The 57,671-nt window shown below is 44.0% G+C and carries 53 protein-coding genes; 26 read left to right on the forward strand and 27 right to left on the reverse strand.

The genetic code is table 11. The features are described 5' to 3' along the window. Window positions 1-237 precede the first annotated feature (237 nt). From ABL924_RS04810 to gcvH, 6 genes are all read right to left on the reverse strand, one after another. Window positions 238-894: a hypothetical protein gene (locus tag ABL924_RS04810; RefSeq protein WP_349025933.1), complete on the reverse strand. Its 657-nt coding sequence runs from the start codon at window positions 892-894 to the stop codon at window positions 238-240. Window positions 895-1,166: 272 nt separating this feature from the next. Next, window positions 1,167-2,024: a neutral zinc metallopeptidase gene (locus ABL924_RS04815; protein ID WP_349025934.1), complete on the reverse strand. Its 858-nt coding sequence runs from the start codon at window positions 2,022-2,024 to the stop codon at window positions 1,167-1,169. A 177-nt stretch (window positions 2,025-2,201) separates the two neighbouring features. Continuing rightward, window positions 2,202-2,999 (reverse strand): nucleoside triphosphate pyrophosphohydrolase, encoded by a 798-nt coding sequence (gene mazG / locus ABL924_RS04820; RefSeq protein WP_349025935.1) that lies wholly within the window; start codon window positions 2,997-2,999, stop codon window positions 2,202-2,204. Between the two features lie 12 nt (window positions 3,000-3,011). Then, window positions 3,012-3,944 (reverse strand): carbohydrate kinase family protein, encoded by a 933-nt coding sequence (locus ABL924_RS04825; protein ID WP_349025936.1) that lies wholly within the window; start codon window positions 3,942-3,944, stop codon window positions 3,012-3,014. Continuing rightward, on the reverse strand, window positions 3,941-4,315 hold the full coding sequence (locus ABL924_RS04830; protein WP_349025937.1) for a diacylglycerol kinase: 375 nt from the start codon (window positions 4,313-4,315) through the stop codon (window positions 3,941-3,943). The genes ABL924_RS04825 and ABL924_RS04830 overlap by 4 nt, the downstream gene beginning before the upstream one ends. A 47-nt stretch (window positions 4,316-4,362) precedes the next feature. Continuing rightward, window positions 4,363-4,746: a glycine cleavage system protein GcvH gene (gene gcvH / locus ABL924_RS04835; protein WP_349025938.1), complete on the reverse strand. Its 384-nt coding sequence runs from the start codon at window positions 4,744-4,746 to the stop codon at window positions 4,363-4,365. A gap of 226 nt (window positions 4,747-4,972) precedes the next feature. Here gcvH and ABL924_RS04840 point away from each other — a divergent pair, with 226 nt between their 5' ends. From ABL924_RS04840 to ABL924_RS04850, 3 genes are read left to right on the forward strand one after another with little or no spacing between them, the layout of a single operon-like run. Next, complete coding sequence (locus ABL924_RS04840; RefSeq protein ID WP_349025939.1) at window positions 4,973-5,893, forward strand: hypothetical protein; 921 nt, start codon at window positions 4,973-4,975, stop codon at window positions 5,891-5,893. Window positions 5,894-5,925: 32 nt separating this feature from the next. After that, window positions 5,926-6,330, forward strand: coding sequence for a 6-carboxytetrahydropterin synthase (locus ABL924_RS04845; RefSeq protein ID WP_349025940.1), 405 nt, complete (start codon window positions 5,926-5,928; stop codon window positions 6,328-6,330). 11 nt (window positions 6,331-6,341) lie between these two features. After that, window positions 6,342-6,785, forward strand: a complete 444-nt coding sequence (locus ABL924_RS04850; RefSeq protein ID WP_349025941.1) for a DUF1249 domain-containing protein — start codon at window positions 6,342-6,344, stop codon at window positions 6,783-6,785. 269 nt (window positions 6,786-7,054) lie between these two features. On the opposite strand, the gene ABL924_RS04855 is transcribed toward ABL924_RS04850, so the two are convergent. Next, the gene (locus ABL924_RS04855; RefSeq protein WP_349025942.1) at window positions 7,055-7,666 is read right to left on the reverse strand and encodes a hypothetical protein; all 612 of its coding nucleotides are present in this window, start codon (window positions 7,664-7,666) and stop codon (window positions 7,055-7,057) included. Between the two features lie 610 nt (window positions 7,667-8,276). Between ABL924_RS04855 and ABL924_RS04860 the strand changes: the two genes are divergently transcribed. Together ABL924_RS04860 and ABL924_RS04865 are read left to right on the forward strand one after the other, a co-directional pair. Then, window positions 8,277-8,834, forward strand: coding sequence for a hypothetical protein (locus ABL924_RS04860; protein ID WP_349025943.1), 558 nt, complete (start codon window positions 8,277-8,279; stop codon window positions 8,832-8,834). Window positions 8,835-9,208: 374 nt separating this feature from the next. Further along, window positions 9,209-9,439 (forward strand): hypothetical protein, encoded by a 231-nt coding sequence (locus ABL924_RS04865; protein ID WP_349025944.1) that lies wholly within the window; start codon window positions 9,209-9,211, stop codon window positions 9,437-9,439. A gap of 344 nt (window positions 9,440-9,783) precedes the next feature. Here ABL924_RS04865 and rimK read toward each other — a convergent pair whose 3' ends face one another. Then, entirely contained in the window at window positions 9,784-10,716 is a 933-nt protein-coding gene (gene rimK / locus ABL924_RS04870) for a 30S ribosomal protein S6--L-glutamate ligase (protein WP_349025945.1), read from the reverse strand. A gap of 649 nt (window positions 10,717-11,365) precedes the next feature. Between rimK and ABL924_RS04875 the strand changes: the two genes are divergently transcribed. Continuing rightward, window positions 11,366-11,725 carry a DNA polymerase III subunit chi gene (locus ABL924_RS04875; RefSeq protein WP_349025984.1) on the forward strand — a complete coding sequence of 120 codons (360 nt, stop codon included), beginning with the start codon at window positions 11,366-11,368 and terminating at the stop codon, window positions 11,723-11,725. Between the two features lie 30 nt (window positions 11,726-11,755). Here the strand turns inward: ABL924_RS04875 and ABL924_RS04880 are convergent, their stop codons facing one another. Then, on the reverse strand, window positions 11,756-13,084 hold the full coding sequence (locus ABL924_RS04880) for a cytochrome P450 (protein WP_349025946.1): 1,329 nt from the start codon (window positions 13,082-13,084) through the stop codon (window positions 11,756-11,758). An 85-nt stretch (window positions 13,085-13,169) separates the two neighbouring features. Next, window positions 13,170-14,501, reverse strand: coding sequence for a hypothetical protein (locus tag ABL924_RS04885; RefSeq protein ID WP_349025947.1), 1,332 nt, complete (start codon window positions 14,499-14,501; stop codon window positions 13,170-13,172). 231 nt (window positions 14,502-14,732) lie between these two features. Here ABL924_RS04885 and ABL924_RS04890 point away from each other — a divergent pair, with 231 nt between their 5' ends. Continuing rightward, the gene (locus tag ABL924_RS04890) at window positions 14,733-17,567 is read left to right on the forward strand and encodes a valine--tRNA ligase (protein WP_349025948.1); all 2,835 of its coding nucleotides are present in this window, start codon (window positions 14,733-14,735) and stop codon (window positions 17,565-17,567) included. Between the two features lie 385 nt (window positions 17,568-17,952). On the opposite strand, the gene ABL924_RS04895 is transcribed toward ABL924_RS04890, so the two are convergent. Next, the gene (locus ABL924_RS04895; RefSeq protein WP_349025949.1) at window positions 17,953-18,879 is read right to left on the reverse strand and encodes an AAA family ATPase; all 927 of its coding nucleotides are present in this window, start codon (window positions 18,877-18,879) and stop codon (window positions 17,953-17,955) included. Window positions 18,880-19,479: 600 nt separating this feature from the next. After that, complete coding sequence (locus ABL924_RS04900) at window positions 19,480-22,311, reverse strand: Hsp70 family protein (RefSeq protein WP_349025985.1); 2,832 nt, start codon at window positions 22,309-22,311, stop codon at window positions 19,480-19,482. 230 nt (window positions 22,312-22,541) lie between these two features. On the opposite strand from ABL924_RS04900, the gene ABL924_RS04905 reads away from it, so the two are divergent. After that, window positions 22,542-22,706, forward strand: a complete 165-nt coding sequence (locus tag ABL924_RS04905) for a hypothetical protein (RefSeq protein WP_349025950.1) — start codon at window positions 22,542-22,544, stop codon at window positions 22,704-22,706. Window positions 22,707-22,762: 56 nt separating this feature from the next. After that, complete coding sequence (locus ABL924_RS04910; protein WP_349025951.1) at window positions 22,763-23,401, forward strand: uracil-DNA glycosylase; 639 nt, start codon at window positions 22,763-22,765, stop codon at window positions 23,399-23,401. A 67-nt stretch (window positions 23,402-23,468) separates the two neighbouring features. On the opposite strand, the gene ABL924_RS04915 is transcribed toward ABL924_RS04910, so the two are convergent. After that, on the reverse strand, window positions 23,469-24,044 hold the full coding sequence (locus ABL924_RS04915) for a hypothetical protein (protein ID WP_349025952.1): 576 nt from the start codon (window positions 24,042-24,044) through the stop codon (window positions 23,469-23,471). 232 nt (window positions 24,045-24,276) lie between these two features. After that, window positions 24,277-25,785, reverse strand: a complete 1,509-nt coding sequence (locus tag ABL924_RS04920; protein WP_349025953.1) for a porin — start codon at window positions 25,783-25,785, stop codon at window positions 24,277-24,279. 387 nt (window positions 25,786-26,172) lie between these two features. Here ABL924_RS04920 and ABL924_RS04925 point away from each other — a divergent pair, with 387 nt between their 5' ends. The 3 genes from ABL924_RS04925 to ABL924_RS04935 all read left to right on the forward strand — a co-directional run bounded on the left by ABL924_RS04925 (window position 26,173) and on the right by ABL924_RS04935 (window position 29,529). Next, window positions 26,173-26,403 carry a hypothetical protein gene (locus ABL924_RS04925; RefSeq protein WP_349025954.1) on the forward strand — a complete coding sequence of 77 codons (231 nt, stop codon included), beginning with the start codon at window positions 26,173-26,175 and terminating at the stop codon, window positions 26,401-26,403. A 138-nt stretch (window positions 26,404-26,541) separates the two neighbouring features. Then, window positions 26,542-27,957, forward strand: a complete 1,416-nt coding sequence (locus ABL924_RS04930; RefSeq protein WP_349025955.1) for a PepSY-associated TM helix domain-containing protein — start codon at window positions 26,542-26,544, stop codon at window positions 27,955-27,957. A gap of 159 nt (window positions 27,958-28,116) precedes the next feature. After that, entirely contained in the window at window positions 28,117-29,529 is a 1,413-nt protein-coding gene (locus ABL924_RS04935; RefSeq protein WP_349025956.1) for an amino acid permease, read from the forward strand. A 50-nt stretch (window positions 29,530-29,579) separates the two neighbouring features. Here ABL924_RS04935 and ABL924_RS04940 read toward each other — a convergent pair whose 3' ends face one another. Then, entirely contained in the window at window positions 29,580-30,941 is a 1,362-nt protein-coding gene (locus ABL924_RS04940; protein ID WP_349025957.1) for a sigma 54-interacting transcriptional regulator, read from the reverse strand. 211 nt (window positions 30,942-31,152) lie between these two features. Between ABL924_RS04940 and ABL924_RS04945 the strand changes: the two genes are divergently transcribed. From ABL924_RS04945 to ABL924_RS04955, 3 genes are all read left to right on the forward strand, one after another. After that, entirely contained in the window at window positions 31,153-31,761 is a 609-nt protein-coding gene (locus ABL924_RS04945; RefSeq protein WP_349025958.1) for a DUF1264 domain-containing protein, read from the forward strand. A gap of 177 nt (window positions 31,762-31,938) precedes the next feature. Next, window positions 31,939-33,000, forward strand: coding sequence for a cytochrome c peroxidase (locus ABL924_RS04950; protein WP_349025959.1), 1,062 nt, complete (start codon window positions 31,939-31,941; stop codon window positions 32,998-33,000). 732 nt (window positions 33,001-33,732) lie between these two features. Next, window positions 33,733-34,245 carry a hypothetical protein gene (locus ABL924_RS04955; protein ID WP_349025960.1) on the forward strand — a complete coding sequence of 171 codons (513 nt, stop codon included), beginning with the start codon at window positions 33,733-33,735 and terminating at the stop codon, window positions 34,243-34,245. A gap of 347 nt (window positions 34,246-34,592) precedes the next feature. Here the strand turns inward: ABL924_RS04955 and ABL924_RS04960 are convergent, their stop codons facing one another. The 8 genes from ABL924_RS04960 to ABL924_RS04995 all read right to left on the reverse strand — a co-directional run bounded on the left by ABL924_RS04960 (window position 34,593) and on the right by ABL924_RS04995 (window position 43,516). Next, complete coding sequence (locus tag ABL924_RS04960) at window positions 34,593-35,201, reverse strand: retropepsin-like aspartic protease (protein ID WP_349025961.1); 609 nt, start codon at window positions 35,199-35,201, stop codon at window positions 34,593-34,595. Window positions 35,202-35,590: 389 nt separating this feature from the next. Next, window positions 35,591-36,862, reverse strand: a complete 1,272-nt coding sequence (locus ABL924_RS04965; RefSeq protein WP_349025962.1) for an MFS transporter — start codon at window positions 36,860-36,862, stop codon at window positions 35,591-35,593. Window positions 36,863-36,931: 69 nt separating this feature from the next. Continuing rightward, window positions 36,932-37,783 (reverse strand): TraB/GumN family protein, encoded by an 852-nt coding sequence (locus ABL924_RS04970; protein WP_349025963.1) that lies wholly within the window; start codon window positions 37,781-37,783, stop codon window positions 36,932-36,934. A gap of 169 nt (window positions 37,784-37,952) precedes the next feature. Beyond that, entirely contained in the window at window positions 37,953-38,912 is a 960-nt protein-coding gene (locus tag ABL924_RS04975; protein WP_349025964.1) for a DUF3616 domain-containing protein, read from the reverse strand. Continuing rightward, entirely contained in the window at window positions 38,913-40,502 is a 1,590-nt protein-coding gene (gene lnt, locus ABL924_RS04980) for an apolipoprotein N-acyltransferase (protein WP_349025965.1), read from the reverse strand. A gap of 417 nt (window positions 40,503-40,919) precedes the next feature. Next, a complete protein-coding gene (locus tag ABL924_RS04985) occupies window positions 40,920-41,420 on the reverse strand; it encodes a hypothetical protein (protein WP_349025966.1) in 501 nt (166 codons plus the stop codon). Window positions 41,421-41,519: 99 nt separating this feature from the next. Further along, window positions 41,520-41,687, reverse strand: coding sequence for a hypothetical protein (locus ABL924_RS04990; RefSeq protein ID WP_349025967.1), 168 nt, complete (start codon window positions 41,685-41,687; stop codon window positions 41,520-41,522). 257 nt (window positions 41,688-41,944) lie between these two features. After that, window positions 41,945-43,516: a glycerol-3-phosphate dehydrogenase/oxidase gene (locus ABL924_RS04995; protein ID WP_349025968.1), complete on the reverse strand. Its 1,572-nt coding sequence runs from the start codon at window positions 43,514-43,516 to the stop codon at window positions 41,945-41,947. 254 nt (window positions 43,517-43,770) lie between these two features. On the opposite strand from ABL924_RS04995, the gene adk reads away from it, so the two are divergent. The 3 genes from adk to ABL924_RS05010 all read left to right on the forward strand — a co-directional run bounded on the left by adk (window position 43,771) and on the right by ABL924_RS05010 (window position 48,311). Next, complete coding sequence (adk, locus tag ABL924_RS05000) at window positions 43,771-44,409, forward strand: adenylate kinase (RefSeq protein ID WP_349025969.1); 639 nt, start codon at window positions 43,771-43,773, stop codon at window positions 44,407-44,409. Window positions 44,410-44,473: 64 nt separating this feature from the next. Continuing rightward, window positions 44,474-45,496 (forward strand): aspartate-semialdehyde dehydrogenase, encoded by a 1,023-nt coding sequence (locus ABL924_RS05005; RefSeq protein WP_349025970.1) that lies wholly within the window; start codon window positions 44,474-44,476, stop codon window positions 45,494-45,496. A gap of 70 nt (window positions 45,497-45,566) precedes the next feature. Next, on the forward strand, window positions 45,567-48,311 hold the full coding sequence (locus tag ABL924_RS05010; RefSeq protein ID WP_349025971.1) for a FimV/HubP family polar landmark protein: 2,745 nt from the start codon (window positions 45,567-45,569) through the stop codon (window positions 48,309-48,311). A 47-nt stretch (window positions 48,312-48,358) separates the two neighbouring features. On the opposite strand, the gene ABL924_RS05015 is transcribed toward ABL924_RS05010, so the two are convergent. After that, entirely contained in the window at window positions 48,359-48,652 is a 294-nt protein-coding gene (locus tag ABL924_RS05015) for an Hpt domain-containing protein (protein ID WP_349025972.1), read from the reverse strand. A gap of 288 nt (window positions 48,653-48,940) precedes the next feature. Here ABL924_RS05015 and ABL924_RS05020 point away from each other — a divergent pair, with 288 nt between their 5' ends. Then, entirely contained in the window at window positions 48,941-49,408 is a 468-nt protein-coding gene (locus ABL924_RS05020) for an MEKHLA domain-containing protein (RefSeq protein ID WP_349025973.1), read from the forward strand. A 20-nt stretch (window positions 49,409-49,428) separates the two neighbouring features. Here ABL924_RS05020 and ABL924_RS05025 read toward each other — a convergent pair whose 3' ends face one another. Together ABL924_RS05025 and ABL924_RS05030 are read right to left on the reverse strand one after the other, a co-directional pair. Further along, complete coding sequence (locus tag ABL924_RS05025) at window positions 49,429-50,013, reverse strand: hypothetical protein (RefSeq protein WP_349025974.1); 585 nt, start codon at window positions 50,011-50,013, stop codon at window positions 49,429-49,431. A gap of 7 nt (window positions 50,014-50,020) precedes the next feature. Beyond that, complete coding sequence (locus ABL924_RS05030) at window positions 50,021-50,689, reverse strand: Bax inhibitor-1/YccA family protein (protein WP_349025975.1); 669 nt, start codon at window positions 50,687-50,689, stop codon at window positions 50,021-50,023. Between the two features lie 192 nt (window positions 50,690-50,881). Here ABL924_RS05030 and ABL924_RS05035 point away from each other — a divergent pair, with 192 nt between their 5' ends. The 7 genes from ABL924_RS05035 to ABL924_RS05065 all read left to right on the forward strand — a co-directional run bounded on the left by ABL924_RS05035 (window position 50,882) and on the right by ABL924_RS05065 (window position 56,254). Continuing rightward, window positions 50,882-51,619 (forward strand): SprT family zinc-dependent metalloprotease, encoded by a 738-nt coding sequence (locus ABL924_RS05035; protein ID WP_349025976.1) that lies wholly within the window; start codon window positions 50,882-50,884, stop codon window positions 51,617-51,619. A gap of 3 nt (window positions 51,620-51,622) precedes the next feature. Beyond that, window positions 51,623-52,999: a DNA repair protein RadA gene (gene radA / locus ABL924_RS05040; RefSeq protein WP_349025977.1), complete on the forward strand. Its 1,377-nt coding sequence runs from the start codon at window positions 51,623-51,625 to the stop codon at window positions 52,997-52,999. Between the two features lie 195 nt (window positions 53,000-53,194). Then, window positions 53,195-53,656 (forward strand): hypothetical protein, encoded by a 462-nt coding sequence (locus ABL924_RS05045; RefSeq protein ID WP_349025978.1) that lies wholly within the window; start codon window positions 53,195-53,197, stop codon window positions 53,654-53,656. Further along, on the forward strand, window positions 53,634-54,470 hold the full coding sequence (locus ABL924_RS05050; protein ID WP_349025979.1) for a NucA/NucB deoxyribonuclease domain-containing protein: 837 nt from the start codon (window positions 53,634-53,636) through the stop codon (window positions 54,468-54,470). Before ABL924_RS05045 ends, ABL924_RS05050 begins: the two co-directional genes overlap by 23 nt. Continuing rightward, window positions 54,470-54,991 carry a hypothetical protein gene (locus ABL924_RS05055; protein WP_349025980.1) on the forward strand — a complete coding sequence of 174 codons (522 nt, stop codon included), beginning with the start codon at window positions 54,470-54,472 and terminating at the stop codon, window positions 54,989-54,991. Before ABL924_RS05050 ends, ABL924_RS05055 begins: the two co-directional genes overlap by 1 nt. A 644-nt stretch (window positions 54,992-55,635) precedes the next feature. Continuing rightward, a complete protein-coding gene (locus ABL924_RS05060; RefSeq protein WP_349025981.1) occupies window positions 55,636-55,845 on the forward strand; it encodes a hypothetical protein in 210 nt (69 codons plus the stop codon). 262 nt (window positions 55,846-56,107) lie between these two features. Beyond that, a complete protein-coding gene (locus tag ABL924_RS05065; protein WP_349025982.1) occupies window positions 56,108-56,254 on the forward strand; it encodes a hypothetical protein in 147 nt (48 codons plus the stop codon). A gap of 9 nt (window positions 56,255-56,263) precedes the next feature. On the opposite strand, the gene ppnN is transcribed toward ABL924_RS05065, so the two are convergent. After that, on the reverse strand, window positions 56,264-57,634 hold the full coding sequence (gene ppnN / locus ABL924_RS05070) for a nucleotide 5'-monophosphate nucleosidase PpnN (protein WP_349025983.1): 1,371 nt from the start codon (window positions 57,632-57,634) through the stop codon (window positions 56,264-56,266). Between the last annotated feature and the right edge of the window lie 37 nt (window positions 57,635-57,671).

The following is a 57,671-nucleotide window of genomic DNA, read 5'->3' on the forward strand; positions in this document are numbered from 1 at the left end:
GCAGTTGCTCCAATGTTTGATACCTCGCGTCTTCTTTTTCCATACGGATAAGACACAAAATAACGCTATAAGTTCAAACTTTATAAGGCCGTATCTATAGAATAAACAAAGTACTTAATGTAAGACTTGTCAGAAATATTTTTTTAAGGATCATCGGAATCTATTATTTCGTTGAGACAAACCGCAACCAAGTTTATGTTGATTAAAGATAATCTTGGTTGCGTCGATTTACATTTGTTAAGGGCATACACTAAGACAACTTGAGTCTAAGCCTCGCCGCCCATAATTACCAAATAGAAGCTTTGTTATAGATCCGCCACGTACAATTGAATTCACCGTTGGACCAGCTAAAATAGGCCTGCCCAGTATATTCTTTTTACTAACTCTCAACATGTGATTAGATTCTTGATGGCACGCTCCGTTACGATAAAGTGAGAAGAAAAAAGCCGTGTCATTATTAACATGGCATTTTCTCAATTTTACGCTATTAGCGTATACACAAGTATCATGCCCATTGGCCTTTTGAACAGTAGCAGCTAATGCTAAGCCACCGGAATTGCCGCCTGTGCGTGACATACAAATCGTTTTTTGTAAGGGATAATAATGGCAGACATAAGTGTGATCACCAACACCTAAGGCCGAACTATCGTCACTTCCAATTCTTGCTAGTCTTTTTGCGGAGTATACGGTATCTGCTTGTACCGATGTGATTGATACACACAGTAAGAAAAAGACCGAAACATAAGTTTTTAATATTGTTTTCATAAAACACCCTAATATTTTAGCTTCGGCATTGATTGCCGAATTAAACCAAAGACGTCCCCATTGTGAAGACCCGCTACCCTTGACTATCTCGTCTTTGCCGTAGTATTGCGTCATATCCCAATCCGGCATAAAGCCCCCACGCGGGACGGGGTTTGAAACCCCGTTCCTAACGTTTTCACAAAACTTAAATGACGTGGCTGCGCTTAATCAACGTGAAGCCTATGGGCGGGGCAACATGCCTCGCCCGGCTGAAGTATGCCAGTACAACGCACGAGTACGGTTAAAGGTTGATCATGATTGCACAGCGGCGTTACTCCGCGTTGCAACCCCGTCGCGCATACGATTTGTTTGTGTTGTGCTTCCTGAACCCGCGGAAACGCTACGGACCGGGTGGGTAACGCTTATAAGTTAGTTGCTTTAAAAGTATCACATTGTGTGAGGTCGCCGTTTTTTGCGCCAATCGTAAACCAGCGCATCCGTTGTTCTGATGAGCCGTGGGTGAAAGATTCCGGTACCACATAACCTTGTGACTGTTTTTGCAAGCGGTCATCACCGACACCACTGGCGGCTGCCAAGGCTTCTTCGAGGTCACCGGGTTCAAGGATCTTGCGGAATTGATTGGCACGATTAGCCCACACTCCAGCAAAACAGTCGGCTTGCAGCTCCATACGCATTTGTAATTGGTTGTTCTGAGCCTCACCACCACGTTGCCGAGCGGCATTAACCTGATCGGCAATGCCTAAGAGATTTTGGACGTGATGTCCGACTTCGTGGGCGAGAACATAAGCCTGGGCAAAATCGCCCGGCGCATTATGGCGAGTGGCAAGATCATTAAAGAAGCTCATATCGAGATAGAGCTTATGGTCGCCAGGACAGTAGAATGGCCCCATAGCAGCTTGTGCGAAACCACAAGCGGATTGCACTTGGCCGCTGAAAAGTACCAGTTTAGGTTGTTCGTAGTGGCTACCGGATTGCTGGAATATTTGCCCCCATGTATCTTCCGTATCTGCTAATACCACGGACATGAATTTTTTCATCCTCTCATCCTGTGGGCTGGATGCCACAGGCGTAGATTGCTGAGAACCACTGGTTAGTTGTCCTACCGTATTCAGGACTATTCTGGGGTCGACACCTAAAAGCAAGGCGACGACAGCCATAGCGGCAACTCCCAAGCCACCGCCCACAAATCCCCTGCGCCCCATGCCTGTACTGCGGCGGTCTTCTATGTTTTCACTTTCCCGTTCATTATCCTGGCGCATGCTGTGTTACCTCAATGTTAAAAGATGAAATTTGTGGTGAGTTACATGATAAAAGTATTTTCTGGGATAAGAAAACAAAACTTACAATTTGGGCAAATGAGGGGATGAAAAGAAGCTCGGTAGGAGATAACAGTATCTCTGTTTTGGTCGCCGTAATCTATTGTGAGGTGTTTGTGGCTATTTTTTTTGCGCTAACTTTGCTTCATCCCAATACGCATCGAGTTCAGCGAGTTGGCAATCTATCAAGTCACGACCTGTTGCTGCCACTTTTTGTTCTATATACTGAAAACGTCTGGAGAATTTTTTGGTGCTGTGTTTAAGAGCCAGTTCAGGATTAATCTTTAAGTGACGTGCTAAATTAACCGTTACCAAGAGTAGATCTCCAATTTCTTCTTCTATGTGTGCTTGATCGCCCGACAACCAAGCTTCCTTAACCTCATCGAGTTCTTCTTGCACTTTATCGAAAACAGGTTCTACTGTTGTCCAGTCGAAACCAAAATTAGCGGCGCGATCCTGAATTTTCTCGCATTCGAGCAGGGCAGGTAGGCTGGCAGCCACACCATCTAGAACGCTAATTTGCTGTGGGTTTTTGTTTTTTTCTTGGCGTTCGTCGGCCTTGGCTTGTTCCCAGGCTTGATGACGTTCAGCATCGCTGCTGTAGACAGCATCAGCAAACACATGCGGATGCCGTCGTACCAGCTTGTCACAAATCGCGTCTGACACTTGTTCAAAGGTGAAGTGTCCGCGTTCAGCCGCAATTTGGGCATGGAAGACGACTTGCAATAACAAATCGCCTAGCTCAGAACATAAGTCATCCATATCATTGCGCTCAATGGCATCAACGACTTCATAAGCTTCTTCGATGACGTATGGAATAAGACTATTGAAATCCTGCTTGATATCCCAAGCGCAACCATCTTCCGGTTGACGCAATCGCGCCATGATATCTAACAGTTGCTGGGTATTTTTAAGCATTTATTGCTATGCTCAGAAAGAAGCCCCGAAGCTGTCGAGATACCGTTGCTGAAAGCTTTCCATATCAAAAGAATGATTTTGGGTGCCATTATGTTCGATTTTTATCGCCCCCATTAACGAAGCAATCCGCCCGGTGGTAGCCCAATCTAAGTCATTCAACAGGCCGTATAAAAGCCCTGCACGATACGCATCGCCACAGCCAGTGGGATCCAGTATGGCTTTAGGTTTAGCGGCAGGAATGTTAATACACTGTCCCTTGCTATAGATTTTGGAGCCTTGACCACCCAAGGTGATAATTAATGCTTCTACTTTTTTGGCGATGTCTTCAAGCGATAAACCCGTGCGTTCTTGCATAAGCTCTGATTCGTAATCGTTTAAGGTTAGCCAAGTGGCTTGTTCGATGAATTGCAGTAATTCTTCGCCATTAAACATCGGCATACCTTGGCCGGGATCGAAAATAAAAGGGATGTCTGATTCTTTAAATTGCGCGGCATGTAATTGCATCCCTTCTTTGCCGTCGGGTGAAACGATGCCTATCCTGATGTCTCCATTACTAGGGACGGAGTTCAAATGCGATGAACTCATCGCGCCCGGATGGAAGGCGGTAATCTGGTTGCCGGCTTCGTCGGTCGTGATATAGGCTTGTCCGGTATAGCTATTGTCCAGCACTTTGATAAATTCGCTGGACAGGCTGTTTTGCCCCAGCCACTGTGCGTAAGGCTCAAAATCGTGACCTACGGTTGCCATAATCAGCGGATTTTCACCCAGCAACTTGAGGTTATAAGCGATATTGCCCGCACACCCGCCGTATTCACGGCGCATGACTGGCACCAGAAACGAGACATTCAGGATGTGGACTTTTTCAGGCAGGATGTGGTTTTCGAATTTATCATGGAACACCATAATGGTGTCGTATGCCATAGAACCACAGATTAATGCACTCATTGTATTCCCCGTAAAAGTAAAATAGATGTCCAGGTTATTCCCGCCCAAACCAACGATAACATAACTGCGGCAGAACCGATGTCTTTGGCGCGACCCGACAATTCATGATGTTCAAGACCAACGCGATCAACCACAGCTTCAACTGCTGAGTTAAGCAATTCGACTACCAGTACCAAAATCATAGTACCAACCAGTAGTAGCTTTTCAATGATGGTTTCGCCCAGCCATAAACCTATTGGGGTAGTCACTACAAACAGCATGACTTCCTGGCGGAAAGCCGCCTCATGTTGCCAGGTTGCTTTGAAACCGTAATAAGAGAAAACGCAGGCGTTAAGTATGCGCTTGATGCCTGTTACATTTTGGTTGGCCATGGTTGATTACACGCTTTAAGATGGTTTTAGAGGGATAGTTTGACGGCTTATTCGTCAATCAGGTGCTGATATTCTTCGGCATTCATTAATTCATCCAAGCCCGATAAATCGTCAGGCTTGATGCAAAAAAGCCAAGTGCCAAAGGCATCGGTATTGACCAGTTCAGGTTCATCAGCGACGGATTCATTGATTGCTATGACCTCTCCTGAGACTGGGCTGAATAAATCCGATGCAGTTTTAACGGATTCAACGACTGCACATTGTTCTTGTGCTGCCAACTTTCGTCCGACTTCGGGCAGTTCAATAAACACCAGGTCACCCAATTCTTGCTGGGCAAAGTCCGTGATACCCACGCGGACAATATTGTCTCTTTCCAAGCGTACCCACTCATGGGATGGCGCGTATTTTAAATCAGTTGGCAAATTCGTCATTTACGTTCTCAACAGTTTAAGTGTCACTATTTTTGATTATTTCTGGGAACTGCTATTTTTATTCATCGACATTGTTGCTAAGCATTATACTTTAAGCATCTCTTATTAACGACCCATCTGTGACATGGTTTTTTCCTGCAATACTAAAATACCGCTAATAGCCGTTTTGATTTTGCTGGCTATTAGTTCCGTCACAATAGCAATTGCAGATGACGATACTGTGAAAATGCCGAAACCACAGCGGATAGAAGGTCAATCTTCTGTTGCTATAGATAGTCATATCCAAGCCATATCAGGACTAAAGACGATGGTAGTTGCAGCCATCCAGCATCAGGCGGAATTTGAGGCAATCGGTAAAGTCATCAGCATCCAGCCTTTGCTGGTGCTAAGAGAACGCTATCTGGTCGCTCAAGCTGAACTCAACGGCGCTAAGGCACGGTTCAAACAGACTGGGCAAAGCCTTAAGCGGCAGCAGGAATTATTTCGCAATGGCATAACAGCCAAGCGTTCTTTGCAAGAGCAAGAAGCGCAGGGTTCTGGGGATCAGGCATTAGTTGACGCGGCTCAGATAAGGCTTATGGCTATCGCCAGTAAAACCAGACTGATGTGGGGAAAGGAGCTTGCCGACTGGGCGTTATCTGATAAAACAGGTAAGTTGAAAGCATTTTTATCAGGCCAGCAGCAGCTATTGCAAATTACTTTGCCAGCCAATAAGCAGTTAACAAGCAAAGTTGATACGCTATTCGTAGAGCCTTCTGGGCAGCGTAATAAGGCGCATTTGGCCAGTTTAATTTCGCGCTCTACCCACGCTGATAGCAGCTTACAAGGTGAAAGTTATTTTTTTCAGACCAATGCTGGTGGACTTAACATTGGCATGAAAGTAACAGCTTGGATACCCGAACCAACGCTTGGGCAGTATGGGGTTGTTATCCCTGAGGCAGCAGTAATCTGGTATATGGATCAGGTTTATGTTTACATTAAAGCCGCTAAAGACACTTACACTCGACGGCTAATCAAAGCATTTTTGCTTACTCCCGATGGCTATTTTGTAAAAGATGATATAAATGCAGGTGAGGAAGTCGTAATAACAGGTGGGCAAATGTTGCTATCTGAGGAGTTACGAGGGCAAATACCGGATGAGAATTGAAATGTTGAAGTTTAATTATTGTTAGCAAGGCTATGTTTACCATCACCAAAGAAGTCTATTTTTGTTACGGTCATCGCCTGATGAATCATCCAGGCAAGTGCCGACACTTGCACGGACATAGTGTCAAAGCGGCTATTTCGATAACACAGGAAACCCTGAATGAGCAAGGCATGGTGTGCGATTTTGCCGACATTAGGGAGTGTGTTGAAGCGTATATTGACCAGCATCTGGACCACAATTTCCTGCTGCATAAGGATGACCCGATTATCCCTGCGCTAACCGCAAACAACGAACGCTTTTGGGCGTTGGATGAGCATCCTACGGCGGAAGTCTTAAGCAAGATGATCTATCAGCACTTAAAAGCAACTGGCTTTAATGTATCCCAAGTCGTGCTGTGGGAAACTGCCAGTGCTTACGCGTGTTATCAGGAAGGCTAAGCCGAATTGCCATGAGTTTTTTAAACCCGATCAATAAGTCCGAGTGTCTGGAGCAAGTCTGTGCGTCCAACTACGAGAAGATTTTTCGGCTAATTCCTGAGCTGTGTGCAGTCGAGGGTAATGCCATCGGATTGGCGGCGAATAACACGACCCTGCATCTGCAAATTATCGAGCAGACGGCTTATACATTGACTATAGAATTAAGCCATTGCTTTAGCTTTAAACCGGATGAGCTTTTGGAGCCTGCGGTACGGATTCGAATTTATCTGGATGCCCAATTGGCGGAAGTATTAAGTGACCATGCCAGGCCTAGTGTAACGCATGTGTATAAAGATTTTGGCTTGTGCCGTGAAATTATGAACTACAAATGGCGGCTCAATTTTTTTCTGCAAAAGTGGTTAGATCATTGTTTAACGAAAGGCTATCAATTTACAAAACAGTCGATCTTGACTTAAAGGGAATCTTTAATAATTTAAAGAACCCCTTCTCCCTCTGGGAGAAGGTTGGGATGAGGGATTTAACATCATGCAGTTATATCCTGTAGAGGTTTCCTTAAGGGAATCTCAAAAAATTCGAAAAATTCTTTCTTCCTTTGGGATGCCTACATGGACGTAGATAGCAGGATAACACAGGGCGGTTGTCTAGAAATCTGGGGTGAAGGTATTTTTAATCAATCAGTTACCTGTCTCAATCTAGCTTCTCCCAGAGGACGAGGGGGATTCACTTAAGTTTTAAGCTTTTTAGTTATTTCAATAATATCCTTGGCTATCATTCGGTTATTCATAATGAAGGTGTGCAACGATGGAACTACTTGAAATGGGATGTCAGGCAAAAACGTTTCTTTAACCATCAACACGCCATCATTGGGCTCTTCTTTAAAGGGAGAATATCGCCCAGTTAATCCAGCATTACCTGCATAGATTTTCGTCGGTACCTCAGGAATGGGCAAAGTTGACATGAATTCCTGATTAGCAAGAAGCTGTCCCATTTCACCTGCCAATAAGCGATACCACCAGCGTGGGGCGAGACGACATGCGGCAATACAGGCTTGTGTCGGGGGTGCCAAAAAGAAGCATGCCGCTGGTTTTCGGCAAGTTGTGGGTAAAACAGCTCTGGTTAGCACTGTACCTAAGGAGTGTGCGATTACGATAAAATCCTCTTCACCCACACGCTTATCAATAAATGCACATAACTTTTTGGTACAAACTCCCCAGTCTTCGAATGTTGCGGTATACGCAAACAGGCTGATTTTTATACCTGCTGCCCTAAGGCGGGTAGCTAAAAAGCACATGGATAAGGGTGTGCGTCCCATTCCATGAATGATGATAGCGTGCATAGTTTACTTAGATTGGTCGAGGTAATCCGTCTCAGTTATAAATTGTAGTAAAAAATTGTACCACGTCAGCATTGGCTGGTTTGGCGGCTATTGCAAGTGATACCAATCCCAATAAGTTCTCATTGTTACCTTCTCCAAAGGGAGAAGGCTAGGATGAGGGAGTTTATATAACAACTTTTTGGAATTGGTATGATTTGGTTTGGGCGGGGTCAAATTCAAATTTCCCAATTCCTTTGCTCCGCCATTGGGAGCTGCTGAGAGTTATAAGTCCAAAATCTCAAACTAGAGAAGTGTCAGGTTGGTTTAGCTCATTGAACTTAATAAATACTTGTAAAGTAATGACTTTATGGATAGATTTTTTGCTATTAGCTGCTTAGCGTATAGCTTTGTTATGTGCTTTTCTTGGGTTATTGCTGACCAGATTTCAAATCTACGATTGCATCTTTTTGTGATCATTTTTCTGTCCGATAACGCATCAAACTAAGCTTATTGTTTTATACTATCCTTCGGCTCGTTTCAATGGGTACTTCTTAAAACACACTTTACTTTATATCAACCAATAAAAGTGGATACATAATCTAACAAAGAATGATCGAAAATCTGTGACATTATGAAAATTTTAAGCAACCAGGTTCACAATATTGCTAACTTTATCCATTCGATTAAGGTTAAAAATCTCGACTGGCGATCTGCAAATCAAGATCAGCAGATAAAACTCTCTCATGCACGTATTCTTGCTGACAAAAAATTAGCAGCAGAATTAGCTAAAAAAAGTGTGCAACTTGCACATGAAATTACCTTGATGAAAACGCGGCAACAGTCAGAGCTTACCATGTTGAAAACGCGCTGCAAGGAAGATGTCAAAGACTATCAACAATATCTGAAATCGTTGCAGCAACTTAAGCTGACTATACAAACTAGCTACGATCACCTACCTGATGCAATTGCGCAGACCATCCACCATCACGCAAAGTACTTACTGAATACAATGTGGGAGGCGGAAGATTTTGAAGAAAAAATAATACGCGAAGCACGGTTAATTAAATTCATGACGACGTTACATGAGGAAGCCCGTCTTCACCGTGCTGGCACGTTAGGTGAAAAACTGCCTGAGAATACCTTAAAGTTAATTAGCCAAGATAATAGCTGTCCACTGCCCCATTATTGATCCCGCTCGATTAGATCGCATCCAATCCTTCCTGCTTTTCGGCAAGCTTAGGGTAAACGTAGTTGATACTGCGAAATGTTGAACCAATAAACGCTGTTAATCTTGAGCGTAACTCACAAACACCTTGAAAATATCATGTGTAGCCCCAGCTATCTAAATAATTATAGGGAACGATATTTTTCTATTTTGGTCTTGGTGTTTATGAAAGAGAGACTAAACTTACCCATTACCAACAACTTGAAAACCGGAAAGAAAAATACGGTTTTTGTGTGCCGTAAAACCAGTTACTGTTGTATCTGATGATGACAGTCCCCTTGTGGTAATCGCTTGTGTCGCGAATAAACGAGAGAATTTTTTATGCGAGGTTATCAAAAGTGACGAAAGAGACATCTAAATCGGTTGCAAAAACAGATTCAAAAAGTAATACAGACATCGAACATGATGCTGATGATGCTTTCGAAGAAGGTGAATTTGTGACGCTTGTTGATGGTATCGAAAAGGAAACCATCAAAAGGGATACTCGTAGAAAAATTGAAATATACTGGGAAAAAAAACGCTTAAGAGACCAATTTGACGATTTTGACGATTCTGAATTTGGTTTTTGAGCCGTGAGCTTTTATTGATCCGGCCTTGTAATGTTTGAACTATCTGCTCTGAGTCCTTTAGCGAAACCACGTAATTCAAGGGCTGCAGCCTTTTTATCACCAGTAAAGTTAAAACTTCAGTAGACCGAATCTATAATTCCAAAAATTAACCTGATTAGCAAGATGCTTCAGCCAAATGTTGGGCAGCCCCTTCTCCCTTCGGGAGAAGGTTGGGATGAAGGGATCTAAAAAGCAAAAAGCCTTATTGAACCCCTCACCCTAGCCCTCTCCCCGTGGGAGAGGGGATCAGTTAGCATCTTGCTAATCAGGAAAATTAATGAATGTTGAATAATAGACCAAGGCAATTAACCTTTTCCGCGTGTGCGTGTCCGGGTGACTGATTTTGTATCCACTGTTTCTAATGACTCAAAGCGTTTTTCAATAAACTGAATAATCAGGCTAGCGATGTCTTTGCCACTAACCTCTTCAATTCCGCGTAAACCTGGCGAGGAATTCACTTCCATAATCACGGCGCCATGATTGGAACGCAGCATATCAACGCCACAGACATTCAAGCCCATGATTTTTGCCGCTCGCACGGCAGTAGAACGCTCTTCAGGTGTTAGCCGCACTAGGCTAGCAGAACCGCCACGATGCAAGTTTGACCGAAATTCACCTTCACAACCCTGTCGTTTCATCGCTGCAACCACCTTATCCCCGACCACAAAACAACGGATATCACTGCCGCCTGCTTCCTTGATAAATTCTTGAACCATAATATTGGCCTTCAAGCCCATAAAAGCTTGGATAACACTTTCTGCGGCATTATGCGTCTCGGCCATTACCACGCCTATGCCTTGAGTGCCTTGCAATAATTTAATGACTAGCGGCGCACCACCTACCTGAGCAATAAGGTCGGCAATATCGTCAGGATTATTGGCAAATCCTGTTACGGGTAAGCCTATGCCTTTTCTGGCAAGTAGCTGCATGGAGCGCAATTTGTCACGAGCGCGGGAAATTGCCACAGACTCATTTAGCGGTAATACATTCATCATCTCAAACTGCCGCAACACAGCGGTGCCATAGAAAGTGACGGAAGCGCCAATTCTGGGTATGACCGCATCAAATCCCGTAAGTGGCTCACCCCGATAATGGATAGAAGGGTTATGGGAGGTAATATTCATATAACACCTCAATACATCCAACACCCTGACCTCATGCCCACGTGCTTCAGCGGCTTCAACCAAGCGTACGGTCGAATATAATTTGGTATTGCGGGACAAAATTGCGATCTTCATTAATCAGCTATCAAACCAGTACGGAAAAAGTCGCTTATTCTGGCATGAAATAGGGCGATCCGCACTAGAAAGGATGTCCTGATTTAAGAATCTTCTCCTTTGATTTTTCCGATTACCGATTGCACAATATAGCTGTGCAGGGTATGTCGGTAAAAGTCTCTTTGGGGCGACTACAAGTTGAGAAATAGCATGTCGATCAAGTAGGGCAAAAAACGGCGCAACCTTTCAGTTTTGTAGTCTTTGCTAATTACGAAATCGATATTGAAAGGCGGCAGATTAACGGACAGGGGAAGCTTTCTTATTTCACTGCTTACTCTAACATGCGCGGTGCAAGTAATTCCAATTCTTCAACAACAACTAGTTTTTCAGGAAATGTTCGCTTTCGCTTTATACCAAAAGTAAAAATAAGATTATCAACTTGGCAATCAATTGCGCGTTTGGCATTTGAGAGAGCGTTAAACTCGTGGTTTTCCAACTCTTGTCCAATATCTAAGTTTGCAAAACGCAGATAATCCGCGTTGGGCGTAATTTAGTAGTATAAGAAAGTTGGCCTGTGCATCGGAGTAGAATCCGCCATTGATTAAAACAAAGCCATAACACCATAAGACCAAATGGAAAAAACCTCGCACCGCACGACATTGAACAACGCCTGTATGAAAACTGGGGAGCCAACGGCTCTTTTGCTTACGTACTCACCGATTCATTAGAACAAAGCCAACTCATCGACGACCTGCTCTGGACATTTAGGGCAGGTAGCTTTATTCCTCATCAAGTTTACACGGGCGAACTGCCTGCTGTGCAGAATGTGGTATTGATCGGTCACGATAACCCACCAGAAAACTGGCAGAAGACGCTAATTAATTTATCCGCACAGCCACCAAAAGATTTTCATCACGCCGAACGCATTTTGGAAATACTGGATAACAGCGAAGAAACCAAAGCCTGGGGTCGGCAACGGTACAAGCAATATCAGCAGTCGGGTATTGAGATTACTACCCATAAGATGTGAACAATCACATATCTTCAAGTGGAATAAAAATTAGCACGAAGGTTTAACAGAAACCAGCACATCCCTATCCGGTTTCATGGTAACGCTAATTCCGGTCTTCACTGTCATCTCGGTTTTAAAAGAAAACTCCCTTAACAAACTGACAATGATAACCAGCATTTCTTGTTCGGCTAGATGCCTGCCGATGCAATTATGGATGCCGCCGCCGAAGGGCAGATAAGCATGGCGATGGCGTTTGCCAGCCAGTTCGGGGTCTGAAAAATGTTCGGGATAAAAATCATCGGGTTTTTCCCAGCTTTGGGCATCGTGATGTGCGGCGTAAATGCTGATTAACATCGTGGTGTCTTTGGCAATGCTGTTGCCGTCCAAGACAAAATCATCGACGATGGGATTTCGCGAAACCGCCGTGGCTGCCGGATATTTCCGTAAGGTTTCCGATAACGCCGCTTTGGTATAGGTTAATTTTGCAATATTTTCCGGCGTTAACGGCTCGTTTTTGTAGCGAAGCACTTCTTCAATAATTTTGTGCTGAACCGCTTCATGCTTGCCGATCAAATATAAAAACCAGACCACGGTATTAATCGTCGTGTCCTGTCCCGCCAAATAAAGCGTAATTGCTTCGTCTTTAAGCAGGGCTTCGGTCATGGCGTAACCGGTTTTTTTATCGGTTGCCTGGCTCAATAAAGACAGCAGCGAATGATCGTCTTTGCTGGCGTTTTCATTTAAGGCGTGTTCAACAAAATCAGCAAATTGCTTAACCGCGCGATTAAAACTTCTGTTTTGCCATATAAATAAGTAGTTGAAAATGTTACTGCCAAGTACGCCGGAACTCAGTTGTGGCACCAAGCCTTTGATAATGGTATCAACGCATTCCATCAACACACTTTGTTTGGCATTATCGAGTTGATTGCCAAACAAAATTCGAGTGACAATGCTTTGTACCAACAGCTTGATTTCTTTGGAGATATTTATTTCAGACATCTCCGTTTCTTTAAAACGGTTAACCATCGTTGCCATTTCTTCGACCATCAACTCATTCCAGCAGGTAATGGCGTCTTTGTTGAAAAATGGCTGCATCAATTTGCGTTGCCGAGTCCAAAGCTCGTTTTTACTGTTGACCAAACCGTCTCCGAACACCGGCTTTTTCGCATCATAAAGCGCATCCCGGCTGACATTGCCTTTCGCTTCCTGGCTGAATATGTGTTCGATATGTTCGGGTTTAGATACGAACAGGATAAGTTTCCCGAAAAACCGTGTTAATACCAGCTCACCATGTTTTTTATGGATAGTGGTTAGGGCGGCGGATGAGTTGGTGATCAGGCGTAATAAGGGAAAAAATATGTTATTTTCAGTAAGCATGGGATGCTGTAGAGAATTTATGCATAAAAATTATGTTTATCAGGCTTCGTGGTTTCTCTCACGAATCCGGTTGTGGAGCACCTAATTATAAAACTGATTTGTTAAACGGTTTAAGAAAGCGAGATGGAAACTTGTCTTCCTTCAAGTAAAACTTTGAGAATTTCTCTTCTTTAATCCATGCCCAACTATTCAGTTTTGTTTCAATATCACCGTATTGAGCAGGGACACTCAATTCCTCCATTGCACGCTTCACAAATGCACGATACGTTCTACCGACAAAGTACTGTTTATACAGAAATGAAGGAAGCCTAAGTTTTATTGATGAGTCGTCGCCATCTACCTTGATACCAAGTAATGTTGTTGGCGGCGTAATTTTGATAAATCGATCTTCAAGTCCTTTTTCGATCAGAAGGTTTCTACCGATAGTTTCCATGTCACGTTTCAGTTGAGCCAAAGGCTTGTAATTTCCCTCTGCAATGCCGTTTTGTATTGACTCCAACATCTGACGTAGTTCGATAATTCCTGCTTCATTACGCATTTGATTCAGGACTGTCATAAAGTCGTCACGACTAGCGCTTTCTCTTACAAGAAGAGGCAGGAAGCCAGGGAGACTGATACATAATGAGGTTTGATCTGCTCCCAGTGCTGCAAGTGAGTCGCGAAATTTTCCTTGAAATTTACTCAGACCATCACCAAAAGCAGCTGCAAATGTTGCTTTGCTCTTTGAGCCGATTTGAATTCTCTTAAGAAAATCGTATGTGAAAAAATCTCGCAATGGATGGGGCATGTATGCGCAGTCATGCTGGGCTGATAAGACTTGATGCCAAATATATTGGTGACCTAACCAACCCATTACAGAAAGCATTCTTTGTACATGCCTTGATAATTTTTCCCAAGCTACTGGTTTGCCGTCTGTACCGATAATCTCGAGGTCTTTTCCAAGCGTTTCATCGGCAGTGCTAGCAAGAACAGCCTCAATCAATGGACTGTCTTTTTGAACTCCATGTGCTCGAAAGACTAAATAGTAATCTGATGTGCTATGTTCCCAAATAAAGTTGCTATATGCGTTAATTTGAGAAAAATACTCAGAGAAAAGTGATCTATCTGAGCCGGCACGAAATGCCTCTTTCCAAGCAGGAGCAAGTGAAGAACAAACTTCTCTAATTTCATCGTCTTCACCATGCCTCAATGGTAGAAAATCGAAAGCCTCACCAGTGATTAACGCTTTCCTATTGGGTGTTAAGTCAGTCTTATAGTTGTCTGGAACGACTACGCCTTTATTGAGTAGGACAGCTTCACAAAATCGTGCTAAAGCAACATGCTCAATATCTAACAATGCAGGGTCTTTTAGCGGAGCCTTGCCTAAAGCTCTCTGTACACTCGATATTGTAGCGTTATCAATTAGTACTTTTGTCATTTACTTGCCTTAAACACGATTATATTTAGCCCCCAAATGATCACTTAATTCAACATTTTGAAATGTTGATGAGATCATGAAAAATAGGGTAGTTTTATTTTTCTTAAGTATGGCTAGTCATACTGTCATGATTCTTAGTTTAAAGTTACACACCAAAATCTCCCAGTATCTAAACCCAAGCTGTTAAAATATTTCCATTGATTAAACCAAAGCCTAACACAATAAGATCAAATGGAAAAAACCTACGCACCACACGACATCGAACAACGTCTATATCTTAACTGGGAAGCCAAAGGCTATTTTGCGCCATCAGGGCAGGGCGAGCCGTATTGCATCATGATTCCACCGCCCAATGTCACGGGCAGCCTGCATATGGGGCATGGTTTTAATAACACGATTATGGATACCTTGATCCGTTACCACCGGATGCAGGGCCGCAACACCTTATGGCAAGTCGGCACCGACCACGCTGGGATTGCGACGCAAATGGTGGTGGAGCGGCAACTGGCGGGCGAAGGCTTGACCCGGCACGATTTGGGTCGTGAAAAATTTCTGGAAAAAGTTTGGGAATGGAAAACCGAATCTGGCGGCACGATTACCCGCCAGTTACGGCGGCTTGGTTCGTCGGTGGATTGGACGCGCGAGCGCTTTACGATGGATGAAGGCTTATCCAAAGCGGTGCAGGAAGCGTTTGTGCAGCTTTACGACGACGGCCTGATTTATCGCGGCAAACGCTTGGTGAATTGGGATCCGAAATTGCATACTGCGATTTCCGACCTGGAAGTAGTGAGTGAGGAAGAAAAAGGCTCGATGTGGTACTTCCGTTACCCGTTAAAAGATGGTGGCGGTCATTTAGTGGTTGCTACGACACGTCCTGAAACCATGCTGGGCGACACGGCGGTGGCGATTAACTCCAATGATGAACGTTATCAATACTTGATTGGTCAGTCGGTCTTATTGCCAATTACCAACCGTGAAATTCCCGTTATCGCTGATGATTACGTTGATCCCGAATTCGGTACAGGCTGCGTAAAGATTACCCCTGCACATGATTTTAATGATTACGAAGTCGGCAAACGTCATAACTTACCGTTGATTAATGTACTAGATCTTGATGCCAAAATTGTTAGCGAATTCACTGTATTAACTTTTGAAGGCTATGCAAGCGCACACGGCGAAAAAGTGCCAGAAGCCTATGCTGGGCTGGATCGTTTTGAAGCCCGTAAAAAAATTGTCGCTGAAATGGAAAGTCTTGGCCTGCTGGAAAAAATCGATCCACATACGTTGAAAGTGCCGCGCGGCGACCGTTCCGGTGTCGTCATTGAGCCTTGGTTAACTGACCAGTGGTATGTCAATGCGAAAGAATTGGCAAAACCGGCTATTAAAGCTGTTGAGGACGGCGATATCAAATTCGTACCTCAGCAATATGAAAACCTATATTTCTCGTGGATGCGGGATATTCAGGACTGGTGTATCTCACGCCAATTGTGGTGGGGGCATCGTATCCCCGCTTGGTACGATAACCACGGTAATGTGTACGTTGGTCGCGACGAAGCCGAAGTGCGTTCGAAATACGGTTTGGCGGCAGAAAATGAATTGCGTCAAGATGAAGACGTGCTGGATACCTGGTTTTCGTCGGCCTTGTGGACATTCTCAACTTTAGGTTGGCCTGAAAAAACCAAAGAACTGCTTACCTTTCATCCAACTGATGTCTTAGTAACAGGTTTCGACATCATCTTTTTCTGGGTGGCACGCATGATTATGATGACCATGCACTTTATGAAGCATGAAGATGGCACGCTGCGAGTGCCGTTCAAGAATGTCTACGTACATGGTTTGGTGCGTGACGGCGAAGGCCAGAAAATGTCAAAATCCAAAGGCAATGTGCTCGACCCTCTGGATATTATTGATGGCATTACTTTGGATGAATTAGTTAAAAAACGTACTAGCGGATTGATGCAGCCGCAAATGGCGGAAAAAATTGAAAAGCGTACTCGTAAGGAGTTTCCTGATGGGATAGCACCTTATGGCTGCGATGCGCTGCGTTTTACCTTTGCTTCGCTGGCATCGACAGGGCGTGATATTAAGTTCGATATGGGGCGCGTTGAAGGCTACCGTAATTTCTGCAACAAGCTGTGGAATGCAGCTAACTTTGTGTTGATGAATACCGAAGGCCAAGATAATGGTTTAAACATAAGCAGCGACCATTCCGCTTGGAAAACCACCCAAGTAGATAACTGGATCAACGTGCTTTTGGATCAGGTAATTCGTGGCACCAGCGAAGCGATGGATAATTACCGTTTCGATCTGGCGGCACAGGCTATTTATGTTTTTACCTGGAACGAGTTTTGCGACTGGTATATTGAACTTGCCAAGGTTTCTTTGCAATCCTCCGATCCGGCAATACAGCGGGGGACACGCATGACTTTGTTAACCGTACTGGAAAAATTATTGCGCTTAGCCCACCCGATTATGCCGTTTATTACCGAGGAAATCTGGCAAACCGTTGCTCCGCTGGCAGGTAAATCAGGTGAAACCATTATGTTACAGCCTTATCCTAAAACAATGGATTTCGGAGATGATGGCGTTGTCACCGAAATGGATTGGGTGATGAATTTTATCTTGGGGGTCCGCCGTATTCGCGGCGAGATGAATATTGCGCCAGGCAAACCGCTACCTGTTTTATTGCAGGACGCTTCTGAGCAAGACCAAGACTATCTGGAACGCAACCGAATTTATCTGCAAAAGTTAGGTCGTCTGGAATCCATTTCCTGCTTAGGCTATGGCGAGGCAGCACCAGAATCGGCTATTTCACTGGTCGGCGATTTAAAGCTCTTAATCCCAATGGCGGGGGTGATTGATAAAACTGCAGAATTAGTCCGTTTAGATAAAGAAATCCAGCGGATTCAGAATGATTTACCAAGAGTAGAAGGTAAGTTAAGCAATCCCGCTTTTGTCGATAAAGCACCGCCAGAAGTCATCGACAAAGAAAAAGCAAAATTGGCGGATATGGGGGCAGCTTTGAAAAACCTGCAAGCGCAGAGGGAAAAGATTAGCGTGTTGTGATGGGGTAATAAAAAGTAAATTGGAATCATAGTTCCCAAGATCCGACTTCACTGCCATTAAGTTAAGCCCTATTTGCGGCGTGAAAATGCGCAGCGTTCCAACGTTTCATGGGCTTGATCAGGTCTTGATGGAGTGGTCACTATTATCTCATTTTAGGGCTATTTCAGGGTATGCAAAAATCATGGGGAAATGGAGGGATTATTAGAAGTGCCCTAAAGAATATGCTGCCCCGCTCTTTGCCTATGTCGCAATAAGGATGCCCATGTTAATCAGGCTTTTAAATGTGAGTGAAGCTTATGGGGGTATCAGTATGAATCGAAAATATAGTAGGTAACTGTGATGCCACCGGAATGTGGCCTTCAAAGAGCGGGGTCAATAAGGGAAATCAAATAGCTTTTGAAATATCAATTTTAGTTTTGTCCAAAATAGCTCGGCGCAGTCTTTCTGCTTCCGTTGCTCGATCCATCAGGCTTGGTTCAGTGGAGAGGGCGCCCTTAAATCGTCTGATTCCACCAGTTTTTCTTTCATTTACCACTTCAACTATGGTTTTCCAGCCAATTATTTTGCTTTCTGATGCAAAGGCAAAAACCATCGCCAGGTCGCAGATATTGTTGATCAAGCGAGGTACACCTTCGGTGTAATAAAAAACTGCGGCAGTAGCTGCTTCATTAAATACAGCGGGGTCGCCACCAGCCACTTTTAAGCGGTGTACGATGTAGTTTTGGGTTTCATCAAAACTAAGCGGCTTCAGATGGTATTCAATGGAGATACGTTGGGCAAACTGGATAAGTTCCGGTTTGTTTAGCTTGTCGACTAATTCGGGTTGTCCTACCAGAATCATCTGTAATTTTATATGTTCGGCTATATTGACATTGGATAGCAGCCTCAATTCCTCCAATGTTTCAATGTCCATGTTTTGTGCTTCATCAACAATCAAGATCACGCGGCGTTGTTTTTTGTGTTCTTCAGCCAGAAATTTAGTGAAGATCTGGTAGCGTTCCGCCTTGTTTTTAGTTTCATGAGGGATATTGAACGCGGCTAATACCCAGGTTAAAAGGTCGCCAAATGAGCTGTGGGTATTGGTGATCAAGCCGACGGTACATTTGTGTTCTACTTTCCCTAAAACCGTCATAATCAGGGTTGTTTTGCCAGAACCAATTTCGCCCGTGATCACGGTGATACTGGCCTGACTAACCAACCCATATTTTAAAGTGGTCAGTGCCTTTTTGTGTATAGGGCTTAAGTACAGAAAGCTGGGGTCAGGACTCAGAGAAAACGGCTTTTTTGTAAGGCCAAAAAATTGTGTGTACATAGGTCTATTTCGGTAAACCAGTTAGTAACTGGTTAGGTTAAACAAGTGGCGGTAGCGAAGTGTAATCTTTTTGCCAATTGGCAAACTTATGTTGCAACTACAGATAAAACAAAAGCATACAAAAAATCAGACACAAATTTTCTAATTGGGGCGGTAGATTAAATGTAGCACACTATATCTAAACCTTAGTCTTTAAAAAGAAATAGACTTGGCAAGTTTAATAGGGCTGGATGCTTTAAGGTGTCAAAAATACAGTTGTAGAATATGGAAAACCCTAATGTTAGGCAATAGGTAACATTACCTATGCTTCGGTAAGTTAATTAGTCCAATGCTTTCAGATACTGAAATATTAAAGCGGGGATCAATGTGTGGGCTATTATACAGATTAAACGTACTGATTAAGCATTAACTTCATTCGCCTTGAGTCCCCGTCCAAAGGCTCGTAAACTTCGACAATTTCAGTTCGGACGGTTTTAGATGTAATTGGACTGAATGTAATGATCAAGTAAACTTCTACCTCTCCTCCTAGTTCACTGGGATGATTGGTTTTGTCTCCCTCGCCCCACTCTCTTTCAAAGTGGGGAAACCGTGTTTGAATTTTTAGAGGTCACTGGTATGTATTAGTTTTAATCCTGGTGGTAAGGTCTCACCAAAGAACTGATCCGTTTCTTTTTCATCTAGCTCTTTGTAATGTTGAACCATTTCCAACCAAGGATAGGGTGTTTTACTTATTTTAAGCTTATCCATGATTTGCATACGCAATGATTCATTAATATCCCGGACTCGATCACCACTTTTACGGCTTATCAGCGTAGCGGCAAATGCAGCTTGAGGGTTTTTTTTCCAATCTTCGGTTAACAGAGTTATTAGCCAGTTATCGGCAATGTCGGCAGGAATGACATTATGGCTGCTGCCGTAAAAGGGGAGTCGTGCGCCTACGCGCCCTAGCGCCCACCAAGTCTGTTTTGGTTCATGGGCTTTTTGTAAGCGTTTCAACAACCATTCGCCGAGTTGGGTTTTGCTGGCAACTGGTAGTCTTTCAAGAACAGCGGCAAGCCGGATCATGTCATCATAACTACGTTGTTTAGCCTGTTTGGCAATACTAGGTTGTCTGCTAGAAGCTGGATTGATGTAGTTAGCTATATCCGCAAAAATCAGTTCTTGAGCGATAGCATCTAAACCACCAGCAATGCGCCGCCACAGAGTCCACCATTCGCTCCAGTTTTGGATTTCATTACTAAATTGTATGCCTTGAGCATAGAGCTTCCACAGTTGCTCGATACGCCAATCATCCAGCGGGAAGCCCAAACCTGGGCGAAGACAAAAACCGGTCAGGCTGAACCAAACTCGTTCGTGATGCTCTGAACGACGGCGGTATTTTTGACCTTCCAACAATGCTGCGAACAATTCTCTGAGCAAAGATGAATCCCATTCGGATCGATCACGACCAAGCAACTTCTCTAGATCAGCCCGTAGGTTTTTGACCAGTTTTGGATCAACTGCTTTAGATTTAGGGCCAAAAACAGCCCGTATCTGCTCGTAGGCGGCATTAAATTGGTGGGGTAGTTTTGTATTGACTTGCGTTCTTACCTTGCCTTGCTTCCTGATTTGAAATTCCACATCCCAGCGTTGTTGCTTGTTGTTGCCTGTATTTTGAATGGTTGCTGTTTTTGAAATTACCGTGTCATCCACTGCAATACATTGAATTTTAAGTGTGCCTAAATCGGTTTGCGTAACGCCAAGTTCCACAATCGTTTCGTTGCCATTATCAATGGCCGTGTCATCAAATGCTGCAAGCAACGGAGGCAAGACATGAAAATCATCAGTAATTTCCGTAATATCGCCAGGTTTTAAGATGCTATCACCCGAATAGGAAGCTAGGTCAAACCGGACAGGCACACCGGTACGCAAGGCAAATCGTCGATCATGCAGGATGATTTCTGTTCCTTCTTCGCTGCCTTTTGGTAGTACACAAATGCCGTATTGTGTTGGCAACTGTGGTTTCGATTCTTGTCGGGCAGATGTCGTATCGACCAAGAGAAAATAACTGCGAGCAGCACCACCGCCAATTTTTAGTTTTTTGTCACGTCTGGCGATAGCATAACTAAGCGCACCATAAGCTACTGAAAATTCAGGGTGATTGTTCTCAAGTATCTGTGAAGGTTTAGGACTCCAAGAATTACACAGATCTAATATTCTTTGCGTAATTGACTTGCTACGAAACAGTCCGCCATTCAACAGAATTGCATCGGGTATTGTGCCTGAGCCTTGTAATGCCTCTTGTGAAGCATCTTTGTGCAGGTCTAGAAATGCAGCAATATGTTTGCTTATGGCTGGTTCTGCGGCATACGGCAAGCCAAATTCCACAACACCGCTACGTCTTTTATCAGGTAAATCGGCCAATTTGGTGAGTGGAAAAAAACCATCCAGCACAATTTGTCTCACGTCTTCTTGGCTTAAGGTTGTAAAGCGCGAACCACCAATCAATTTGGAACCGCCACCCAATAAGGTGATGGTCACCTGTTCAGGTGCATCTTCGGCAAGTAAACGTTCTTTGGCGGCACGGCATTGTTCAATCAACTGAAACAAGTCAGCAACCGATAAGCGGGATTGATCTTTATTTAACCGGCTTTCAACGAGATGAGCTAGTGCTAAATCAATGTTGTCGCCACCTAGCATGATGTGATCGCCGACAGCAATGCGGGTCAATTTAGGTTCTATCTGATCATGCTCGACCTTTATCAAGGTTAAATCGGTCGTGCCGCCGCCAACATCACAAACTAGCAGCAACCGCACATTTTTTAGTGCATTATGGACATTGCCGATATTACGTCGCAGCCAGTCGTAACAAACCGCTTGGGGTTCTTCGAGCAGCCTGACATTGGTCAACCCAGCTCTGTTTGCCGCTTCCAGAGTGAGTGACCGCGCCGCCTCATCAAAAGAAGCGGGTACGGTAATAACAATATCTTGATTTTCTAATGCCGCATCAGGAAACTGATTTCCCCAAACGGTACGAATGTGCCTGAGATAACTAGCGCTGGCATCGACCGGAGACACTTTCTCAACCTCATCGACACCGCCCCACGGTAGGATATCTGCATTGTGATCAACGGACGGATGTGACAGCCAGCTTTTGGCACTGGTGACCAGTCGTCCTTTAGACTTCGCGCCCAGCAATCGCGCAGCCTCACCTATGATTGCGCGTGTGCCTGGCTGAGAAAAAATAATATCGGTTTCGGATATTTCATTTTCAGCAGGGTGATAACGAACGGAGGGCAGCAAGGGTTTGGTTGCTACTTGTCCGGGGGCAACCAGTTGTTCTATCTGTAATAGCTGTATATCTTGGTTGTGGTCAGTTTTAGCATAAGCAACAACGGTATGGGTTGTGCCTAGGTCAATGCCGACATGGTATTGGTGATTTTTTTTTTGCACTAGCTTGGTGATAACAAGACGTTTAGCTTTAGGTGGTTTATTAATCAAATGTAGCGTTCAGTACACCAAATTTATTTTGCTCATCAGAAGAATGATGGGGCATTTTAGCATGCCCTTGCTTTTGCTAAACGCTTGGTTTTAACAGCAATCGGGTACATTACTAACATCTTGCACCTAGGTTGGTGTTTTTTGCAATTGTATTTAAGGTCTGCGGAGCAGGTTGAGTTGGCATGGCCACCCAGGAAATAGTGTTAACGTTTGCGGCGATGTATGATGCTAATCTATCCAGTACTGATCTTCAAAGCACACCGACACTGTCCTTGAGTAGGTTGCTTAGTGGCAAGTTTGTCGCTGATGTGGGCTACCCCATGGAAATATTCTTGTATGCCTGGTAATTTTCATGTAGAGACAAAGCTCTCTTTTTTAGTTTTTTAAAACCCCAAATTTATCTATGCGTAATATATTTGATCAAGATTGTCGAAGATGTGGAAGACTGGCTGATTTTTTATGTAATATCAAAGAAAAATATCCTGGTTATCATGCCCGTCCTGTTGCCCCATTTGGCGATCAACATGCGGAATTATTAATCGTTGGTTTGGCTCCTGGTATGCACGGCGCTAATGCAACGGGTCGACCTTTTACTGGCGATCATGCGGGAATCCTCCTGTATGAAACACTTTATGAGTTTGGTTATAGCAATAGGCCAATATCTGAATCGGTATCAGATGGGCTTCAACTTAGAAATTGCCGCATAACGAATGCGGTAAAATGCCTGCCACCCCAAAACAAACCGACAACGGGTGAGATAGCGGAATGCAATTCGTTTTTAACGGCGGAATTGGCAACATTGCCAGGAAAAGCAGTCATTTTGGCGTTAGGTACAATCGCCCATCAGTCTGTGCTAAAGGCTTACGGGTACAAGATAAGTGCTGCAAAATTTGGCCATAATGTTTGCCATACCTTGCCAAATGGACGAAAGCTGGTCGATTCCTACCATTGCAGCCGCTACAACACTCAAACCAAGCGCTTGACCAAAGGCACATTTGCCGATGTTTTTTGTACGGTTGGTCAATTACTAGGAACTATTTAACAGAAAAAACAACAAGGAGACAGACAAACAATTTCAATAGTCTGTCACTTATGGCCATTGCAAACTTTTACTGCACTTCATTAAGCAAAGTTTCGTAGATAAGTTTCAAAAGCTTACTTGAACTGTCGTATGAATAGTCAGAGACACCATCCTTTAAGCTGCTGGTATCCAGCTTTTCGTTTCCATCCGCAAATTTTACTGAGACCTTTGTTTCATTTTCTACAGTCTCAACTTTGCAAGCATAAGTTAAGTCATTACTTGTGCCAAAGATATTAAATTCGCCAAATATCCCGCCTGATTTGTAGGAAACAATATACACACCCTGGTTCTTTTTTGCTATTGCCTTTAGGTTGTTGACCCGGATTGCCTGTCCCAAAAGAGTCCAAGCTTCATCAAAATTGCGCTTTATTTTCAGTTCGGTATTGCTATCTTCAACCAAGTAAACATCGGAGTTTAAACCTTTTCTACGCGGTTTTTCATCACCAGTTATTGCATTTTCTTTAGCGTCTTCCTTTATAGGGTCTTTAATCGCCATTTCCGGTGGCTTTTCTAAGCTTTCTGTACTTTGAAGGCGCGATTGCTTAGGGGTACCGCTGCATCCAGCTAAAAATAAAACACACATTAAAACAACGAAAAGTCTCATAGATTTTTACCAAAATGACGTTGACTATCGACCATTGTGTCTTAACACACACATTAATAGAACTTAAATTTTTGAGTATCGTAAAAAAATAAGTCGGAATCACTTACATGACTCCGACTTTTATTTGCAAAGATAAATTTTATTTCTGTTAACTGTAGCCCAGATTTCTGGGGTTATAGTTTAAGCAAGAATTATTATTTTTTCATCATCGATACACTCGTACCTTATTAGATTAATAATTCCATTGTACTTGCATTCTTAACATATCGCCCGATGCCTGCCCAAGATTAGCTACGTTGGTGCGATCCATTGTTGAGTAAGCCATGGTAACTTCAAGGGCTTTCATAACTTGATATTCGACACCAGCTTCTATCTCATCGACCCTAGAATATGGGCTATTGTTAGCTGCTTTCCAAGCACCACTATAAGTTTGCCATTTTACATAAGGGATCAACACACCGTCTTCGCGGAAAACATTGTCAATTTTGTACATGGCTTGCACATAACCACCGCTCAAACTCCTCCTTTCGAGTGAACCTTTACCATCGGGATTAAGGGTAGCACCTTTACCCCAGTTCCATTCTGCTTGTAGGCCGAAAGGTTGTGGGAAAAGCACCGCATGCACGGCGTAGCGTTCTTCTCTTACCCCTCCTTCTGGTTTGGTTTTAGCAATGTCGTCACCTTTCAACTTTGCGCCGGTATCAAAAACAGTCATATCGCCGGTTGGCACATCGAATTGACCATTGATGTAATCTGCACCGACTTCCAGGACTTGTCCTGTGAACGGATACCCCAAAAAGCCTAATTCAATCGGATAGGTGCTGTGTGCGACTATGTATAAGTCGTCATTGGTTTCGTTACGGTTTATACCTTGACCGTTATAAACACCTACACCCAAAATACCGTAATCCCCCGATGTTTTTAAGCCCTTCTTGGTTAAATCTTTCCAAAGCTTTTGGACATGTTCCGGTGACCAGTAAGCCATCAAGCCTAGGTCTCGTTCGCTAGGCACGGCACTGTTTAATGCATCGGCACGATCAAGGGTCAAACGGTTTTGTGACGACTGTAGGTTTTCCCAGCCGAATGGCACTTTGGATTGACCAGCACGAATTCGGTACTCATGCTTTTTATCAAATGCTAAATCGGCGTACGCGTCTCGGAGCTGGGCAAAGTTTTGATTATCGATAGTAGAAGACACAGTAGTTGCGAAATCAGGCTGAAGGTATAACGAAACATAGTCATTGATATCGCCGGAAATTACTAAACGAACCCGACGAAAACTAAAGCTGCCGTTATTTTTAATCCCACCATCACCTGGGGAACGTAACTCTGGATCATCTCCTGCTACACGATCACCCGATATAGGCTGGTTATATCTAAGCTGCGTATAACCACGTACATTAATTTTGTTGTACCATTTTTCTTGTTCTTTCTTATGCACATCCTCGTTGAAGGTTACATGTTCTTCCAAAGCCTTGACTTGGTTTTTCTCCAATTCTATTTCTTTCTTCAATTCTTCAACCGAAGCGCTGTCGCCACCGTAAGCATCGTGTTTGGAGTAGCCATTGCCGCCCCCTGGCTGGACCTGCTCAAATTGCCCCATCAATTGGCGTCCTATGCCGGGTTCGGCATAGATTTGCTTGGTTTTAGTATCGACATACAGATCAATGGCAAATGCAGAGACAGATGCGCCGGCACATAAAACGGCCGCAACTGCCAAGGTAAGTCTGGAAATTTTCATGGATTGCTCTCAATTGATATAAACTGCTGAAAGCTTAAAGGTGAAATGTGACAGAACTATGACATTTATATTACAGTTATGTTACAAAGCAACATAGTGAAAAACATGTTGCTTTAACGCAATTTTTATACCCAGTTGTTTTCGCATTTTATGGAAAACAGGGACTACTAGGCGGATTCAAATTTGAAGGCGCTTTTAAGTATTATATAGTGTCCCAGTCGTAGTTTCAGACTTAAGCGGGCAGGTAATATTCTAAAAAATACACCATCAGTTTGGTCTTTAACCTTACAATACAAAATCTTATCTGTTAATTCGGGTAAATTAAGGCCACTCATCAGATTATAGGCGGCTCTCAAGAATTGTTTTGGGTTACAACCAACGTAGAGTGTGATTATCCAAAAAATCTTCAAGCCAAAGCTTAGCGTTCCAGGCTTAGCCCTTGTCAGTACCCTGTATCTAACAGTCGTCCAGAACAGCGCTTTTTTCAAGGCGGCATTGACCGTGATCAATAAGCCAGGACATGGCAATCTCCCATTCGAGACCGCAATCTACGCCGGATTGACGCTGTTGTTTTTCTTGCTCTTATCGATATTAGCCAGTATTTTATGGCTAATATAAAACGTCAACAGAACCTAGTAATTATGCCAAAATAAACACGCAAAATGGATCGCTCTAGCCCGTAGATAGCGTAAAGTATGGTTAGCGATTTTGAAATCTATATTTATCTGTAAGCCGCTGATACCAATTCTTAATATTATGCAAACGCATCTAAATCAGCAGTTAAAAAATCTGGCGATTTCATTCGCCTCCACCTTTATCCATTTGCTTCAATATTGCACAAGGCGAATACAAGTAAAAAAATGGGTTACCAGAAAGCTCTGGCTCAATGTCCATCTATTTCTGGCGTTAGGCGTGGGATTTATTTTTGCTATCTTGGGTTTCACTGGCAGCGTTTGTGTTTACCGTGAGGCATTAGACGAGTTATTAAATCCGCAATTGGTGATTGAGGAGGTGCAAGGCGGCTATCAATCACTCGACCAGATAATGGCATCGGTTCGATCGGCACATCCAGACCGTCATGGTGAATGGACGCTGGAAATGCCAATGTCTGCAAATGGCATGATGACGGCGTGGTTTGATAAACCCAGGGAGACATACTTCGAACGCTATGCGCCTTTGATGGTATCGGTCAATCCTTACACCGCAGAAGTGGTGGCAAGTCGTTTCTGGGGGCAAACATTAACCACCTGGCTACTGGATTTGCACACGCAGCTACAATTTGAGCAAGCTGGCTGGAACGTCGTCGGTTATTGCGGGTTATTGTTGATGGTGTCTGTTTGTACTGGGCTGTATTTGTGGTGGCCTAGTGTGCAAAACATTCGTTCAGCGTTTAAGGTTAAGTTTCGGTCTGGCTTGATGGGATTGCTATTTGACTTGCATCGCATGATGGGGCTGCTGAGTGCCACCGCCTTATTATTGCTTGCCTTTACCGGATTTCATCTTAGCTTTCCCTCGGTATTGGAGAATCTATCTGGCTCAACCGGCATGGCGCATGGGGAAACAGGACGCACCATTACTAGTACGGCGATACCTAATAATCATCCTACAGGTCTGGAAGCTGCCGAATTTATTGCCCGAGGCCCATTTGCTAAAGCCGAATTGCGTCGGGTGACAACACCCGACGGTAACAGCGGCGTATATCGGGTGAACTTACGCCAGAAAAGTGAAGTTAACCAGCGCCACCCTTACACGACAGTCTGGGTAGATCGCTGGAGCGGTCAAATTAAAGAGGCCAGAAACCCTGCCGTATTCAGTACGGGAGAAACCTTAATAACCTGGATGTGGCCATTGCATACAGGCGAAGCGTTGGGGGCATATGGTCGGCTCTGCTGGTTTTTGGCTGGACAAAGCTTGTTTTTCCTTTACGTAAGTGGCCTCGTCCGCTGGTTACATCGGAAAGGTAAGATTCGGGATAGGGCAATCAATTTTATGGCGTTAAGGGATTTCGATGTGCGACTAAAAAAATCGGTCTATCAACTGCTGCTGTCAATAGACCGATGGATGAATGTATTGGCACAAAAAGCATTGCCTGTTATCAGCCGGATGGTTGTCACCCTGTCGAAATGGCTGGTATATGGATTTGACTATTACCAATCAAAAGTAAGAAAATGAGGGAATGTTTAAAATATCCCCATAATAGTTAGCTTGTGATATAGAAGTAGTTTAAGGGAACTGGTACTTGCCTGAGTTTACTTACTTAATCCAACTATAATATCTAGCAATAATCAACTACTGTCTAAACAATATCTCGAACAGGTGGCAAGGATAATTATGGCACTACAAATTTTTCGCACCAAACAAGTCCAGCCGCCCTACGACGAGTCTGAACAAAGCCTCAATCGCTGCTTATCTGCGTGGGATCTGACTTTTCTTGGAGTAGGCGCGATCATCGGCACGGGTATTTTCGTGTTGACGGGCATCGCCGCTGCCACGCAAGCAGGCCCAGCCGTCGTGTTATCGTTTGTGATTGCAGGACTCGCTTGTGTCTTTGCGGCCTTGTCCTATGCAGAGTTAGCAGCAGCAGTCGGCGGTTGCGGTAGCGCTTATGGCTACACTTACGCCGCATTCGGAGAATTATTTGCCTTCATTATCGGCTGGGATTTATTACTAGAATATGGCATAGCGGTCGCTGCGGTCGCCAATGGCTGGGCCAGCTATCTTAACAAGGCGTTAACTGCCATCGACATTCCTTTACCAGAAGCCTTGACCAAAGCCCCCAAACTGGGAGGTATTATCAACCTACCTGCCAGCCTCATCATCTTGATATTGATGGCGCTACTTATCATCGGCGTAAAACAAAGTGCCAAGGCCAACAATGCGATGGTAATAGTTAAATTAATTACCATCAGCATATTCATCGGGATTGCTGTATTTAATGTACACCCCGAAAATTGGCATCCGTTTATGCCATTCGGCTGGTTTCAGACCTTGCCCGACGGCAAGACGACAGGTGTTTTAGCTGGTGCTTCGATGGTATTTTTTGCTTATGTCGGCTTTGATGCGGTTTCGACGGCGGCTGAGGAAGCCAAAAATCCGCAGAAAGATTTGCCATTTGGCATTATCACTTCATTGGTGTTTTGCACAGTGGTTTATATCTTAGTCGCTGGTTTGCTGACCAGCGTCGTGCATTATTCCCAGCTTAACGTCGAATCGCCCGTTGCCCACGCCCTGAGCCTAATCGGCTTTAACTGGGCATCTGCCTTGATTTCCACAGGTGTAATTGCAGGTCTGACCACCGTTATGCTGGTGCTTTACTATGGCTTAACACGGATTGTCTTTGCAATGTCGCGTGATGGTTTGCTGTCTGCGTTTTTTAGCAAAATAAACCTGACTACCCAAACCCCTGTCCGTATTATTGTGCTATGTGGCATCATTATGTCGCTAATTGCGGGTTTAATGCCCTTGGGTGATCTTGCCGAACTCGTCAATATCGGCACACTAGCGGCATTTGCCTTCGTTTGCCTTGGGGTAATCATATTACGCATCACCCAACCGGAACTGCACAGACCGTTCCGCTCTCCTTTTAGCCCATTGTTTCCCATATTAGGAATGCTGTCTTGTGGTAGTCTTATGTTGTTTTTACCTGCCCTCACCTGGCTACGCTTTGTGATTTGGTTGGTTATTGGTTTAATTGTTTATTTCACTTATTCCATGCACAATAGTAAGTTAAACGAAAACCAGTAGATCCATCCTGTTGATTTTGAATTAAATATTTTGACGGGTGAATGAGTAGATCAAAGCCCGTAAAGTTTTCGCTTTCGCCAAAAAGTGACCCTACTCATTCCCAACAAGTTAGCCGCCAGACCTGCCCGTCCACGACTTTGTTCTAAGGCCTGACGAATGGCTGAAACTTCATCCTCTGGATTAAGAGATATTGCATGTTGTGGTTGTTTCAGCGCTTCTGCAACACGAGGCTCCCTGAATTCTGGGGGTAATTCAGACACGCGCAAAGTCGCCCCTCTACCCACAGCAAATGCGTATTCCACGATGTTATGGAGCTCCCTAACATTGCCGGGCCATGAATAATCCAATAATACACGCATGGCTTGAGGATCAATTTTTTCTATGATCCGCACGCGCTCATCATTGTGCTGTGTAATAAAATGCCAAATCAGCAGACTTATATCTTCCCTGCGCTCTCGAAGTGGCGGCAAAAAAATAGGAACAACGCGTAGTCGATACATCAAATCTTCGCGGAAATGTCCATTCTTTACTTCTTCCCTTAATGAGCGATGAGTCGCCGCTACAATACGAACATCGACATCAATGGTACGGCTTCCACCGACCGGTATATAGTTTCTTTCTTGTAAAACCCTAAGCAATTTAGCCTGTAACTCTAAGGGCAATTCCGCAACTTCATCCAAAAACAGCGTTCCGCCGTTGGCACGCTGAAATAATCCGCTGTGATCTTTTATCGCTCCCGTGAAGGCACCGCGCACATGACCAAATAATTCGCTTTCTAATAAATTACTGGAAAGGGCCGCGCAATTAACCGCCAAAAAAGGCGCATTGCTGCGCACACTTAAGGTATGAATTGCTTTCGCAACTAACTCCTTGCCAGAACCGCTCTCACCTCTGACTAGCACAGTAGCTTCTGTTTCGGCGGCATTTTGGATAATCTGAAAAACATCATGCATCGTCGGTGAGCGGCTTAATATACCGTGAAAATTTTGTCTTGATGTCGCCAACACTTTAGGTAAAAAAGTATTAGATGCTGATTCTGATACCTCCGTCAGTAAAGCGATTCCACCAGCAAACATACCCGATCTATCAAACAAAATCTGGCTAACTTTTTTTAGCGCGATTTTGTCGCCGTTAGCCTGAGTTAGCCTTATGGATTGCGCCTTGTCGTCATCAGCACTAACCAAGGCGTATTCAGCCAAACACGCTTTGGCAATGACTTCTTCCGTCCGTAAGCCTGTTAACCTTTCCATGCCTAGATTCCAATATATTACCTGTTGATTTTTATCAACAATATAGATGGCTGTCATCTCACAAAGGCCAAGCATTTTCGATAACAACGTTGCACAATCGAATTGTGCTAGCCATGTGGAATGGCTAATAACAAATGCTGCTGATTGATTTATTTGTTTCATAAGCATCCAAAATGAATCATAAATACGTTTCATATGAAACTATATATGAAACAAAAATAAAATAATAATAAGTTTTAATAAAAAAATTTACATTAAAAAACAAATAGATAAAATTATTTATTATGTTGGCACGATCTTCGCTGTATAGATTGTGACGGTCAAGAAATATGGCTAGTCACCATAACTCAAAATAATCATTGGGAGGATCAAAATGAAATTAAGATTACTACTCGTAAGTGCTTTACTGGCATTAGCCAGCGGATGCGCGACAACGGCAACGACCCCAACAACAGCGTCGGAACACAACCATGCTGCGATGTCTGCCTCAGGGCAGCCTAAGTACAACACCACCATGAACCCGCGCCAGACAGAGCACCCAAATACCTTGGGCTTTAATGATCTGCACATACAGGCTATCAGGCATCTTAAGCCCGATGTTTTTAGCGCGGAAGACCCAAAATTACAAGCCATTGTCCATCACCACTGCAAAGCCTACGACGACGGCACATTGGTCTGTTTGATGTTTCCAGGAGGCATGAAAGACCAGGATAAACCGATTGGTTTTGAGTACATTATAACCACTGCCCAATTCAATACCTTACCTGAAAAAGAGAAACATTACTGGCATTACCACAAAACCGAAGTCGGCAGGGCTTGCGCGACCTTCCCTGATTTGACGAAAGATGAAGCAGCCGCAATTTTGCCAGCAGTACACGAAACCTACGGCAAGGTTGTCTATTTCCAAAAGCCCGAAGATAAGTTTCCTTTAGGCGAACCGTATGTGCTGATTGTTCAGGACATGCCGGATGTCAAACATTAATCCTCCCTTGCTGTGTATTAAATCCACATAGCCCTGGTCAGCGGGTAAAGGCTTACTTAGCCTCCGCTGACTCTTTTTGATCTAAAACCAACTTAAGTTATTAATGTGGTTAGGGTTTGACTATACTTTTTAGGTGCTGTTATAAAAACCCAAGTTTCTGCCCGTAGGAGAAGATTGATGCGATATTTTTTAACGCTGTTGGTCGGATTAATGGTTTCAGGCGCAGCTGTCGCCGATCAAAATCTCGGTTTGCCGCCGTTAACTGTGCCGATTGATAATCCACAAACCGATGCAAAAATCGCCTTGGGCAAACATTTGTTCAACGATAAACGCTTTAGTGCAGATGGTTCGGTCAGTTGCGCCAGTTGCCATCATTCTGATAAAGCCTTTAGCGATGGACGACCGTTGGCCCAAGGCTTAAACGGACAAACTGGCACACGCAATGCCCCTACCGTAATGAATGCGGCATTTTTTGAAACCCTGTTTTTAGACGGTCGAGCAAACAGCCTAGAAGCACAAGCCTTGGGGCCGTTTACCAACCCCATTGAGCATGGTTTAAACAATCACCAGGCTATTGTTGATACCATCCAAAAAGATTCACATTATGTCCAGCAATTCCAAAAAGTTTTTGCTATACAAAGGCATCAAATAACCATTAACCATGTCACCAAAGCCATTGCCAGCTATGAGCGTAGCTTGATTGCCGGTAATTCGCCTTTTGACCGTTATCTGTTTGGACGCGATCATTCGGTATTGTCAAAAAGTGCTGAACGGGGTTTGGGCATTTTCAAGCGCAAGGGCAATTGTCTGGTTTGCCATGAAATATCCTGGAATAACGCCTTATTTACCGATAACCGTTTTTATAATGTCGGCGTAGGCTTTAAACGGGTAACACCGATTTTAGATGCGTTTATTGCCGCTGTAGACCAGGGCAAAAATTCAGATGATTTCCCGTTAACCGATGCCCAACGTTCTGAACTGGGACGCTTTAATGTCACTAAAGTGCTAACCGATATTGGCAAATTTAAAACACCAACGCTAAGAAATATAATCTTAACTGCGCCGTACATGCACGATGGCAGTATGAAAACACTGGAAGAAGTCATTGAACATTACGATAAAGGCGGCGATAAAAACCGCTTTAGCGACACAGAAATTTTCCCATTGCATCTCACCCAACAAGAAAAAGCGGATTTAGTAGCCTTCATGAAGTCGTTAACCAGTCAACAAGAACCGTAATATGGATGCAAATAACCACTTATTGTCTTGGCGTACTCAAAATTAAAGTGCAACATTTTTCCTGATTAGTGAGATGCTTCAGCCAAACGCTGGGTAGCCCCCTTCTCCCTTCGGGAGAAGGTTGGGATGAGGGGATCTAAAAAGCAAAAAGCCTTGCGGGGAGTCGCTATTTTTGCGAAAGCTTGTTTTGAGGACATCCTGTCCAAACAAGCGGCAAAAACTTAACGCGACCGCCAATGCCTGCGGCTGCCCCAGCCGTCCTGCTACCCTCGTCCCATACCCGACAAGGGGTATGGGACATCGTTGCGCAATGACTCGACGCGATGTCGTAAAGCTGTGCATTTTCACGCCGCAAACAGCGCTTCGTGAAAACACACAGCACTATCGCTTCTGGGGACTACAAATCTTCACTCCGCTAACGCTACATTTCCAGGATTTTCAGCGATTGAACCCCTCACCCTAGCCCTCTCCCCGTGGATGAGGGGATCAGTTCTTTTTAGCTGAAGCCATCTTGCTAATCAGAACATTTATTGAAGGAAAATGGTGCACTTCAACCTTGAAACCACCGAGCAATATTTTATTGCTAATCAAACAAGTGCGGTTTCATTAATGCGGATATTAGGTGTAATATGGCATCTATCGGGTAGAATAAATTGAACGATGCATTTCGTGCCTCAGCGCATCCTTTGCGTCCTAGCAATTAGGTCAGGAAAATAAAGGGGGAAAAGAAAAATGGTGGACATATTGAAAAAAACTGCGCTGGACAAAAAAACAGAAGAAAAAACGAAACAATTAAAAAGGCAGTTAACAAAGCAATTGCATGAAAGTTACGACGTAAGCGAATGGTGTGACTCAATTATTGCCATTAATAGCGAATTAGATAATATCGTCTCTACTAGTCCAAAAATAGAATTTGTTGGTCTTGGAGACGAAGCTGATGATTGTGACTTTACTGATGCAAAAGCAATATTTAGTTCCTTAAATTTTTGTGGTTGCACTAAGCCAGATCAAGCATTAAAGCATATTAAAAATGGCTTGGAGCATATCAAGAAACGTCATGAAACTGAAGATACTGCGTGGATGGAACAAAATGAATTGCACGTTTTTGGAAACGAAGGCGCTGCGACATTTTTTTATTATTGGGCTGATAATGAAAGATTAATCGATCACGGTAGCAGCGTTCCTGGATGGCTTGATGACAAAGGTGAGATGTTGTTGCAGAGATTAATCGAACTAGGTTACTAGCTTATACAATTGTTCCAGCAGATTGATGAAACAGGCTGAAAGCATTGCAAGAAAACCATACACAACAGCTAAAAAGTAGTCCATTAATTCCCGGAATTAGAAATCAATAGAACCTAAACCATATTGATTTCTTAAAGAAACCTCTAATAATTACCTCTCCCTCAGGGAGAGGCTAGGGTGAGGGGTGTAACCAATTGATTGTATACCCTACGCCAACCTTCTCGGCAATAGCTCCTGCATTGCCCTACTACCTACATCTATGTAGGCATCCCAAAAGGAGAAGGAGTTTTTTGAATTTTTAGAGGCACCGATAAGCTTAGCTTTGATAGGCAAAATACCGACAAAACCTAAGGCTTTGCCTTTTCCAGGACTGAAATTTGCATTTCGCCATTCTCTTGCCCGATTTTGAATAGTTGCAAAACATTCATTCCCAATAAAGGCTGGCTTAAATTGGGTACGATGACCGCAGACACATCTTGTACAAGAAAAGGCCCGATCTGAAGCTTTTTTATCTTCGCGGCACAGGCATCGGCAACACCATTAGCGGTATCCATACCTATTTTGTCACCACAATAAATTTGTGCGTCATGAGCGATAGATTCTGGCAACGATACGTATGAAGCACCCGTATCAACAACAAAGTTAAGGGGCTTGCCGTCAACACTAGCATCTGTTACATAATGACCGCTAGCATTCTGCTTAAGCGTTAATACCTGCAGAGGTTGTTTTTTGGCATCTTTGTCTTGCTCAGTATCTGATTCAGAAAGAAGCGGTTTGGCCGCTTCCTTTGGTGTCCAGGAACTGACCATATCGGCAGTAGCCTTACAGGGCGATTTTTGATAAATCAACTTAGCTTGCTGGTTTTTACACTTGTAAATCATGCCCTCGCTCCACGCACTCACACTCGACGCGGCTAAAATGACTATAAATAACAATTGGGCGACATTTATTTGCATAGGTTTCTCATTGCCATGGGGTTAAAAGCCCAAGTTAAATCAATTGCAAGCGCAGGTTTTTCTAGCGGACGTTACAAACTGCTTCAATCATAGCAATGATTGTAGTTTAAATGTGTGAGCCAGCTCTAAATTCTCATAATGGGAATCTCTAAAATTGCCCTGGACCCCAGCTCTCCCTTGGGCATAAGTATCTACACAACTTTTCAATATAACGAAAACAATGGGTTGCCAAATCACCAAGCCCCTCTCCTGCTGGAGAGGGTTGGGGTGAGGAGAATAAAATCAACTGTTTATATCCCCCTCATCCCGACCTTCTCCCTCAAGGGAGAAGGGGCAGATACTTGTGTAGATACTTATGCCCTTGGGGGAGCTAGAGTGCAGCTTGTAATTTACACCAAATGCAGCAAATCCCGATGCCGGCGCACCCTGACCGAAGCAATGCAAAGGAATGAAGCAACCGCCGCCGCCATGATGTAAAAAGAAATCGGCGAATAGGAGCCTGTCACCGTAATCATTTTAGTGACCAATATGGGCGCGGTGCCGCCGAATATCGCCGCCGCTAGATTACAAGCGAGGGACATGCCGGTGTATCGGGTTTTGGTTGGGAATAGCTCAACGACCAAAGTAGGGATAGGCGCAATGTAGGAACCTAAAATAACCGAGAACAGAAGTTGTGCTGTCATTACACTGGTAAAGGTATTCTGCTCCAACAAATAGACATAAGGTATGGCGAAAGCGACGTACGAAATCAATACGATTTTTAGCACAACTTCCCGGTCTTTATTATCGCTGAGCCACGCTGAAATGGGCGCGACAACCATCATGGTCAACAGGCTAAGGGAAAAAATCAGCAAGGAATCTGAGGTTGAAAACTTCAGGAACTTGACCAAAAAGCTCGGCATAAAAACTGTCTGGATATAGAACGGTATGGTCACTGCGAGATAAACGCCTATGCCCAGTAAAATTTCTTTGTAGCTTTGCTGCAACGCTTCTTTAATGGGCGCATCAGAGGTATGCCCCGCTTCTTTGGCTTCCAAAAAGACTGGGCTTTCATCCAGTTTGGTACGGATATATAAACCGACAATGCCAATAAAAAAGCCTAGGATGAACGGGATGCGCCAGCCGTAGCTATCAAATGCTTCCGGGGACATAAGATGCGCCAACGCCGCAGCGATCATCGCTCCGCTAAACAAACCGATCAACATGCTGAGTATGGAGAAGTTACCCATCTGGTTTTTATTCTTTGTGGAAGCGTGTTCAACTAAGTACACAATAGAACCGCCAAACTCCCCTCCGATAGCAACGCCTTGTACCAAGCGAATCAACGTTAATAATATAGGTGCCCACAGATCTATCTCTTGGTAAGTCGGCAGCAACCCTATACACGCAGTGGGAAAAGCCATAAGCAAGATCGAAAGCGCGAGTGCATTTTTGCGTCCATATTTGTCGCCTATATAACCGAAAAACATGGCACCCAAAGGCCGCATAAGGAAGCCCACGGCAAAAATGCCAAAGGTTGCGATGAGCGCAACAGCATCATCGCCAGGAGGGAAAAAATGTTTACTGATGAGTGCAGTAAAGGTGCCGTATAGCGCGTAGTCATACCATTCCAAACCATTGCCTATCATTGTGGAAGCAATGACTTTTTTTACTTGTGACATTTGTAACCCTTAAGATTTGTAGTCGTTTAAAGAAGCTATTTTAAATCATGCAGTGAGCAGCAATCTGGTTCAATATTGTTCAACGACATAGCCTTGCTTTGTCAATTGTGCCAACACACCCTGTTCTCCCGCCAAGTGCAATGCTCCTACTAGGATTAATTCTTTTTCTGGTGTAGTCAGCATTGCCTTAATTTTTGGTAGCCAAGCATTATTTCGACTGATCAGCAGATTTTTATTCAGTTCGGGAAACTCAGTTTGCATGGTTTTGATGGCTATCTTTTCCAGGTCAATCAAATTACCAGTGCGCCAAGCTTTTTTCATTTCATCCATAAATTCTGGCGTTTGTTTGAGTTCCTTGATGGTGGACAGGATCAACTCGTTTTCGCGACCGTTAGCCATGTTTTTCAGTGCGTTAATTTGGGTTTCTGCACTTTCAAGTCCGGTAATTTTTTTATCCGCCTTCTTGGCTTTCTCAAGAAAAAACTGGTCTACTCCAGCACCCGCCAAACCTAAACGTGTCAATTCTGCCATCGTTAAGGTCAAAATCACCATCGAAGGCTTCATTTTCTGCATCAGTGCCATAGATAAGCCAGCAGTTTTGCAATAACGCGTAAGTGCGTTGAAGGTTTTGTTTTTAATCTTGCTTTTTAAGCTTGCGCCTTTTGCGTACATCAGGCTTTGCGCTAACTGTACTTGGGCTTTTGGCTTCGATAACGCTTCGAGGTCGGCTTCCAATACCAACAAGTCGATTTCTCGGAAAACCTGTTCAAACTCATCAGGGAAAGGGTAATCGGACTTGCCTAATAAATGCACCGTCCCGCCGATATAAAGCTGATTTTTTCCCTTACTGACACGCCATAATGAAGTTTCAGCACAGGCCAGACAGGGTAACAACAAACCTAGCAGGAAGATATTCCGCATTGTTATCTTTAAGCTTATTGCCGTTGCCATTAAACCCGTTAAAGCCCGTGAATGATTATCCGTCAAAACAATTTTTTTACTATAGACACGAGGCCAACGACAGGATTTTACCTATCAATGCCCTATTTTTTGTGATAATCGTCAATTTATGATGAGCTTTTGATGTCGCTTATAAAGTTAACGTCAAGCTACGAAAACTGTTATTAGCGCCTTCCAGCGTGCCGTCGTCGCTTAATAATTGCACAAGGTCGTCGTTTCCTGGGTAAAACAGCGCGGCTTCAATATTAAAGCCTGCAAGGTCGAACCTTTTCAAACCGTTGAGTTTTCCAGACTTGCTTGACCACTTATACAACTTACCTTCTTCTTTTTTATGGTCTTCAGTTGCGATATTTTCATGGTAAGGCCCTGCAACGATCAGGTATTTATGGTTTTCGCGCTGAGTAATCTCCCGAATGCCGAACCCATCCAAATCCAGTTCGACGGGGTCGGCAAACTTGGCTTTCAGGCCATGAATAACCTCGAAAGGGTTCAGCAATTCAACCAGCAATGCCTTACCGCTTACCAGCCTGCCTTCCTTGATTTTGCCCCCATTTAACGGATTCCTGAACCCGATCAGCAAGCCATTTTTTGGGGTAGCCGCAAGCCCTTCGATACTCAAGCCGCCTAACGCCTTGGCCTGCGTTTTTTTCGCCTTGCCAAGATGAAACGTATCGAAACGGGAATCTTCCTGCAAATCCGCTATTAAGCTCGTATAGATATTGCCTGCAGCAGTGATAGCGAATTTGCCGTTTTCACTTGCCTTGATGTTGACAGCCAATAAGCGATGGCGCGCCGGCCTGTATTCGCCCGTACGGCTGCTGGAATGCGAGCCTATCCAGAAGTAAGTCCCGTTAATTTCCGCCGCGCTTTCCAGGTCGATTTCCAAATCTTCACCATCTGCAATATCGCCTTTAAATACCATACTCAATTTGATAGTTTGTAGCGGTTTTTCAAGAACGTTACGGTCATAAACACGCAGCAGGTTATCTTCATCATCAGCGACGACAAACACGTTGTTATTTAGCGCAACTGCACCTGATGGATTAGATATGCCTAGATATTTTTTTTCCTGGATGTCATCTGTTTTCATTTACTTAGTCCCAGCCATTTTGGTTAAGTGGGGTTTTCTAATAACCCCGATAACCAATAGTAAGACCAAACTACCCCAGAGTAAACCAGGGATTAGCCAAAACCATTCCTGGTAGAATGTCGCTTGTGGATTTTTTAGGTAAGGCACTTCATAAAGCCCAGCCCAGGGTTGCATCATGGGGGATTGCTCAAGTACCTCGCCGGATGCCAACGAGACCGTAGAAATGCCCGTATTGGTGGCGCGCAATACGGGCCTTCTAAACTCCACACCACGCGCCAACGTCATGTACATATGCTGATAAGGCTCTTGCCAAGTACCATACCAAGAATCATTAGTCGCATTCACAATAAACTGTGCACCCAATACGGCTAAATCCCTTGAGAATTTGGGGAACAAACTTTCATAACAAATTTGCGGCCCCATCTTGAAACCATTCCAGTCAAACAGGATAGTTGGCCCAGGGCCTCTGGCATATTGACCAATCTGGGGAAGAAATTTTTTTATGACAGGAAACGTATCCGCGAAGGGAATATATTCGCCAAATGCCAACAAAATCGTTTTACTGTAATGGGGTTCTACAATTTCACCTTGGTTATCCAGTAAAAATAAGGAATTTGTAAGCAACCGTAATTTCACATCCACACCCAAAGCGCCCGTAATCAAAGGCAATTGCCTGTCACGCAAGAATTGGGAAAGCAAGATGGGGTCTTCCTTATATTTGAATTCTTCGCCCAGTAAAGTAGGAAAAGCCGTCTCCGGCCACATGGCAAAGTCTATCTTGCTGCCTTTATATTCGGCTAAGGCTTTGTCAGTCAAGGCCATGATGCGCCTGATGATTTCCTGCGTATAGCCCTCACCCAATTCTGCCGCCATTTTTTCAGAATTAGGCGTACTTGCCTGAATTAACAGCGTATTAAGTTTGGCATCCGGTTCCGGCAACCTTGCTTTCAACCACAATCCGCCGATATTTAGCAGAATAAAACCCGTCAAAATACTTGCGAAAATGACTTTGCCAGAACGCTGCTTACGCTGCTGCCAAGCCAGATAAAGCGGCAAGTTGCACAATAAAGTCGCCGCACTTAGGCCGCTAAACCCAACGAATTCAGCCCATTGGAAAATAGGGATATTCGCACCATACCAGGAGTAACCGAAATTCCAATCGAACACGGTCAAGGAATATACCTCGCACAGAATGGTTATCAACGCCATCAGCCATAAGGATAAACGTTCCGTCCACTGAAACTTCTTTCTCCCCCAAAACCATAGCACACCCGCTAAAGGAACATATAAATGTCCGACCAATCCAAACACTAACATACCTATGCCAGCAAAAAACCAAGGCAGATGTGCAAATTCATGCAGCGTGTAAGTGACCCAGTTAAACCCAATTAGGGTGAAAACAAAGGCAGTAATCACGCCGCCTAAAAAGGCATTTTTCAGCTTAGTTTGCTGATTCCAAAAAATCCACAGCGGCACAAAGCCAAATAAAGATGCCCAGGGCGGGAACGGAATGTAACTGGTGCCGATGAAAACACCGGATAAGAGCGGCAAATACCAGTTGATGGTTTTGTCGGATGGAATGTTAGTCATGGTTGGGTCGGGGATTTTGATAAAGTTGGGCTATCCGGCAATCAGAAAAGAGCGGATTCTATCATCCCCACAGGGATTAGGCAGTTTTTCGTGAATTGTCGTTTATGTTCTCACAGGTGCAAAATAAGTCACTAATCACTATTGGGTGGAGTAGATTCGAGGATTATCATAGGATAGAAGCCTTCGGTTTCGTAGGTTGTCACAATGCCAAGGTCATTGTTAAGCTGGATGGGAATTGAACCCGTCTGGTTTATTCTAGTGATTAGTTATAGTGTAATCTTATGTCAAGAAAAATGATGGATCAATGGAGTCTGCCCCCATTGATTATTGGGGTTCGTACCTCACCACCAACCTACAAATACCCAACATACGGAATCCCCACCCAAGCCCTCTCGAAACGTAGTTCTGTTGCGGTAGCTATAGGTTAGTTGACTTGCGACGAAACCCGCTTAACCACGCGATGCCCGTAACAAATAGGCCTAAAGCTCCCGGTAACGGAGTTTCAGTTACTGTGATTCCCTGTGTTGTCGTCAAATGGAAATCGGATTCACTTGTTAATAGGTGCAACATTCCCTCGCTGTTATACTGCATCCATGGCAGCCTATCAGAGGTGTCCCTTGAGCCAAACCACACCATAAGAGAATTACTTTTTATACGGTAATCGATACCACCTAAACTAGTATCAGGTAGATCGTCTAGGCTATTGAACAATGGATTGCCTGAGAAATGGATAGAAAAACTTGAAACCCCATCATAAGCTGGTTCGCTGCAAGAACGTCCACTACACGCAGTTATCAGCCCATCTGGAATAGGCATTCCATTCGAGTCCATATTACCAACAGTATCTTTACCATCAAAGCTACCCGTGACGATGCCTCCGTCAGTAAATCCAGCCTGTTTAAAAGTTAAGTGCGCCACTATTTTTCGCGAAAGCTAAAATGGGGTCCATCCGATTTTAGCGGCGAAAAATCACGTGGCGATTAATACCTTCGGCTGCCCGCGTTCGTCCTCGGTTCGTCACGATGCACAACTCCCCTTCGGTACGCTGTGCATCACGACTGCCCAAATGACTTGACGCCGTGTCGGATGGCCTTGCATGCTGACTACGCTTCCGTGTACTCCTTCATAGTGTGCAGCCTTGACGGATGGGCTACCAAGAGCCACTATCAGAGGAATAATACTCATGGATATAAAATTTAGTTTCATGTGATTCACCGCTTTAATTAAAGGAGGCTTTGGTTAAACATATTGTTATCGCTACAAAATTATTAATTAAACCAGCTTTAGCCTCTTCCAATATGAAATGAGTCTGGAGGAGTTGTGAATTTCTACCAAGGAATGCGTCCGAATTAAATAGCTGAAGTTCTAAATCGCATCATGAATGCAGCCGAGTAGGGTGAATCCCATGCACCTACACGTATATTTTAAATTCACCCAGTGAATTAACTATTTTGTAGGCATCTATTTAGCTCTTCATAAGTTTTTTTAGCACCCCAGCCCAAGATTTTTGACGTAATATTGGCGAGTTGATCTAATTGATCCGGCGTTATCCTTGCCAGTATCAGCATGGGTATTCTCCGTCTCAGTAAGTCATCCAGGTGCATAACCATCTCGTGTCGGGTACAAAAAACCAAATCAGCCATGATAAAAGGCAGCTCTGGGGTTATTCGCTTAACCAAAGCTGGATCATCCTCACACAGATCGAAAATACCGGAGACCCTGTTGCCGTGCCGCTTGACCAACAACAAAGCGCTTTCCATATCGATGCCAAGATGTTGTGCCTTAGCCAGTGAAGTATTTAGCAATGATTGATGATCCGTATTGGAAAGCCAAGGGAAGGCTTTGCCAAAAGTTGGGCAATCCGTATGAATTCCTAAATTCTTGCAAAGGGTATCGACAATGATGGCGGCATCTTCCCTGGCGGAGGTAAATTTGCCGCCGATTGATGAAAGCAAGCCGTTTGGGGAAGTTTTTAGAACCCAATCACGGCTTATATGGGAGGGGCTATCATTATTGCTCTGTTGCAAAACCCTAAGCCCGGTAAACTTCCCAATAATGTCTTGTTCAGTCCAGTTTACGAATTTAAGTACCTGATTGGCTTCGCTTAATAAATATTTTATGTCTTCATCGGTGATGGGAATATCATCAATATCGCCGTCATAGTTGGAGTCGGTTGTTCCCAATAAGGTCAATCCGTACCAAGGGATGATGAAGAAAACACGACCATCCGATTGTGCTGTTAATAGCAAAGCTTCATCATTGAGGACTTTAGGCAGGATTAAATGTATGCCTTTGGATAATCGGGAGCTGTCACCGTCTTTTTGGAATAACGATGACCAGCGTCCGGTGGTATCAACGACTAGGGATGCTTCGATTGTTAGCGTTTCATCGGTGATTTTGTCTTGAACAATAGCGCCACCAACTTTGCCATTTTTAGCTATTAATTCAATAGCTTCGCAATAATTAACGCAAGCTGCACCGGCACTGCAAGCACCGTCTATCAACTCAAGCACAAAGCGGGCATCGTCGGTTTGGGCATCGAAATAAGTGAACCCGCCCGTTAATCCATCAGGATCTAAGTAAGGGAAATGTTCGATAAAATCAGCTTTTGAATGGTATTGGTGTTTTTGGGTTGTCGGTATGTTACCGGCAAGGAAGTCATATAGAGCTAAGCCAATTTTCAGTTGAAATGAACCTATGCGACTGTTTTTGTAAACTGGAACGCCAAATCGTAACGGCCAAACTCGATGGGGAGCGGCTTGCAAAAACATACGACGCTCGGCCAAGGTTTTTTTGACCAGCTTAAAATCGAAGGTTTCCAGGTAACGCAGTCCGCCATGTATGAGTTTGCTGGAAGCAGAAGATGTTGCACATGCCCAATCGCCTTTATCAACGATGGCGACTTTAAGGCCACGAAGTGCGGCATCGTAAGCCGTCCATGCGCCGTAAATGCCACCCCCGCAGACCAGTACGTCGAATGATTGGTTTTTTAGTTGGCTGAAATCTCTGTGCATGGCCTATATTGTAGGCGATTGATGAAGTTTAGTCGGAATGCTATGCCTTAATTTTATCTGTGAACTATACTGCGATTCTTAACAGTTGCTTTAAAAATATTGAGATTTATACATTTTTACAAGAGATTAAGTGCGATATGTTATAAAATACATGCACTTTGTAAGTGCTTGATAGCATGAGTTTTCAACGCTAGCTAGCCGTTTTTCATTATATTCGATATTTGTTTTTCGCAAATATCCTTTGGAGTCACTTAATGCGTATTATCCTTTTGGGAAGTCCCGGTTCTGGCAAGGGTACCCAAGCCCAGTTTATCACTGAAAAATACCGGATCCCCCAAATTTCAACAGGCGATATGTTACGTGCTGCGGTACGTGAGGGAACGCCGTTAGGACGTGCCGCAAAACAGGTCATGGACTCTGGTGGGCTGGTTTCTGATGACATCATTTTAGGTTTGATTAAAGAACGTATCAAACAGGATGATTGTGCCAATGGCTTTCTGTTAGATGGTTTTCCACGCACAATTGCCCAAGCCGAAGGCCTAGCGGCGATGGCGGTTGACGTTGACACGGTGATCGAGATCGTGGTCGATGATGAGCAAATCGTAAAACGCATGGCAGGACGGCGAGTGCATTTGCAGTCTGGTCGCACTTATCATGTGGAGTTTAATCCACCAAAAGCTCAAAATACCGATGATGTCACTGGCGAAGCCCTTATCCAAAGGGACGATGATAAAGAAGATACGGTACGTAAGCGGCTTAGTGTTTATCACGACCAGACTAAGCCGTTAGTCGATTATTATGCTGCGACAAATCAAACGGCTAAGTTCTATTCGATTGCCGGTGTCGGCAGTGTTGATGAAATCACCCAGAAAATCTTCGCTATTTTGGGTTAAACCCCAAAAACGGGTGATTTCAAGTAAGTTACAGATTTAATTTAGATGATTATAGTGAGTAAAAATGACCAAACTTTATAACGTTGCCGTAGTCGGTGCAACGGGTGCTGTTGGCGAAGCTATGCTGTCAATCCTGGAAGAGCGGAATTTTCCTGTTGGTGAAGTTTATGCCCTGGCGAGCAGCAAATCGGTTGGAAAACGAATTCCCTTTAAAGGTGGATCGTTAAAAGTTGACGATTTGGCGACGTTTGATTTCTCAAAAGCGCAAATTGGCTTATTTTCTGCGGGTGCGTCCGTTTCTGCTGAATACGCTCCCAAAGCGGCGGCGGCAGGTTGTATTGTGATTGATAACACTTCACACTTCCGATATGACGATGATATTCCCTTAGTCGTACCAGAAGTTAACCCTGACAAAATCGCAGATTATAAAAATCGTGGCATTATTGCTAACCCCAATTGCTCTACTATCCAAATGTTAGTGGCGTTAAAACCGATTTATGATGCGGTGGGTATAAGCAGGATTAATGTCTGCACCTATCAGGCGGTTTCCGGCACAGGCAAAAAAGGTATCGAAGAGGTTGTTAAACAGACAGCCAGATTATTGAACGGTCAACCCATTGAAACCAATGTCTATCCTAAGCAAATCGCATTTAATGTGTTGCCACAAATTGATGTGTTTATGGATAATGGCTACACCAAAGAAGAGATGAAAATGGTCTGGGAAACCCAGAAAATTCTTGGCGATCAATCTGTTATGGTGAATGCCACGGCGGTGCGGGTGCCGGTTTTTTATGGTCACTCTGAGGCAGTTCACATCGAAACACGCAGTAAAATTGATGCTAAGGCTGTAAGAGAGTTGCTTTCAAACGCTCCAGGCGTTACGGTGGTGGATGAGCGTAAGAATGGCAGCTATCCCACGGCGGTGACTGAATCATCAGGACATGACGATGTGTTTGTTGGGCGAATTAGGGAAGATATTTCGCATCCTTTAGGTATCAATTTATGGGTAGTAGGCGATAATGTGCGTAAGGGTGCAGCTTTAAATAGTGTACAGATAGCTGAAATGCTAGTAAAAAATCACATCTAGTCTAATCTTGACTCTATATTTATGACAGTTTGTGGTAAAACATCATGATCAATTTTAAGGAGATGGATGCGTGCGTAACTTAACTAAAGCTTTAACGGTGGTATCGTTACTGGCTCCCGTTAGTGGACATTCGTTAGGAATCGGTGATATCAGAGTGCGCTCAGCTCTTAATCAGAATCTTAGCGCCGAAATTTCATTAGTGGCTTCTCGCGGGGAAAATCCATCAAATATCAAAGTAAGTTTAGCTCCTGCTGAAAAATTTGACGAAGCGGGCGTGCCTTGGTCTTATTTCCTCTCAAAAATCCGTTTTCAACCGATTGTTAAGCCGAATGGCTCGATGGTTATCAAAGTAACCTCAAGAGAAGCCCTAAAGGAACCCTATCTTAACTTCTTGCTCGAAGTGAGTTGGCCAAAAGGTAATCTGTATCGAGAATTTACGGTTTTGGTTGATCCACCGGCTGAATATCAAGCACCAACTTATCAGGAGCGAGCATATCAAGAACCCGCTTACCCTTTAACATCGAAATACGAAAACTATCCGCCTCAGCAACAAGAATATGCACCACGACAACGCCGTGTCCGACATACAGCTAAACCACGGCGCAGTTCAGCGGGTAGCTACGGTGGTCAGATTACCACCAGAAGAAATGATACCCTATGGAATGTGGCTGAACGTGCGCGAGGTGCTGGCGTTTCTGTAGAGCAGATGATGATCGCGATGTATGAAAAAAACCCGCACGCTTTTTTTCAGCAGAACGTCAACGCATTGTCGGCAGGTAAGACACTCAGAGTTCCAGATAAAAATGTAGTTCAGCAGACCTCTCGGCAGGAAGCTTTGGCCGAATTCGGCAGACAAAATGATGCCTGGAACAACAACCGTTCAGGTATACCTGCTGGACAAACACAGCTTGCAAAAGAAGATGAGGTTGATAGCCAGTTAAAGCTGGTTGCGCCAACAGATGCTACCGTTGGTCAAAACGAAGCGGTTTCTCCATCCAGCGAGCAAGCAGCAGGTAATAGCAATACAGCGTCCCCTGATAGGCAAGCCGCTGCCGATAAAGAAAGCACGAAAGCAACTGCGGCACCTGTCGATGATGCCTTACAAAGCAAGGTCGCCGCACTGGAAAAACAGATGGCGATGATGCAAGAGCTGATCGTTTTAAAAGACAAGCAACTTGCAGCATTACAAAACCCTGCCCAGACTCAGGCGACCCCCACTCAGACTCAGGCACCAGCACAGGTTACGCCGCCAACCTCTGTTAAACCAGAGCATTTAACACCAGTTACGCCTGAAAAGCCTCTCAAAGCAGCAGCCACTCCAAAACCTATTCAACCCATTACAGCACCTAAGCCAGTTGTTAAGCCAATCAACAAAATTGTGCAACCTGAGCCAATTCCTCAACAATCCGATTCCTCTTATTTGTGGTTAGTTGGCGTTGTTGGCACAGCTCTGTTGTCGTTATTTGGCTGGTTGTGGTGGCGGAAGAAGAAACTTATTGAAGAAACCAATGCTGACAGTATGTTTGGCAATTACAGTGCCATGCGGAACAGCGGTTCGACAAGTATATTGTCTTCAGGTAAAGGGGGATCTGGGGTAGCCTCCACGACAATTTCTGGTGAAAGTTCTTTCCTGAATGACTTCAAGGCCAGCGATTTCGAATCATTCGAATCGTTTAATGTCGACCATGGTGATATTGATCCTGTTGCTGAAGCAGATGTTTACTTGGCTTATGGACGTTATCAACAAGCAGAAGATTTAATTAAGCAAGCGATAACGGACTCCCCAGATCGTGATGAGTGTAAATTAAAGCTACTTGAAATTTTTCAAGGTAGCTCAAGTAAAGACGCCTTTGAAAGCTATGCAAGGGAGCTGGCTGATGCCGGTAAAAATCGGGATACTGCTTTTTGGGGTAAAGTGATTGAATTAAGTAAGGGTATCAGTTCGGACTCTGAGTTATTTTCATCCCCAATTATGAGTAGCGCAGCAGTTTTTGCAGCAAAGTCTGAAGCACTTACTGAAAATGTGCTGTTCAACTCGTCAGCTGGGAAAGATACCAATATCAAGTCAACAGACAACGCTGAATATTTAGGTGTGGCTACGTTTGAAATTCCTGACGACGACGATGTAGAAGAATCGCTTTTTGATCCGACATATGAAGAGCTGATAAGTCAAAATCCAGATGAGCCTGTCGATGAAATAGCGGAAAATCAGGACAATGAGACAGACTTCAATCTTGATTCATTTGAAGACAGTTTTGGTGGACAACAGGACAATGAATCGATTGATTTTGATCTCGGCCCATATCCCGAAACCACTAAAAAAGTAGAGACCAAGAACACGTCCTTTACGCTTGGTGAGATGGGCGAGCATTCTTCTTCATCACAGTTAGAAGGCAAAGGCGAAGTGGAGTCATACGAATTTGATTTCAATCTGGATAAGGCTGAAGGCAATAAGCCAGCCAGAACAGAAAAAACTCAAGAAAATAATAGCTGGAATCCTGACCAAACGGTTGATTTTGCTGTAGACGAGCTTCCTGAGGCAGATACCTTCGGCAATGACACTATCGACTTTAATTTCGATTTTGAATCTCCGCAAACGGGTTTCGATAAACAATCTAGTCAAGATCAAGGCTTTAAGGTGTCTGACTTGACTGATATGGACGAAATGGAGACAAAACTGGACTTGGCAAAAGCCTATATGGATATGGGGGATGCGGATTCTGCTAAAGAGATTATCGAGCAGGTGCTAGAAAAGGGATCTGCGGAACAAAAGAAAACTGCCCAAGAGCTTCTGGATGATTTGAGTTTGGGATAGGCACTCTCGAAAGTCTCGATTATAAAAAAGCCCCGGTAAGGGCTTTTTTATTGCTTATTCACCAGATAGTCCAAAATAAGCTGGCGATGATTGATAAAAATAGAAATACGTTGTTGTAAAATCAAAAAATAAGTAGCAGTTTGCCCGTGCCTTTTTTGGATTAAGCATTTTTCCAATGCCGTTGCAGATTCTTCAATGTCTTGCAAACAGCATATTTTTGCGGATCCATTGAGTTTGTGGGTTACATCAAAGGCAAGTTTATACTGTCCAGTTTTGAGAGCTTCTTCGATACAGCTAATTTGTGATGGTAATTCTTCGAAGAGCTTTTTGTAGAGAGTCAAGACCAAGCCACTGTTATTACGGCTTCTGTCCAATAAAGCCTGGACAGAATTGAACGCTGCTGTGATCGTGCAGTTTTCTGTTTTAACTATCGAAACCACACTAAGTCCACCCAAGGTTCAGGTCAATAATGATAAGTTTAAATAACATATTAGCAATTCAAATTGTCCGAGTTCTTCAGATGGGTTAATCATTTGCCCCAGCTATTGAAAGAAATATCTTAAAAATCGGTTCATGTTGATAGAATGGAACTCGCAAACATTCCCGTATTTTAACTGATTTATCTTGAAATGAAGTATCCGACTGAAAATAACAATTTCCTCAGTGAACATATCGGTTTGATGAACAATAGTTATCGAAAGTTGCTGGGTGCAGAATTAATCCAAGAAAATAAAGCGCATGAAACGTTAGAAAAATCGTTGTTTTACGCACCTTTTGTTATCGTTTCCCACAATACCGCCGAAGATCCAGTATTTAATTATGCAAACCTGGCAGCCTTGGAATTATTCGGGTTTAGTTGGGACGAATTTATAAGGTTGCCATCAAGATTGTCAGCAGAACCTGTCCATCAACTCGAACGCGATAAGTTACTGGCAGAAGTTAATCGAAAAGGCTATATAGATGATTACCAAGGTATTCGCCTAACAAAAACGAACCAGCGGTTTTTGATTAAAAATGCCGTGGTATGGAATTTATTGGATAGTGACGGACGTTATGCAGGTCAAGCGGCACGGTTTGAGCAATGGCAATTCTTGTAAGCACTAAAAACTGAAGCCGACTAAATGGTATTAGGCGGCGGTTTTGTCGGCTTTGGGTTATTAAGATTTTGACTAGGGTTGGGCGGTTTTTTCAGGGAACGGCCAAATTCATCTAACTGGCCTTTAAGCTCGTTACCAAAATTTTCCATTTCTTTTTCAATCAAAGGCACAGATTCTTCCAGTCCTTTTGTGAAGTTATCGCCCAGCTCTTCTAATTTCTTTACGATGCCATCAAATGGCACCATCGCGATATTGGTGTGGGTTTGGGCAAAATCAACTTTCCAACTGTCTTTTTCTTTCAGCAAAACCGTATCGAACGTTACCGATTTTTTATTTCTGTTAATCGTGGTGACAACTAAGGCATTGGTTTGGTCACTTAGGGTGACTGCACCTATAGATATTATGGAATGGTTATCGATGTCTTTAAGGGTAACCAAATGTTGGGTAGCTTGGGTTACTTGTGTTTTGGAAGCCTCTAACTCCCCTTGCGCCAACGTTTGCCAGAATTTTGTGGTAACGGCTTCTGGCGTTGTGGGTTCACAGCCGCAAAGTAAGAAAACACAAAAAAGCCCAGCGAAAAGGACTGGGCTTTTTATGGATAACATCAGATGACTACTTTTCGCCACCAAACACGCCCAGAATTTGCAGCAAACTCAGGAACAAGTTGTAGATGGAAACATACAAGGAAACTGTCGCCAAAATATAGTTGGTTTCGCCGCCGTGGATAATCTCACTAGTTTGAAACAGGATCATGCCTGACATCAGCAAGATGAACATGGCGGAAACCGCCAACGACAAAGCAGGGATGGAGAACAGTACCGCACCGATTCCAGCCAAAAATGCCACCAAGATGCCTACCATCAAAAAACCTGACATAAAGCTGAAATCTTTGCGGGTTGTTAAGGCATAACCAGAAAGACCCAGAAAAATTACGCCAGTGCCGCCTAATGCAGTCATGACCAACTCATTGCCGTTACTGAAAGCCTGGGTGTACATGCTTATGATAGGCCCGAGGGTTAAGCCCATGAAGCCCGTTAGGGCAAATACAAAAACCAGACCCAAACTGCGGTCGCTAAATTTAGTGGTCAAAAACAACAAACCATAAAATCCCACCATCGTTACAATTAGTCCAGGATGGGGCAGGTTGAAGTACATGGAAGCCCACGCCGTCATTGCGCTGAACAGCAAAGTCATGGACAACAACAAGTAAGTATTTTTCAATACTTTGTTAGTTGACAGAATGCTAGCTTCTGAATGGGAAATAGCAGTATTTAATCGCATAAACGTAAATTCCTTAAACAAGTGAATAACAAAAACTGAGACTAGCTAATCCTATAAGAGTTTCATAAGATGGCTAAGATAATTTAGCATATCAGCTTTTTCCTCAGTTGTCGTATAAGTTGTCGTATAAGATTAAGTTGTCATTTAAGATATAGTAGTCTGTCCACTAAATAATCACCTGCGAACAAAAAAGTGTTTACCAATTTACCCTTTTCTTACCGCATTCGGCGCAGCCATCGGGTTGCCAATGCGCGTATTGTCGTCAAACCCGGTCTGGTGGAAATTGTTGCGCCTTTGCAAATACCTGAGCATAAGCTGCATAAGTTTGTCCAGGCCAAGCAGGAGTGGGTAACGCAAGCGTTAAAAAAAATGGAGGCTTCAAGTCCACAACAAAGTGGTTTTATGCCTACTGAGTATAAATCCGGTGCCGATATGGCTTATCAGGGTAAGGTTTACCCATTAACGGTTCTGCCATCGAAATTGAAACGAGTGAAAATAGAGTTTATTGATGGTTATAAAGTGCATATCCCCGTAGCCATGAATGCTGACGAACATAACCATCAAATTAAGGAAGCCTTGATCCGCTGGATGAAAAAGCAAACCAAACAGCTTGTGGAACAGCTTGTTGAAGTCCACGCCGCTAAACAACAGTTATTTCCACGCACGATAAGTATTAAGACGCAAAAAAGTCGCTGGGGAAGCTGTGGCATCCATAACGACATCAATATCAACTGGTTGCTGATTATGGCCCCCAAAGAGGTGTTGGAATACGTTGTCGTGCATGAGCTTTGCCATATTAAAGTCAAAAATCATTCTAGCCAATTCTGGACATTGGTTGCTGAACACATGCCGGATTACCAAAATCGCCGGAATTGGCTAAAAAAGCAAGGTCGTAGCTTGATGATGGCGTTTTCTGAACAATCTAACTAAGCAATGAGCAAAAAAAACAAAACCGCCTTTGTTTGCGAGCAATGCGGGGCGGATTACCCTCGTTGGGGTGGGCAATGCACCAGTTGCGGCGAATGGAATACCATCAAAGAAGTCAGGTTGGGGGTGGTCAGTAATGAGCGCACAAGCCGCTCTTTAGGCTACGCTGGCAGCGTTTCCGAAGTGAAGTTGCTGTCAGATGTCAGTTTGGTAAACGCTGAACGCATTGCTACCGGCATATCGGAATTTGATCGTGTCCTGGGCGGCGGCATCGTGACAGGTAGTGTCGTGTTGATAGGTGGGGCACCCGGCGCAGGTAAAAGTACCATTTTGCTGCAAGCCATTGCCAATATTGCTGTACAAGGCATTTCCGTGCTGTATGTGTCCGGTGAGGAATCCTTACAGCAAATCGCGGAACGAGCGCATCGTTTAGGTTTGCCAGCCGACAAAATAATGATGCTGGCAGAAACCTCCGTGCAACGAATTTGTGATGTGTTAGATGAGATAAAGCCTAAGATTTTGGTGATCGACTCCATTCAGGTCGTTTATACCCAAGATGTCGAATCAGCACCGGGTTCAGTCTCCCAGGTCAGGGAATCGGCTAGTTACCTCACCCAATACGCAAAAAAGCACCACATTTCGATCTTTATGGTTGGCCATGTCACTAAAGACCAATCCTTGGCTGGGCCGATGACCTTAAGCCACATCGTCGATACCCAGGTTATGCTCTCATCTACAGATGATGCGAGGTTCAGGATGCTGAGGGCGGATAAAAACCGCTTTGGCAGTGTTGGCGAACTGGGTTTTTTTGCGATGGACAGCACGGGACTTAAAGAAGTCAAAAATCCATCGGCGATGTTTCTGAACAGGCCGGATAAGCCTTCTCCAGGTAGTGTGGTAACGGTGTTATGGGAAGGTACTCGCCCGTTGTTGGTGGAGATTCAGGCTCTGGTAACCGAATGCCAATACGGCAATCCACGGAGGTTGGCGGTCGGTTTCGACCAGAACCGTCTCGCTATGTTACTGGCTGTATTGACCCGGCACGGCGGCATAGTTACAGCCAATGATGAGATTTACGCCAATGTGGTCGGTGGAATAAGGGTCACGGAAACCAGCTCCGATTTGGCGATTATCATCGGCATCGTCTCCAGTTTTCGGGATAAAATCATCCCGCACGATGCGTTTTTTTTCGGGGAAATCGGTTTAAGCGGCGAAATAAGGCCGGTTGCCAACGGACAATCGCGTTTAAACGATGCCGCCAAGCATGGGTTCAAAAAAGCCGTGATACCCAAAGCCAACGCGCCTAAAAAAAGAATAGAGGGGCTTCATATTTTTCCAGTTTCCACTCTTGCAGAAGCGTTGGATGTGGTGGGTGGTTTTTAGTGCCGATAAAATGAAGTAGTATCTAGAAAATAAATATGCCACAAACCTGACAGCTACATTTTACTCACCATAATATTAATGGGCTTATAAAAAATATACAGTTTATTTATTAGCTACCTATCAATAGAATAAGTTGACATAGGTGTTTTATTCTGATATTTTCAAACTTCCACTTAACTGTTAAGGATTACGCGTATGTTTTACGCAAAATTTAGGCAAGCAACATTGTTATCTCTTTTAACGATATTTGCCGCAATTGGTCTTTCTGCACCAATTGCGTATGCTGAAGTTCAACTCCCAAAAATAACACCAAAATATCCAGGCTGCCATAATTTTGGCAAGTTAGCCGTGCCGCTTGATTTTATTGCCTATCTTGAGGAAACAAAACTTGACGATCTAGGTTTAATGGACGCTCACGATAGTTTCCGACCTACCCATTCCAATCCACAAAACACCGAGTGGATGGCAACCATTCCCGATTTGCAAGATCGTCTCGAAATTTGGCGGATAGCGACCAAACGCTCTGATAATGGCAGTAGTGATGAGTGTTCACCATCTCAATATTTGAAAACTCACATTACTCCAACAGCCTTTAGCCGCTGCGGTTATAAAACCCACCAGACCACAGCATTCATTGTCACAGAATATTTTTCGTAAACAACAAATTTCTATCCAAGTCTATGATGATAATATCGTAGACGGCGATATAGTTCATGTTTATTTGAATGGGAAGTTAGTTCGTGCCAATGTACCGTTATTGAAATACCCAGGAATTACTATTCCGTTAACCCTCCAAGCATCCGCTTCACTTCCAACAAAAGTGAATAAACTGACATTGCTCGCCGCTTATGGTGGTACTGCCTTTACAGAAGTTTTTAAAGTCACCCCAGGTATTAGTATAGCCACTGCAAACGCAGGGTCTATTGTACGTGGCGGCCCTAAACTCGATGTTTACCCCAAAGCGATAAATATTATGGATCTTCCACCGGTATTTTTTGATAGCGTTACCGTTGGTCGATATTCTGATGCTGCAAATATAGGCTTAGAGCTAGTTTGCTATGATCCATTTTCAGTAGCCCAAAAACAATCGACCAAACATGCGATTGATGCGTTAGCGGGAGTTCCAGATACTAAAGGACGAGTGCATAAAAACCGTATTGTGACTATAGATCGCCTTGGAACAAATGCCAGAAGATATTTATCAACAAAAGGCTATCCTAAAATTACCGGCAATGACAATGATGAGTATCCGCCAGCAATATTCAAAGAAAATAACGGTTCTGCGCATGTCAGGAGTATATTGCTTAACGATAATCGCAGTTTCGGTGGTTATCTTGGTAGTGTCCTTTCAGGAACCAATGCGCTTAGCCCCCTCTACCCACTTTATAAAAACGGTGATCAAGTAGAGTTAACAGTAGCTCCACGTAGCCTAGTTAAAGGTTATCCTCTTTATTGCAAAAATGCCTGGTAATGAAATTGGTATCTTTTGTTATTGGTATTTCCTACAGCACAGCTTACATCTACGATTGTACGCAAGAAGGAGAATATCATCTATTAGATGACATAGACACATATTGCGGCCAAGGATTTAAATGGCAACCCGGCTGCCTAACCCTTTTTGCGATACATGGTAGCGGTTACTGGAACTTTGAGGTGTTTTTGGAAGAGCGGGTGCAGCCTAGCACAAATGCTGCCCGCACGATTCAAATGCCTTATGTTGTCTCTGACGATAGAGGGCTTACGGTTGAAGAAGGCGGTGGCGGAAACACATATATGGACATTATTAAAATTCCTGTCGGTTACTACTCGTTAATCGTTGAACAGGGCTTTAACGGACAATCCCAGACAGATGAAGAAAAAGATGAGTTGGGTATATGGTGTCGGTTATGGTTTACCCAGGCTGATAATGTGGAACCAAAAATTTTGGTTCAAGACGCGGAACTCAATCCGCATTATCCATTAAAACTGGATGGTCTGAACACCGACAAATAGTATTAAAGAAAATCATGCGGGTTGCGACATCATTACCTATTGGGATTCTTTATAGCACAGCATACATTTATGATTGCTCAGTGAGTGGATTCGCTGAAAATTCGATTGAAGATGTGCATTGTCAACGCGGGGAGTCGCTATTTTTGCGAAAGCTTGTTTTGAGGACGTCCTGTCCAAACAAGCGGCAAAAACTTAACGCGACCGGCAATGCCTGCGGCTGCCCCAGCCGTTCCTTACGACTACGCTCAGGACAGGCTCTGCTACCCTCGCCCCATACCCGACAAGGGGTATGGGACATCGTTGCGCAATGACTCGACGCGATGTCGTAAAGCTGTGCATTTTCACGCCGCAAACAGCGCTTCGTGAAAACACACAGCACTATCGCTTCTGGGGACTACAAATCTTCACTCCGCTAACGCTACATTTCCAGGATTTTCAGCGATTGCCAACAAGGATTTAGCTGGCTGCTTGGCTGTGTAGCCCTTTTTAGTCTTAAGGGAATCTCTAAAAATTCAAAAAACTCCTTCTCCCTCTGGGAGAAGGCCGGAATGAGGGTAATAAAATCAAGCAATTATATCCCTCACCCTAGCCCTCTCCCAGAGGGAGAGGGGATTATTAGAGGTTCCCTTAACAGTGTTGGAACATTGAATGTCCAACTGTTTCAGGATCAGCAAGCCCACCATCAGGCGAATGAGATTGGATGGCCTGCCCTAGCCTTGGGTGTAATGTTTGGCAAAGGCGCTGTCCAATTCGAGCCAGGGGATAACCTGTGCCATCCGCAACAGTGGATCGCTGGGATCGAGTTGCAGCAACAGGTCGATGCCAAAGAAGTTGGTCTGGTGGCCTGTGCTTGAGGGTGTAAACATGTTGATCCTTTCGACCGAGAAACAAGGGCTTATTTTATCATTTCCGGTCGATTGGTGGGGCATTATTTTGATAATTATTTATATATTTCAATGGTATGAGGTATTTTTCAGAGCTGACTAATTAACCTTTTGGGCATTTAGGAGATATCAAAACCCTCAATGCCCTCACTTTTGAGTTCAATTATGAAGCCTGACGGTTTACCAAACTGGAAGCGGAAACAATCGGCCTACAGGATGACGCTTTAGCCGAATGGCTTCCTCGTTTGGGCTATATTCTTATCGCCAGTTGGATGGCTTATTCCATCCTGGGGAGTCAGTTTACAACGGTGATGCCGGACAATATCTAATCGACGATATCAAGGTGACTAAGCCTTGCAGCGTCTGCCCGTCACGATAAACCTGAAAATCAGGTGATAATCCGATAACACGGCGAATATTTTTTCCCAGGTAGTTTCATCCGGTGTTGTGCAACGAACGAGGCCAGCAAGGTGTCCATTAATGACATGATGTGGCTATCGCCATTAATTTCAAAGTGTCCGTGACGTTCAATGGCACGTATGCCGGAATCTTTGACATTACCTGCGACAATACCCGAAAAGGCACGGCGCAAATTAGCGGCAAGCTGGTGCTTTTCTTGATTGCGGTGCAGAGCCAAGGCTTTCATGCTGTCGTGGGTGGGCGTGAATGGCTCTTGAAAAACCGGATCAATCTTTAGTAACCAATTAAAATAGTAAGCATCACCGTGCTGCTTACGAAATGCCCTGACCTGGCTAATACCGACCTGCATTTCACGCGCCACCTGCTCTGGATCGTCGATGATAATTTGGTATCTGCGTTGCGCTTCTTCTCCCAACGTGGCTGAGATAAATTGGTCGATTTGCTCAAAGTACACTTTCGCGCTATCAGGGCCGGAAAATATCAACGGAAATGGCATATCCTTATTATCGGGATGGAGCAGAATGCCTAAAATATATAGGATTTCCTCAGCCGTACCCGCACCGCCTGGAAACACCACAATGCCGTGACCGGTACGGACAAAGGCTTCCAAACGTTTTTCAATATCTGGCAGAATGACCAAGTCATTGACAATGGGATTAGGAGATTCCGCCGCAATAATGCCGGGTTCGGTGATGCCCAAATACTGTCCGTTTTTGATACGTTGTTTGGCATGGCCGATGGTTGCGCCTTTCATCGGGCCTTTCATCGCGCCTGGTCCACAACCAGTACAGATATCCAACCCGCGCAAGCCCATTTCGTGGCCAACTTGTTTGGTATAGTCGTATTCTTTACGGTTGATAGAATGCCCACCCCAGCACACGACGAGTTTGGGGTTAGCCATCGGGCGCAAAATATTAGCGTTACGAAGTATATGGAACACGGCATTACTGATGCCGTTAGAGGTTTCAAGATCAAAGTGCGGATTATGATTGATTTCGTCATCCACATAGACAATATCCCTGACCACGGCAAATAAATGTTCGTTTATACCTTTAATCATGAGTCCATCAACAAAGGCATGTGCGGGAGCGCTTTTTAGCTCCAGCTTAATGCCGCGCTGCTCTTGGACGACGCGTATGGCAAAATCGGGATAGCGTTCCAACAATTCCTTACCATCATCTATCGCACTGCCACAGTTCAAAACCGCCAATGCACAGTTTCGGAAAGTCTGGTACAGCCCACCCTGGCTACTATCCAGCAACTTGCTGACTTCTTGCCTGGATAACACGTCCAATCTGCCGTCTGGCGATATTTGTGCATCAATTACATCGTATTTCATCATAATTCCTTGTATTGTTTTGTTTATTCGATGTACA

The sequence above is a fragment of the Methyloglobulus sp. genome (assembly GCF_040079455.1).
Classification (GTDB): Bacteria; Pseudomonadota; Gammaproteobacteria; order Methylococcales; family Methylomonadaceae; genus Methyloglobulus.

Excerpts from the sequence above, each read along its gene's own strand:
- ABL924_RS04810 (WP_349025933.1), bottom strand. The coding sequence starts at position 894 with ATGCCGGATTGGGATATGACGCAATACTACGGCAAAGACGAGATAGTC.
- ABL924_RS04815 (WP_349025934.1), bottom strand. The coding sequence starts at position 2,024 with ATGCGCCAGGATAATGAACGGGAAAGTGAAAACATAGAAGACCGCCGC.
- mazG (WP_349025935.1), bottom strand. The coding sequence starts at position 2,999 with ATGCTTAAAAATACCCAGCAACTGTTAGATATCATGGCGCGATTGCGT.
- ABL924_RS04825 (WP_349025936.1), bottom strand. The coding sequence starts at position 3,944 with ATGAGTGCATTAATCTGTGGTTCTATGGCATACGACACCATTATGGTG.
- ABL924_RS04830 (WP_349025937.1), bottom strand. The coding sequence starts at position 4,315 with ATGGCCAACCAAAATGTAACAGGCATCAAGCGCATACTTAACGCCTGC.
- gcvH (WP_349025938.1), bottom strand. The coding sequence starts at position 4,746 with ATGACGAATTTGCCAACTGATTTAAAATACGCGCCATCCCATGAGTGG.
- ABL924_RS04840 (WP_349025939.1), top strand. The coding sequence starts at position 4,973 with ATGCCGAAACCACAGCGGATAGAAGGTCAATCTTCTGTTGCTATAGAT.
- ABL924_RS04845 (WP_349025940.1), top strand. The coding sequence starts at position 5,926 with ATGTTTACCATCACCAAAGAAGTCTATTTTTGTTACGGTCATCGCCTG.
- ABL924_RS04850 (WP_349025941.1), top strand. The coding sequence starts at position 6,342 with ATGAGTTTTTTAAACCCGATCAATAAGTCCGAGTGTCTGGAGCAAGTC.
- ABL924_RS04855 (WP_349025942.1), bottom strand. The coding sequence starts at position 7,666 with ATGCACGCTATCATCATTCATGGAATGGGACGCACACCCTTATCCATG.
- ABL924_RS04860 (WP_349025943.1), top strand. The coding sequence starts at position 8,277 with ATGAAAATTTTAAGCAACCAGGTTCACAATATTGCTAACTTTATCCAT.
- rimK (WP_349025945.1), bottom strand. The coding sequence starts at position 10,716 with ATGAAGATCGCAATTTTGTCCCGCAATACCAAATTATATTCGACCGTA.
- ABL924_RS04880 (WP_349025946.1), bottom strand. The coding sequence starts at position 13,084 with ATGCTTACTGAAAATAACATATTTTTTCCCTTATTACGCCTGATCACC.
- ABL924_RS04885 (WP_349025947.1), bottom strand. The coding sequence starts at position 14,501 with ATGACAAAAGTACTAATTGATAACGCTACAATATCGAGTGTACAGAGA.
- ABL924_RS04890 (WP_349025948.1), top strand. The coding sequence starts at position 14,733 with ATGGAAAAAACCTACGCACCACACGACATCGAACAACGTCTATATCTT.
- ABL924_RS04895 (WP_349025949.1), bottom strand. The coding sequence starts at position 18,879 with ATGTACACACAATTTTTTGGCCTTACAAAAAAGCCGTTTTCTCTGAGT.
- ABL924_RS04905 (WP_349025950.1), top strand. The coding sequence starts at position 22,542 with ATGGCCACCCAGGAAATAGTGTTAACGTTTGCGGCGATGTATGATGCT.
- ABL924_RS04910 (WP_349025951.1), top strand. The coding sequence starts at position 22,763 with ATGCGTAATATATTTGATCAAGATTGTCGAAGATGTGGAAGACTGGCT.
- ABL924_RS04915 (WP_349025952.1), bottom strand. The coding sequence starts at position 24,044 with ATGAGACTTTTCGTTGTTTTAATGTGTGTTTTATTTTTAGCTGGATGC.
- ABL924_RS04920 (WP_349025953.1), bottom strand. The coding sequence starts at position 25,785 with ATGAAAATTTCCAGACTTACCTTGGCAGTTGCGGCCGTTTTATGTGCC.
- ABL924_RS04930 (WP_349025955.1), top strand. The coding sequence starts at position 26,542 with ATGCAAACGCATCTAAATCAGCAGTTAAAAAATCTGGCGATTTCATTC.
- ABL924_RS04935 (WP_349025956.1), top strand. The coding sequence starts at position 28,117 with ATGGCACTACAAATTTTTCGCACCAAACAAGTCCAGCCGCCCTACGAC.
- ABL924_RS04940 (WP_349025957.1), bottom strand. The coding sequence starts at position 30,941 with ATGAAACAAATAAATCAATCAGCAGCATTTGTTATTAGCCATTCCACA.
- ABL924_RS04945 (WP_349025958.1), top strand. The coding sequence starts at position 31,153 with ATGAAATTAAGATTACTACTCGTAAGTGCTTTACTGGCATTAGCCAGC.
- ABL924_RS04950 (WP_349025959.1), top strand. The coding sequence starts at position 31,939 with ATGCGATATTTTTTAACGCTGTTGGTCGGATTAATGGTTTCAGGCGCA.
- ABL924_RS04955 (WP_349025960.1), top strand. The coding sequence starts at position 33,733 with ATGGTGGACATATTGAAAAAAACTGCGCTGGACAAAAAAACAGAAGAA.
- ABL924_RS04960 (WP_349025961.1), bottom strand. The coding sequence starts at position 35,201 with ATGCAAATAAATGTCGCCCAATTGTTATTTATAGTCATTTTAGCCGCG.
- ABL924_RS04965 (WP_349025962.1), bottom strand. The coding sequence starts at position 36,862 with ATGTCACAAGTAAAAAAAGTCATTGCTTCCACAATGATAGGCAATGGT.
- ABL924_RS04970 (WP_349025963.1), bottom strand. The coding sequence starts at position 37,783 with ATGCGGAATATCTTCCTGCTAGGTTTGTTGTTACCCTGTCTGGCCTGT.
- ABL924_RS04975 (WP_349025964.1), bottom strand. The coding sequence starts at position 38,912 with ATGAAAACAGATGACATCCAGGAAAAAAAATATCTAGGCATATCTAAT.
- lnt (WP_349025965.1), bottom strand. The coding sequence starts at position 40,502 with ATGACTAACATTCCATCCGACAAAACCATCAACTGGTATTTGCCGCTC.
- ABL924_RS04990 (WP_349025967.1), bottom strand. The coding sequence starts at position 41,687 with ATGAGTATTATTCCTCTGATAGTGGCTCTTGGTAGCCCATCCGTCAAG.
- ABL924_RS04995 (WP_349025968.1), bottom strand. The coding sequence starts at position 43,516 with ATGCACAGAGATTTCAGCCAACTAAAAAACCAATCATTCGACGTACTG.
- adk (WP_349025969.1), top strand. The coding sequence starts at position 43,771 with ATGCGTATTATCCTTTTGGGAAGTCCCGGTTCTGGCAAGGGTACCCAA.
- ABL924_RS05005 (WP_349025970.1), top strand. The coding sequence starts at position 44,474 with ATGACCAAACTTTATAACGTTGCCGTAGTCGGTGCAACGGGTGCTGTT.
- ABL924_RS05020 (WP_349025973.1), top strand. The coding sequence starts at position 48,941 with ATGAAGTATCCGACTGAAAATAACAATTTCCTCAGTGAACATATCGGT.
- ABL924_RS05025 (WP_349025974.1), bottom strand. The coding sequence starts at position 50,013 with ATGTTATCCATAAAAAGCCCAGTCCTTTTCGCTGGGCTTTTTTGTGTT.
- ABL924_RS05030 (WP_349025975.1), bottom strand. The coding sequence starts at position 50,689 with ATGCGATTAAATACTGCTATTTCCCATTCAGAAGCTAGCATTCTGTCA.
- radA (WP_349025977.1), top strand. The coding sequence starts at position 51,623 with ATGAGCAAAAAAAACAAAACCGCCTTTGTTTGCGAGCAATGCGGGGCG.
- ABL924_RS05045 (WP_349025978.1), top strand. The coding sequence starts at position 53,195 with ATGTTTTACGCAAAATTTAGGCAAGCAACATTGTTATCTCTTTTAACG.
- ABL924_RS05055 (WP_349025980.1), top strand. The coding sequence starts at position 54,470 with ATGAAATTGGTATCTTTTGTTATTGGTATTTCCTACAGCACAGCTTAC.
- ABL924_RS05065 (WP_349025982.1), top strand. The coding sequence starts at position 56,108 with ATGGCTTCCTCGTTTGGGCTATATTCTTATCGCCAGTTGGATGGCTTA.
- ppnN (WP_349025983.1), bottom strand. The coding sequence starts at position 57,634 with ATGAAATACGATGTAATTGATGCACAAATATCGCCAGACGGCAGATTG.